Origin of the sequence: Methylophaga thiooxydans DMS010 (assembly GCF_000156355.1) — a bacterium.
Taxonomy (GTDB): domain Bacteria; phylum Pseudomonadota; class Gammaproteobacteria; order Nitrosococcales; family Methylophagaceae; genus Methylophaga; species Methylophaga thiooxydans.
In genome coordinates, this window is the sequence record NZ_GG657892.1 from 1 (window position 1) to 54,132 (window position 54,132).

The 54,132-nt window shown below is 47.2% G+C and carries 74 protein-coding genes (1 of these 74 only partly in view); 64 read left to right on the forward strand and 10 right to left on the reverse strand.

What is annotated here, in order from left to right; all coding sequences use genetic code 11:
* Window positions 1-173 precede the first annotated feature (173 nt).
* A complete protein-coding gene (locus tag MDMS009_RS15750; RefSeq protein ID WP_008290350.1) occupies window positions 174-992 on the reverse strand; it encodes an XRE family transcriptional regulator in 819 nt (272 codons plus the stop codon).
* A gap of 105 nt (window positions 993-1,097) precedes the next feature.
* On the opposite strand from MDMS009_RS15750, the gene MDMS009_RS03895 reads away from it, so the two are divergent.
* Window positions 1,098-1,382 (forward strand): hypothetical protein, encoded by a 285-nt coding sequence (locus tag MDMS009_RS03895; protein ID WP_043887910.1) that lies wholly within the window; start codon window positions 1,098-1,100, stop codon window positions 1,380-1,382.
* Here MDMS009_RS03895 and MDMS009_RS03900 read toward each other — a convergent pair whose 3' ends face one another.
* Window positions 1,383-1,835, reverse strand: a complete 453-nt coding sequence (locus MDMS009_RS03900; protein ID WP_008290335.1) for a hypothetical protein — start codon at window positions 1,833-1,835, stop codon at window positions 1,383-1,385.
* A gap of 15 nt (window positions 1,836-1,850) precedes the next feature.
* Here MDMS009_RS03900 and MDMS009_RS03905 point away from each other — a divergent pair, with 15 nt between their 5' ends.
* The 59 genes from MDMS009_RS03905 (at window position 1,851) to fabB (ending at window position 44,590) form a co-directional block, all read left to right on the forward strand.
* A complete protein-coding gene (locus tag MDMS009_RS03905; RefSeq protein WP_008290339.1) occupies window positions 1,851-2,420 on the forward strand; it encodes a hypothetical protein in 570 nt (189 codons plus the stop codon).
* Window positions 2,413-4,581: a transposase domain-containing protein gene (locus MDMS009_RS03910; RefSeq protein ID WP_008290354.1), complete on the forward strand. Its 2,169-nt coding sequence runs from the start codon at window positions 2,413-2,415 to the stop codon at window positions 4,579-4,581. Before MDMS009_RS03905 ends, MDMS009_RS03910 begins: the two co-directional genes overlap by 8 nt.
* A 50-nt stretch (window positions 4,582-4,631) precedes the next feature.
* On the forward strand, window positions 4,632-5,396 hold the full coding sequence (locus tag MDMS009_RS03915; RefSeq protein WP_008290142.1) for an AAA family ATPase: 765 nt from the start codon (window positions 4,632-4,634) through the stop codon (window positions 5,394-5,396).
* Entirely contained in the window at window positions 5,393-6,004 is a 612-nt protein-coding gene (locus tag MDMS009_RS03920) for a hypothetical protein (RefSeq protein WP_008290358.1), read from the forward strand. Before MDMS009_RS03915 ends, MDMS009_RS03920 begins: the two co-directional genes overlap by 4 nt.
* The gene (locus MDMS009_RS03925) at window positions 6,004-6,225 is read left to right on the forward strand and encodes a hypothetical protein (RefSeq protein WP_008290147.1); all 222 of its coding nucleotides are present in this window, start codon (window positions 6,004-6,006) and stop codon (window positions 6,223-6,225) included. The genes MDMS009_RS03920 and MDMS009_RS03925 overlap by 1 nt, the downstream gene beginning before the upstream one ends.
* Window positions 6,225-6,404 (forward strand): carbon storage regulator CsrA, encoded by a 180-nt coding sequence (gene csrA / locus MDMS009_RS03930; protein WP_043887800.1) that lies wholly within the window; start codon window positions 6,225-6,227, stop codon window positions 6,402-6,404. The genes MDMS009_RS03925 and csrA overlap by 1 nt, the downstream gene beginning before the upstream one ends.
* A complete protein-coding gene (locus tag MDMS009_RS03935) occupies window positions 6,401-6,733 on the forward strand; it encodes a hypothetical protein (RefSeq protein ID WP_043887799.1) in 333 nt (110 codons plus the stop codon). The genes csrA and MDMS009_RS03935 overlap by 4 nt, the downstream gene beginning before the upstream one ends.
* A 2-nt stretch (window positions 6,734-6,735) precedes the next feature.
* The gene (locus MDMS009_RS03940) at window positions 6,736-7,005 is read left to right on the forward strand and encodes a hypothetical protein (protein ID WP_008290127.1); all 270 of its coding nucleotides are present in this window, start codon (window positions 6,736-6,738) and stop codon (window positions 7,003-7,005) included.
* A 13-nt stretch (window positions 7,006-7,018) separates the two neighbouring features.
* Window positions 7,019-7,636, forward strand: a complete 618-nt coding sequence (locus tag MDMS009_RS03945) for a DUF3164 family protein (protein WP_008290166.1) — start codon at window positions 7,019-7,021, stop codon at window positions 7,634-7,636.
* A gap of 8 nt (window positions 7,637-7,644) precedes the next feature.
* Entirely contained in the window at window positions 7,645-7,869 is a 225-nt protein-coding gene (locus MDMS009_RS03950) for a hypothetical protein (RefSeq protein WP_008290122.1), read from the forward strand.
* Between the two features lie 362 nt (window positions 7,870-8,231).
* Window positions 8,232-8,783 (forward strand): HD domain-containing protein, encoded by a 552-nt coding sequence (locus tag MDMS009_RS03955; protein ID WP_237700449.1) that lies wholly within the window; start codon window positions 8,232-8,234, stop codon window positions 8,781-8,783.
* Window positions 8,780-9,388, forward strand: coding sequence for a regulatory protein GemA (locus tag MDMS009_RS03960; protein WP_008290338.1), 609 nt, complete (start codon window positions 8,780-8,782; stop codon window positions 9,386-9,388). Before MDMS009_RS03955 ends, MDMS009_RS03960 begins: the two co-directional genes overlap by 4 nt.
* Window positions 9,389-9,404: 16 nt before the next feature.
* Complete coding sequence (locus MDMS009_RS03965; RefSeq protein WP_008290342.1) at window positions 9,405-9,779, forward strand: hypothetical protein; 375 nt, start codon at window positions 9,405-9,407, stop codon at window positions 9,777-9,779.
* Window positions 9,779-10,687, forward strand: coding sequence for an AAA family ATPase (locus tag MDMS009_RS03970; RefSeq protein ID WP_008290124.1), 909 nt, complete (start codon window positions 9,779-9,781; stop codon window positions 10,685-10,687). Before MDMS009_RS03965 ends, MDMS009_RS03970 begins: the two co-directional genes overlap by 1 nt.
* A 75-nt stretch (window positions 10,688-10,762) precedes the next feature.
* Window positions 10,763-11,083 carry a hypothetical protein gene (locus MDMS009_RS03975; protein ID WP_043887798.1) on the forward strand — a complete coding sequence of 107 codons (321 nt, stop codon included), beginning with the start codon at window positions 10,763-10,765 and terminating at the stop codon, window positions 11,081-11,083.
* Between the two features lie 168 nt (window positions 11,084-11,251).
* Window positions 11,252-11,797 carry a glycoside hydrolase family 108 protein gene (locus MDMS009_RS03980; RefSeq protein WP_008290134.1) on the forward strand — a complete coding sequence of 182 codons (546 nt, stop codon included), beginning with the start codon at window positions 11,252-11,254 and terminating at the stop codon, window positions 11,795-11,797.
* On the forward strand, window positions 11,784-12,362 hold the full coding sequence (locus MDMS009_RS03985) for a 3TM-type holin (protein WP_008290135.1): 579 nt from the start codon (window positions 11,784-11,786) through the stop codon (window positions 12,360-12,362). Before MDMS009_RS03980 ends, MDMS009_RS03985 begins: the two co-directional genes overlap by 14 nt.
* A 2-nt stretch (window positions 12,363-12,364) precedes the next feature.
* Window positions 12,365-12,592, forward strand: coding sequence for a TraR/DksA family transcriptional regulator (locus MDMS009_RS03990; protein ID WP_081443580.1), 228 nt, complete (start codon window positions 12,365-12,367; stop codon window positions 12,590-12,592).
* Window positions 12,593-12,928: a DUF2730 family protein gene (locus MDMS009_RS03995; protein ID WP_008290353.1), complete on the forward strand. Its 336-nt coding sequence runs from the start codon at window positions 12,593-12,595 to the stop codon at window positions 12,926-12,928.
* Entirely contained in the window at window positions 12,925-13,215 is a 291-nt protein-coding gene (locus MDMS009_RS04000; protein WP_008290323.1) for a VpaChn25_0724 family phage protein, read from the forward strand. The genes MDMS009_RS03995 and MDMS009_RS04000 overlap by 4 nt, the downstream gene beginning before the upstream one ends.
* Window positions 13,212-13,385 carry a hypothetical protein gene (locus MDMS009_RS16220; RefSeq protein WP_008290347.1) on the forward strand — a complete coding sequence of 58 codons (174 nt, stop codon included), beginning with the start codon at window positions 13,212-13,214 and terminating at the stop codon, window positions 13,383-13,385. The genes MDMS009_RS04000 and MDMS009_RS16220 overlap by 4 nt, the downstream gene beginning before the upstream one ends.
* Complete coding sequence (locus MDMS009_RS04005) at window positions 13,385-13,933, forward strand: DUF3486 family protein (protein ID WP_008290117.1); 549 nt, start codon at window positions 13,385-13,387, stop codon at window positions 13,931-13,933. Before MDMS009_RS16220 ends, MDMS009_RS04005 begins: the two co-directional genes overlap by 1 nt.
* 3 nt (window positions 13,934-13,936) lie before the next feature.
* Window positions 13,937-15,463: a terminase large subunit domain-containing protein gene (locus MDMS009_RS04010; RefSeq protein WP_008290169.1), complete on the forward strand. Its 1,527-nt coding sequence runs from the start codon at window positions 13,937-13,939 to the stop codon at window positions 15,461-15,463.
* Window positions 15,464-15,465: 2 nt separating this feature from the next.
* Entirely contained in the window at window positions 15,466-17,031 is a 1,566-nt protein-coding gene (locus MDMS009_RS04015) for a DUF935 domain-containing protein (RefSeq protein WP_008290130.1), read from the forward strand.
* On the forward strand, window positions 17,024-17,320 hold the full coding sequence (locus MDMS009_RS04020) for a Gp49 family protein (protein WP_008290712.1): 297 nt from the start codon (window positions 17,024-17,026) through the stop codon (window positions 17,318-17,320). The genes MDMS009_RS04015 and MDMS009_RS04020 overlap by 8 nt, the downstream gene beginning before the upstream one ends.
* Entirely contained in the window at window positions 17,321-18,538 is a 1,218-nt protein-coding gene (locus MDMS009_RS04025; protein WP_008290145.1) for a PBECR2 nuclease fold domain-containing protein, read from the forward strand.
* Between the two features lie 96 nt (window positions 18,539-18,634).
* On the forward strand, window positions 18,635-19,084 hold the full coding sequence (locus MDMS009_RS04030; RefSeq protein ID WP_008290150.1) for a phage virion morphogenesis protein: 450 nt from the start codon (window positions 18,635-18,637) through the stop codon (window positions 19,082-19,084).
* Between the two features lie 230 nt (window positions 19,085-19,314).
* Window positions 19,315-19,767: a hypothetical protein gene (locus MDMS009_RS04035; protein WP_154646946.1), complete on the forward strand. Its 453-nt coding sequence runs from the start codon at window positions 19,315-19,317 to the stop codon at window positions 19,765-19,767.
* A complete protein-coding gene (locus MDMS009_RS04040; protein ID WP_008290118.1) occupies window positions 19,767-20,345 on the forward strand; it encodes a hypothetical protein in 579 nt (192 codons plus the stop codon). The genes MDMS009_RS04035 and MDMS009_RS04040 overlap by 1 nt, the downstream gene beginning before the upstream one ends.
* 173 nt (window positions 20,346-20,518) lie before the next feature.
* A complete protein-coding gene (locus tag MDMS009_RS04045) occupies window positions 20,519-21,613 on the forward strand; it encodes a phage protease (protein ID WP_008290138.1) in 1,095 nt (364 codons plus the stop codon).
* Window positions 21,613-22,014 carry a hypothetical protein gene (locus MDMS009_RS04050; protein WP_008290156.1) on the forward strand — a complete coding sequence of 134 codons (402 nt, stop codon included), beginning with the start codon at window positions 21,613-21,615 and terminating at the stop codon, window positions 22,012-22,014. Before MDMS009_RS04045 ends, MDMS009_RS04050 begins: the two co-directional genes overlap by 1 nt.
* Before the next feature lie 37 nt (window positions 22,015-22,051).
* Complete coding sequence (locus MDMS009_RS04055) at window positions 22,052-23,122, forward strand: Mu-like prophage major head subunit gpT family protein (protein ID WP_008290173.1); 1,071 nt, start codon at window positions 22,052-22,054, stop codon at window positions 23,120-23,122.
* Between the two features lie 66 nt (window positions 23,123-23,188).
* On the forward strand, window positions 23,189-23,611 hold the full coding sequence (locus tag MDMS009_RS04060; RefSeq protein ID WP_008290141.1) for a hypothetical protein: 423 nt from the start codon (window positions 23,189-23,191) through the stop codon (window positions 23,609-23,611).
* 15 nt (window positions 23,612-23,626) lie between these two features.
* Entirely contained in the window at window positions 23,627-24,046 is a 420-nt protein-coding gene (locus tag MDMS009_RS04065; RefSeq protein WP_008290132.1) for a gp436 family protein, read from the forward strand.
* A complete protein-coding gene (locus tag MDMS009_RS04070) occupies window positions 24,043-24,606 on the forward strand; it encodes a phage protein Gp37 (RefSeq protein WP_008290165.1) in 564 nt (187 codons plus the stop codon). Before MDMS009_RS04065 ends, MDMS009_RS04070 begins: the two co-directional genes overlap by 4 nt.
* A gap of 3 nt (window positions 24,607-24,609) precedes the next feature.
* Entirely contained in the window at window positions 24,610-24,858 is a 249-nt protein-coding gene (locus tag MDMS009_RS04075; protein ID WP_008290139.1) for a DUF2635 domain-containing protein, read from the forward strand.
* A gap of 2 nt (window positions 24,859-24,860) precedes the next feature.
* The gene (locus MDMS009_RS04080; protein ID WP_008290164.1) at window positions 24,861-26,327 is read left to right on the forward strand and encodes a phage tail sheath subtilisin-like domain-containing protein; all 1,467 of its coding nucleotides are present in this window, start codon (window positions 24,861-24,863) and stop codon (window positions 26,325-26,327) included.
* 15 nt (window positions 26,328-26,342) lie between these two features.
* Window positions 26,343-26,693: a phage tail tube protein gene (locus MDMS009_RS04085; protein ID WP_008290154.1), complete on the forward strand. Its 351-nt coding sequence runs from the start codon at window positions 26,343-26,345 to the stop codon at window positions 26,691-26,693.
* Window positions 26,694-26,697: 4 nt separating this feature from the next.
* On the forward strand, window positions 26,698-27,078 hold the full coding sequence (locus tag MDMS009_RS04090; RefSeq protein ID WP_043887794.1) for a phage tail assembly protein: 381 nt from the start codon (window positions 26,698-26,700) through the stop codon (window positions 27,076-27,078).
* A gap of 81 nt (window positions 27,079-27,159) precedes the next feature.
* A complete protein-coding gene (locus MDMS009_RS04095; protein WP_008290161.1) occupies window positions 27,160-28,932 on the forward strand; it encodes a phage tail tape measure protein in 1,773 nt (590 codons plus the stop codon).
* Window positions 28,932-30,059 carry a DNA circularization protein gene (locus MDMS009_RS04100; RefSeq protein WP_008290153.1) on the forward strand — a complete coding sequence of 376 codons (1,128 nt, stop codon included), beginning with the start codon at window positions 28,932-28,934 and terminating at the stop codon, window positions 30,057-30,059. Before MDMS009_RS04095 ends, MDMS009_RS04100 begins: the two co-directional genes overlap by 1 nt.
* A complete protein-coding gene (locus MDMS009_RS04105) occupies window positions 30,052-31,074 on the forward strand; it encodes a phage baseplate assembly protein (RefSeq protein ID WP_008290121.1) in 1,023 nt (340 codons plus the stop codon). Before MDMS009_RS04100 ends, MDMS009_RS04105 begins: the two co-directional genes overlap by 8 nt.
* Window positions 31,074-31,625, forward strand: coding sequence for a phage baseplate assembly protein V (locus MDMS009_RS04110; protein WP_008290167.1), 552 nt, complete (start codon window positions 31,074-31,076; stop codon window positions 31,623-31,625). Before MDMS009_RS04105 ends, MDMS009_RS04110 begins: the two co-directional genes overlap by 1 nt.
* The gene (locus MDMS009_RS04115; protein WP_008290120.1) at window positions 31,622-32,083 is read left to right on the forward strand and encodes a phage GP46 family protein; all 462 of its coding nucleotides are present in this window, start codon (window positions 31,622-31,624) and stop codon (window positions 32,081-32,083) included. Before MDMS009_RS04110 ends, MDMS009_RS04115 begins: the two co-directional genes overlap by 4 nt.
* Window positions 32,073-33,137 carry a baseplate J/gp47 family protein gene (locus tag MDMS009_RS04120; protein WP_008290140.1) on the forward strand — a complete coding sequence of 355 codons (1,065 nt, stop codon included), beginning with the start codon at window positions 32,073-32,075 and terminating at the stop codon, window positions 33,135-33,137. The genes MDMS009_RS04115 and MDMS009_RS04120 overlap by 11 nt, the downstream gene beginning before the upstream one ends.
* On the forward strand, window positions 33,128-33,715 hold the full coding sequence (locus tag MDMS009_RS04125) for a YmfQ family protein (RefSeq protein ID WP_008290129.1): 588 nt from the start codon (window positions 33,128-33,130) through the stop codon (window positions 33,713-33,715). Before MDMS009_RS04120 ends, MDMS009_RS04125 begins: the two co-directional genes overlap by 10 nt.
* A gap of 2 nt (window positions 33,716-33,717) precedes the next feature.
* Window positions 33,718-34,665: a hypothetical protein gene (locus MDMS009_RS15755; protein ID WP_008290149.1), complete on the forward strand. Its 948-nt coding sequence runs from the start codon at window positions 33,718-33,720 to the stop codon at window positions 34,663-34,665.
* Complete coding sequence (locus MDMS009_RS04135; protein WP_008290664.1) at window positions 34,665-35,186, forward strand: hypothetical protein; 522 nt, start codon at window positions 34,665-34,667, stop codon at window positions 35,184-35,186. The genes MDMS009_RS15755 and MDMS009_RS04135 overlap by 1 nt, the downstream gene beginning before the upstream one ends.
* On the forward strand, window positions 35,186-35,548 hold the full coding sequence (locus MDMS009_RS04140; protein WP_008290144.1) for a hypothetical protein: 363 nt from the start codon (window positions 35,186-35,188) through the stop codon (window positions 35,546-35,548). Before MDMS009_RS04135 ends, MDMS009_RS04140 begins: the two co-directional genes overlap by 1 nt.
* A 138-nt stretch (window positions 35,549-35,686) precedes the next feature.
* On the forward strand, window positions 35,687-35,881 hold the full coding sequence (locus tag MDMS009_RS16690; protein WP_081443579.1) for a Com family DNA-binding transcriptional regulator: 195 nt from the start codon (window positions 35,687-35,689) through the stop codon (window positions 35,879-35,881).
* Window positions 35,847-36,608, forward strand: a complete 762-nt coding sequence (locus MDMS009_RS04145) for a DNA adenine methylase (RefSeq protein WP_008290345.1) — start codon at window positions 35,847-35,849, stop codon at window positions 36,606-36,608. Before MDMS009_RS16690 ends, MDMS009_RS04145 begins: the two co-directional genes overlap by 35 nt.
* 31 nt (window positions 36,609-36,639) lie before the next feature.
* Window positions 36,640-37,530 carry a hypothetical protein gene (locus MDMS009_RS04150; protein ID WP_008290170.1) on the forward strand — a complete coding sequence of 297 codons (891 nt, stop codon included), beginning with the start codon at window positions 36,640-36,642 and terminating at the stop codon, window positions 37,528-37,530.
* Window positions 37,531-37,565: 35 nt separating this feature from the next.
* Window positions 37,566-37,781, forward strand: a complete 216-nt coding sequence (locus MDMS009_RS04155) for a hypothetical protein (RefSeq protein ID WP_008290137.1) — start codon at window positions 37,566-37,568, stop codon at window positions 37,779-37,781.
* Between the two features lie 39 nt (window positions 37,782-37,820).
* A complete protein-coding gene (locus tag MDMS009_RS04160) occupies window positions 37,821-39,248 on the forward strand; it encodes a type I secretion system permease/ATPase (protein ID WP_272941069.1) in 1,428 nt (475 codons plus the stop codon).
* 3 nt (window positions 39,249-39,251) lie between these two features.
* Entirely contained in the window at window positions 39,252-40,583 is a 1,332-nt protein-coding gene (locus MDMS009_RS04165) for an HlyD family type I secretion periplasmic adaptor subunit (RefSeq protein ID WP_008290624.1), read from the forward strand.
* A 17-nt stretch (window positions 40,584-40,600) separates the two neighbouring features.
* Window positions 40,601-41,251, forward strand: a complete 651-nt coding sequence (locus tag MDMS009_RS04170; protein ID WP_008290598.1) for a response regulator transcription factor — start codon at window positions 40,601-40,603, stop codon at window positions 41,249-41,251.
* A 173-nt stretch (window positions 41,252-41,424) separates the two neighbouring features.
* Window positions 41,425-42,705: a TolC family outer membrane protein gene (locus MDMS009_RS04175; RefSeq protein WP_237700477.1), complete on the forward strand. Its 1,281-nt coding sequence runs from the start codon at window positions 41,425-41,427 to the stop codon at window positions 42,703-42,705.
* Window positions 42,706-42,847: 142 nt separating this feature from the next.
* A complete protein-coding gene (gene fabA, locus MDMS009_RS04180; protein WP_036314303.1) occupies window positions 42,848-43,363 on the forward strand; it encodes a 3-hydroxyacyl-[acyl-carrier-protein] dehydratase FabA in 516 nt (171 codons plus the stop codon).
* 9 nt (window positions 43,364-43,372) lie between these two features.
* Window positions 43,373-44,590, forward strand: coding sequence for a beta-ketoacyl-ACP synthase I (fabB, locus tag MDMS009_RS04185; protein WP_008290584.1), 1,218 nt, complete (start codon window positions 43,373-43,375; stop codon window positions 44,588-44,590).
* Between the two features lie 31 nt (window positions 44,591-44,621).
* On the opposite strand, the gene MDMS009_RS16390 is transcribed toward fabB, so the two are convergent.
* The gene (locus tag MDMS009_RS16390; protein WP_008290667.1) at window positions 44,622-44,795 is read right to left on the reverse strand and encodes a hypothetical protein; all 174 of its coding nucleotides are present in this window, start codon (window positions 44,793-44,795) and stop codon (window positions 44,622-44,624) included.
* A 54-nt stretch (window positions 44,796-44,849) separates the two neighbouring features.
* Between MDMS009_RS16390 and MDMS009_RS04190 the strand changes: the two genes are divergently transcribed.
* The 4 genes from MDMS009_RS04190 (at window position 44,850) to MDMS009_RS04205 (ending at window position 47,697) form a co-directional block, all read left to right on the forward strand.
* Window positions 44,850-45,614 (forward strand): alpha/beta fold hydrolase, encoded by a 765-nt coding sequence (locus tag MDMS009_RS04190; RefSeq protein ID WP_008290677.1) that lies wholly within the window; start codon window positions 44,850-44,852, stop codon window positions 45,612-45,614.
* On the forward strand, window positions 45,607-45,957 hold the full coding sequence (locus MDMS009_RS04195; protein WP_008290593.1) for a nucleotide pyrophosphohydrolase: 351 nt from the start codon (window positions 45,607-45,609) through the stop codon (window positions 45,955-45,957). Before MDMS009_RS04190 ends, MDMS009_RS04195 begins: the two co-directional genes overlap by 8 nt.
* A gap of 68 nt (window positions 45,958-46,025) precedes the next feature.
* On the forward strand, window positions 46,026-46,883 hold the full coding sequence (purU, locus tag MDMS009_RS04200; RefSeq protein ID WP_008290629.1) for a formyltetrahydrofolate deformylase: 858 nt from the start codon (window positions 46,026-46,028) through the stop codon (window positions 46,881-46,883).
* Between the two features lie 55 nt (window positions 46,884-46,938).
* Window positions 46,939-47,697, forward strand: a complete 759-nt coding sequence (locus tag MDMS009_RS04205; protein ID WP_008290659.1) for an SDR family oxidoreductase — start codon at window positions 46,939-46,941, stop codon at window positions 47,695-47,697.
* A gap of 44 nt (window positions 47,698-47,741) precedes the next feature.
* On the opposite strand, the gene MDMS009_RS04210 is transcribed toward MDMS009_RS04205, so the two are convergent.
* The 7 genes from MDMS009_RS04210 to dapC form a co-directional block, all read right to left on the reverse strand.
* The gene (locus tag MDMS009_RS04210; RefSeq protein WP_008290570.1) at window positions 47,742-48,086 is read right to left on the reverse strand and encodes a DUF4870 family protein; all 345 of its coding nucleotides are present in this window, start codon (window positions 48,084-48,086) and stop codon (window positions 47,742-47,744) included.
* A 104-nt stretch (window positions 48,087-48,190) separates the two neighbouring features.
* On the reverse strand, window positions 48,191-50,332 hold the full coding sequence (locus MDMS009_RS04215) for a TonB-dependent receptor (RefSeq protein WP_008290549.1): 2,142 nt from the start codon (window positions 50,330-50,332) through the stop codon (window positions 48,191-48,193).
* Between the two features lie 77 nt (window positions 50,333-50,409).
* Complete coding sequence (locus MDMS009_RS04220; RefSeq protein ID WP_043887914.1) at window positions 50,410-50,700, reverse strand: hypothetical protein; 291 nt, start codon at window positions 50,698-50,700, stop codon at window positions 50,410-50,412.
* A gap of 8 nt (window positions 50,701-50,708) precedes the next feature.
* A complete protein-coding gene (gene dapE, locus MDMS009_RS04225; protein WP_043887915.1) occupies window positions 50,709-51,839 on the reverse strand; it encodes a succinyl-diaminopimelate desuccinylase in 1,131 nt (376 codons plus the stop codon).
* Between the two features lies 1 nt (window position 51,840).
* Complete coding sequence (locus MDMS009_RS04230) at window positions 51,841-52,185, reverse strand: ArsC family reductase (RefSeq protein WP_008290607.1); 345 nt, start codon at window positions 52,183-52,185, stop codon at window positions 51,841-51,843.
* A gap of 105 nt (window positions 52,186-52,290) precedes the next feature.
* A complete protein-coding gene (gene dapD / locus MDMS009_RS04235) occupies window positions 52,291-53,112 on the reverse strand; it encodes a 2,3,4,5-tetrahydropyridine-2,6-dicarboxylate N-succinyltransferase (RefSeq protein ID WP_008290621.1) in 822 nt (273 codons plus the stop codon).
* 21 nt (window positions 53,113-53,133) lie between these two features.
* Window positions 53,134-54,132, reverse strand: the 3' portion of a protein-coding gene (gene dapC / locus MDMS009_RS04240) for a succinyldiaminopimelate transaminase (RefSeq protein ID WP_008290544.1). 195 nt of this gene lie beyond the right edge of the window; the window shows 999 of its 1,194 coding nt (coding positions 196-1,194); the start codon falls outside the window, past its right edge — the gene reads right to left on this strand; its stop codon occupies window positions 53,134-53,136.

Sequence of the window (54,132 nt, forward strand, 5' to 3'; positions counted from 1 at the left end):
GACAGATGGATTAAGTAAGACGGGATATAACGGGATTTAATGGTTTTAAATGGGAAGAAGCTTTTAATAATGAGGGTTTGAGTAACATTTAAAGCTTATTTAATAATTAATTATGGATCGCGATCATTTTAAATATAGTAAACATTTAGACACATGAATTGCGATCAAGCTCATTAGTGACGACGACCACTCCAAACAACTCGCCCAATAATCGAAAGCTCGTTCTGCAAATCAAAATCCAGTGATATCTCAAAAGGCTCATAAGCTGGATTATCACTGGTAACCTTTAACCGCTGACTTGGTAGGCGCTGTAGCCGTTTAACTAGTAATGACTCACCCATTCTGATTACATAGATGCCGTCACGTTTAGCAACGTTGTCAGTGTGATCAACGAGTATAACGTCGCCTGGACGCAATGCAGGCTCCATGCTCTCACCTTCTACATAAATCAGATATAAATTAGCTGGGCTGCTGTGTAGCTCGTTATATATCCATTCTTTTTTGAATATAAGTGCATCAGTTTCCTCTTCCTCGTGAATGACATAACCGTTGCCAGCTGATGCTTTTACATCAAACAGTGGGATGTGGGCGAATGTTTCCATAATGCTACCAGTTCCTGCTGAATAGTCTTTGATGCTCGATCCCACTTCTTCGTTGGAAGTGGGATCGACTTGCCCCACTTTAGATTTTCGATCCCGCTTTTCATAAGTTTCTGATTCGTTTGAATTTCTATGTGTTGATGATGAATTATCATCAACATCTAAGTGGGATCGAGTTGGAAAGGTTTCGTTCCCCGTCAGCACGTAATACGAATTAAACCCAAGCCCTAATATTTTTTCTAAATAAATAGCATCAGGGCTACGTTCACCTTTTTCATATTTGGCTTGTGACTGCCTTGTGATTCCAACAAAGTCAGCAACATCCTGCTGGGTTAAGCGTAGACGCTTACGCTCCTCTAGTATTCTGCCGCCAATGTAAACTAATGATTCCATTACAAGCCCTTGACAATGTTATTTTATGTGTACATAATTTTTGCAGGTGTTATGTTTTGTTTGCATTTATGTAAACGCTTATATATTTAATTACGGATTGTAACAATGAACTACAAGCAAATACATCAAGCATTGAAAGCCAAAGGTCTTTCTTGGTTAGTCGCTGGTGAAGTAATTGGTTGCACTCATCAGCATGTAATGAATGTTTGTGCAAGACGAGCGGAAAGTTTAAGAGTTGCACGATCAATATCCGTGCTAATCGAGAAAGATATTGCAGCAGTTTTTCCGGATATTCCCCGCTATCAGTCTGATGTAAAAACTGATCGCCAAGCCAAAATTGATCAAGCAAAAGCGCGTCTGGCAGAAGCCGGTCTTGCTGAGAGCGCCTAATCATGGTTGATAACTATCCGCATCAAGAGCACTTACATCCGCAAAAAGCACGCGCCCACAAAGCAGTTCAAACCAACGGCGATTCCAGTTCGGCGGCACAAGGTAAGTATCGGCTGGATGAGTGCGCTTCAACGTCGCAATCAAACTTTTTAGTTGATAAAGACGGAATGCCAGTTTCTCCTGGGTTTGGTGATCCAGATCGCCAATCTGCTTACAAAGCGTCGCGGATGAAGGCGGCAATACGTTTTCAACAACTTGCCAAGCAACAGTCTCAGCGAGTTGTGGAAGTTCCTCTGAATTGTCCGGTTCACGTATGTCCGATTTGTCAACTTTCAATGCTTTTAAAAAAGCTGATAGCTCGGATAAAAGCATGGTCGATGAAATGATGATGAATCCATCATTCTGCCCGTGTAAATACGCGGCACTGACGGGTGCTGGTCTGGTTGTTTTCACTTTGTTATCTCCTGTTTGGTTAAAACGCAGAACCAGCCTATCCCGTGCAGTACTGCCGCAACAATCAATAAATTTGGAAGTGGTGTTGTGATGAGAATTCCAAAAAGTAAGGTGGCTTGGAAACGCATCCAGCCGAACAATATAAAAGACGCGCTGCGGCTTAATAAAGAGTACGCCAGACAGTTCAAAAGGCTAACTGTTCCAGCTATCGCTGAACTGATGGCTGTCAGTGAAGACCGCTTATACAAATGGCTCTCTACTGGTGATATGCCAGTCAGTTTTATCCCGGCATATGAGCATATCTGTGAGATGGATTATGTCACCCAATATCTGGGTTACCGAAGTAACAAGCTGATGATTCAAATCCCCACAGGGAAAAAAGTGGATGAACTAGGTTTAGCCGAACTACAGCAGCTTTCTGCAGATGCAATGAGTTTGCTAATCAAGTTTTATCGTGAGGGTGAGTCGGTAGATATCCTTACTTCAGCGCTCACTCGACTGTTAGCTGGCGTGGCATACCACAGAGAAAATGTTATCTCTCAGAGTCAGCCAGGTCTAGATTTTGAGGGCGGTGAAGATGACTGAACAAAACAGGGAATGGTTCACAGCAACTGAATTAGCAAACAAACCAGGTCTTCCAAAGTACAAGCGTGGCGTTAATCAGCAGGCCTCAAAACAAGGCTGGAATACAAGGCAAGTAAAAGTAAGAGGTGGATCAGCAAATGAATACCACCTTTCCAGCCTGCCAGTAGAAACTCAGGCCGCGTTGATAAAACAACACCTGCCGACCCCAGTTAAGAGCAGCTCGGAAAGCACTGAATTTAGCTACGATCCTCAAGCATTATGGCAGCACTATGACAACAAGCCACAAAAACAAAAGGACGCAGCTCAGAACAAACTCAACCTGCTTTTGCAGGTCATGGCTCTGACAGAAAACGGTGGCGCCACACTTAAGAATGCCTTCTTACTGGTGGCTGATCAAAACGACATTAGTGAACGCACCATGCAAGGCTGGTATCACGGTACCAAGAGCAAGAAAGGGGTGAAATTCTATGCTCGTCAAGACTGGTTAGCCGCGCTGGTACCCGGCTTTGTTGGCCGAACGGTCACAGCAGATATGGATACTGAGGCTTGGGAATTTTACAAAGCCGATTACCTTCGCCTGGAGCAGCCAGAGTTCGAAGCCTGTTACTACCGACTACAACGTACTGCAGCCGAACAAGGCTGGAAAATCCCCAGCAAAAAAACACTGGAACGTCGCATCAAAGCCATACCGCTGGCAACCCGCGTTTATCTACGTGAAGGTGAAGCCGGTTTGATCAAACTGTTTCCTGCCCAACAGCGAACAGTCCAAGAGCTACATGCGCTTGAGTGGATCAATGGTGATGGCTACCAACACAACGTGTTTGTTCTATTGCCAAATGGCGATGTAACGCGCATGAAAACGTGGTTCTGGCAGGACGTCTACAGCCGCAAAATACTGGCTTACCGCGTCGATGAATCAGAAAACACCGACTCAATCCGAGCCAGTTTTGGCGATGTTGTGGATCAGTTCGGCATACCCGAACACGTCACTATTGATAACACCCGCGCTGCAGCCAATAAATGGATGACCGGTGGCGTTAAAAACCGCTATCGCTTCACCGTAAAAGAAGATGATCCACTCGGCCTATTCCCTACGCTCGGTATCAAAGTGCACTGGACATCAGTGATTGGCGGCAAAGGACACGGTCAGGCTAAACCTGTCGAACGTGCCTTTGGTGTTGGTGGTCTTGGTGAATATCTGGACAAGCATCCTAAGTTTGAAGGTGCCTATACCGGCCCAAACCCAATGGCCAAGCCAGAAAACTACGCCAAAAAAGCGGTACCCATTGAAACGTTCCTAGCAGTACTGGAACAAGAAATCATTGCTTGGAATGCCAAACCGGCTCGACGCACTGAAATCTGCAACGGCACAAAAAGTTTTGATCAAGCTTTCACCGAAAGCTATCAAACCGCCGTTATCAAAACAGCTAACCAAGAACAACGTCGCATGTGGCTGCTGATGGCTGAAGCCATCAAAGTGCAGAAAGATGGATCATTTAATCTTGATGCCGGATCAGCCACAGGACAAGGCAAAAACCGCTACCACGCGCCAGCGTTGCTCGACTTTGCAGGCCAGAAGATTACCGTTCGTTTTGACCCTCAAGCGCTGCATGAAATCGTCTATGCCTACACCTTAGATAATCGCTATATCGGTGAGGCGCAATGTATTGAAGCTACTGGGTTTGGTGATACTGAAGCGGCTCGAAGCTTCAACAAGCATCGCACTCGCTTTATCAAGGCCACCAAGCTGGCAGCGAAAGCCGAAGTCGCGATGGATGCAATGGAAGTGGCAAGTCGCCTGCCTTTGCAGCCACAGCCTGAAGTCGCCAACCCGAAAGTGGTCAGACCACTTCGCCCAGCGCCAGAACTAGGCCGACACATACCGCAGCCACAACTAACTGACGAACAAAAACAGGATCTGGCTACATTCCAAGCCGAGTTCCAACAGCCACAAGAGCCTGCAGCACAAATCATAAGAAATGATGACCCCAGAGCGCGCTACAAGCGTTGGGTCAATTTAGACCGTCGGTTGCGAGAAGGGAGTCAACTCTCAGCAGCTGATCAGAAATTCTGGGCGATGTACCAGAAAGGCGATGAGTTCCGCTTTATGAGCGAGTTCAGCGCTGACTTTGAGAGCTTCGACGAAACTGTCGAGGCATAAAAAAACAAACCCGCTGGCAGGCGGGTAAGTAAAACGTGATGAGGTAAATAATGACAACAAATCAAAACGTGGTCAACTTGGGAGACAGAGTCGAAGCCTCTGTCACCACGGCACCACTGAAAAACGTCATGCTCTGTACACGATTGCTGGAACAAGCGATGAATCGCCCAGCACATCTACCAGGTATGGTCACTTTCTTTGGCCCGAGTGGCTGGGGTAAATCGTTTGCTGCAGCTTATGCAGCGAATAAATACCGCGCTTACTACGTTGAATGCAAAAGCACCTGGACAAAAAAAGCGCTGCTCCTTTCCATTCTCAAAGAAATGGGCATCCAGCCAGATAAGACCAACTATGACATGGTCGAGCAAATCAGTCAGCAGCTGGCGCTGAGTGGTCTGCCGCTCATCATCGATGAGATGGATCACATCGTCGAAAAGAAAGCCGTCGAAGTAGTGCGTGACATTTATGAAGGATCAAACGCTGCCATCCTGCTGATCGGTGAAGAGAAGCTCCCGACCAAGCTGCTCAAGTGGGAACGGTTCCACAATCGAATGCTGGCTTGGCAAGGCGCTCAACCTGCCGATCTGGAAGACACACGACAACTGTCCCAACTTTACTGCCCGGACATCACCATTGCTGATGACCTGCTCGAACGCATCCAGCGTGAAAGCATGGGCGTCGCCCGTCGAATCTGCGTCAATCTCAACCAAGTTCAGCAAGCCGCCTACTCAGCTGGTACCGACCAAATCGACGTCAAACTCTGGGGTAACCGTCCCCTCTATACCGGCGACGCACCCAGGAGGAAGGTTAAATGACACAGCCTGTTCATATCACAAGAGCAAACGGCAAGCTGTCAGGTAGAGATGCCTGCTGGCAAGCCATACGTGAATTGAAAGTGTTTTCTTTACTTGACCTGGAAGCACACACCAGTGATCACAAACAGCTGAATGAAGTGAATCGCCGAACAGCCAGAACCTACGTGATAGGGCTGGAAGGTGCTGGCTATCTGGAACGCACCACCAAGCGCATGGGCGGTGCCATTGTCTGGAGGCTGACTCGTGATGTCGGTGTGAATGCACCTCGCGTCAACCGCAAAGGTGACCACGTCACTGGTGGCGAGAGCCGTGAACAGATGTGGCGAACCATGCGAATTCTGAGTGATTTCAGTTGGCGTGATTTGGTGGCATCAGCCTCTACGGAAGAAACACCTATCGAACCGAACACTGCCAAGGATTACATCACCTTTCTGGCTAAGGCGAATTATCTCAAAGAGATAATCCCAGCCAACCATGGTGGTGGTCTGGCGCGATACAAACTATTACCCGCGATGAATACCGGTCCAAAGCCGCCGATGATTCAACGCATTAAACAAGTCTTTGATCCCAATTTAAACAAGGTCGTATGGCCAAAGGATGGTGAGTAATGGATGAAGCGACAGTAGACGTAATTCAACAATTAATGGCATGGCACCAGAAACGAGTTGATGAATTGCAGCTGATAGTGGATCAAAAAGGTGCCTCTATCAAAATCGGTGAAGAGATTGAAATAACCGATCCGGAGGTGCTCAAAGGCGTTCATTTAGGCGTGAAGATTAGTTTGTCACTGCTTGGCAAGTTACCCATTTCATTAAAGGAAGGTGAGTAATGCTGATTTTAACAAGACGTGTGGGCGAAGCCCTGATTATCGGTGATGACGTTGTCGTGAATGTGCTTGGTACCAAAGGTAATCAAGTCCGGATCGGGGTTGAAGCCCCAAAAGATGTCTCTGTTCATCGTGAAGAAATTTATAACCGCATTCAGAAAGAAAAGGATGACAACAAATGAGCGACTGGAAACAAGTACTCAAAACCGAATGTGAGAAAACATCACAAGCCAAGGTGGCCGCTGTTCTCAGACAGAATGATGGCTTTCCTTCACCAACCGTGATTAACCAGGTCATCAAGAGTAAATACCCCGGCAGAACTGACCGACTGCAAGCACTCATTGAAGGCAAGTTTATGTCCGGCAGTGTGCAATGCCCGGTGGTTGGTGCTATCCCCAGCGACCAATGCATTGAATACCAAAGCCGCCCGTATGCAGCAACAAACCCGACACGCATTCAACTTTATAGAGCCTGCCGTGGCGGCTGTGAACACAGCAAAATTGGAGCCTAATCATGAACAAGAATTTGGGTAACGACATCATCAGCAAAAAAGTAGAAGACGTTCGCCACTGCTTAGCAGAACTAGCACGACGTGGCCTCACCATTACCGATATCAACATCGGTGAAGCCAGAAAGCCGACCATCACCATCGTCGGCTACAACGACAGTCCAGGTGGACTTAAGGGCGGCACAAAAACCCGCATTAAAACCGGCCTACGTCGTCTCGAAACCTACGCCACAGAAGTCAGCGGCTGCCAGGTGCAGTGGAAAGTTGTGGCTTAAACAGGAGTAACCCATGAATACAGCTATCAATACAGAGCAACACAAGGTGAACGCACAAGGTCACCTTGTACCCATTAGCAAAATCAAACAAATCGATCTGGATCGTGATGATCTTATCGAAGAACTGTTTGGTAAGGCCGAGTTGCTGCGAGAGCAGATGGTCGCCTTCAAAGCTCAGGCGATGAATGACGTTTATGCCTTCGTCGAGCTTGTTGCAGAAAAATACGATGCCAAGCTCGGTGGCAAAAAAGGCAATATCAGCCTCACCAGCTATGACGGTAAACGCCAGATTCGCATTCAAATGGCCGAGCTGTTGCACTTCGATGAGCGTGCTGAAGCAGCTAAATCCCTGATTGATGAATGCATTCAAGAATGGTCAGAAGGCAGCAACGACAATATCAAAGCCCTGGTCGATCACGCCTTCAAAACCAACACTGAAGGCCAGCTTAGTGCTGCCCGAATCCTCGGACTGCTGCGGCTGGAGATTGACGATCACAAATGGAAGCAAGCCATGGAGGCGCTGAAAGATTCGATGCAAATCACTGGCTCCAGCGCCTATGTGCGTTTCTATTACCGCCCGACCACCGAGAGCAAGTTTCAGAATCTGGCTCTCGATATGGCTGCTCTGTGAGGTCTTCTATGGAAATGATTGTATTCGAAGACAGGGGCCAGGACTTTCTGGAGTGGGACATCGATGAAGATGGCGTCGTTGTTGATTCAAGACCATTTCAGGCTGGTATCTGGAGTGGCACGTTTGTATCAGACATAAAAGTTGGTGAGCGACCAACCGTCACCAGTCCCCGTGATGGGGTTCAACGACAGTTGAAGTATCGCGTCATCGATATTCAGCCTAAATCCGCTTAACCAACGGCGCGTCAGCAGACAGGTGGTGCCAGCAAAAAACTAACAGACTGCAGCTGAGACGGTGGGTTTTATAACCTTTCTCCCCGCCGGGCAACGCCGACTGATCCACGAGACGGATTACTTAGCCCCTTCGTTGGGGTTAAGGCAGTGAAAAATCCGGGAGATGATATGGATGAATTAAGGAACCCAATCTGTTTTGCACGTTGCATCTGGCGGTCGCTTAGTCGTGGTCGGTATATATCTGGTCACAAGTACAAAACAGCAAAAGAGGTTACACCGGAAAACATTCATATCCTCCGCTGTAAACATTGTGGCCATAACTCCATTGCATGGAGCTGGGGATCGTTAGAGGAATCCAAATAATGAACATGAAAGAAGCAAGCGAGATGCGACCAGACATACTCACTATCAGTGGTGAATACTTTAACTTTATGTGTCCTGAAGAGTCTGAGTTCGACATTTACGTTGCCGCTCATGGCCTATCAAACATTTGCCGCTTCGCTGGCCACACTAATAAGTTCTACAGCGTAGCCCAACATTCGGTTTATGTGTCTGAAATTGTACCGCCTGAAATGGCTTTGCACGGACTGCTGCATGATGCCGCAGAGGCGTTTGTTGGTGATGTGGCCAGACCACTGAAAAACCTCTTGCCCGATTATCGTGAAATAGAGAAGCGTGTTGAAAAAGCCGTGTTAGGCCGTTTTGGGTTAGACGCTGAGATGCCTGCAGAAGTGAAGCACGCAGACTTGGTCTTGTTAGCCACAGAGCAGCGTGACTTGATGGCACCACACGATGATGAATGGCCGTTAATTAAAGATATTGAGCCATTAAAAAAAGCCATTGAACCAGTGTCTCCCAGCACAGCGTTTTTAATGTTTGTTGGCCGTTATCTACAAATCGTGGGGCAGCTATGAGTTCAAGACAAAAGCTAATCCAGCTTGTTCATATCGGCGCTAGCCGCTTGTTTAAGGACGAAGAAGCTCGTCGCACATGGCAAGGAGACCATACCGGTGAACGTTCGTGCAGCAAGATGACGGACAAAGAATTGAAACATTTAGTCAATTTGCTACGTGATGCCAAAGCGATTAAACCACCTAAACGCGCAGGCAGAAAGCCATTCAATCGCAGCCCGTATATGGCAAAAATTGAAGCCTTACTGACCGATATGCAACTCAGTTGGGAATACGCTGAAACCATAGCCTGGCACGTCACCGGTGGTAAAGGCCATGCAACAACAGGCCGTCCTGGTATTGAACGTCTGGAGTGGGTGCACAAGCGTCAGCAGTTTGAAGCGATCATTGCCGCGTTATATCAGGAACAGAAAAAACGCAGCCTGCTGCAAACCGTTGAGTACCTACTGGATGCCATGAACCTGAGCGAAAGCTATGTCGAGAAGCTGGTAGCAGGCCGTGCGAATGCCAGCAAGTGGCGTCGTAATGTGCCGCTACTCAATGCCATCGTCGATCACCTTAATGACAAAGTCGCGTTTGAACGTGCCACTCAAGTAGCGCTGCCATAAGCAAGGTACCGAGCCAGTGAATTTACCTGATTATTTACCACCTGTAGCCAGAGAGATAGCCGATGTGATCGGTCTTGATGGACTGTTGCGTCTGGTGAAACAGTTCGGTGGTGTCACTATTCGAGTGCCGGGGCAAGGTGACCTAAAGCAAGTGCTTAGTCCAGATCAATACAAACAGTTCGTGCATACCTTCCGTAATGAGAAAATCGCCATCCCCAAGCTTCAAGCAAGGCTATACCAAGTGGATCTGGCAGAGACAAGCCGTCTGCTTGATCAAGGCTTTACCAAAGCAGAAGTCGCCCGGACACAAAAAATTACTGAACGCGCTGTCTACAAACGCCAGGCTAAACAGCGTCAACTTGAAAATGACAAACAACAGGATCTCTTTTAATGTTCGATTTTATCAATCCACTCACAACTGATGACTTCAACGATAGTGTTGAGTTTTTATACCCTAATTTTTTGCCTAAAAAACAAATCACTATGATCTATGCCGATGGCGGCATGGGTAAAAGCTGGTTGCTTTTCGGGCTGGCAAAATATGCCACTGAACACAACAGTGGTAGTGAGCAAGGCGCGATGAATGTGCTGTACATCGATGTCGATAACCCCATCAGTGTGCTGAAAGAGCGTGGCATCGAACATAAACTGATCGAAGCCTGCCCGAATCTAACCTACTCGCACCGCAGTAAGTTCAATGGTGAGCCACTCGAACTGCTGGATGAGCTTGAAAACAGAGCCTATGGCAACGCGTTTAAAAACATGCTGCTGATGCTGGACAGTCTCAGAGACTTTGGTGATATCAATAATGACCTGACAGCCATGCGGATCGGCAACAAGCTGAAAAAGATACGTGACGCCGGTGCCACCATTATTGTGTTGCATCACTCCACCAAGAACGGCAGCAACTATCAAGGATCAAACAACCTACGTAACAGCGTCGATAATATGTACCGTCTTATCAAAGCGGACTCGCCCGAAGGTGAAATTCGCTGGCTGCTCGAAGTTAAAAAAGAACGTGCTGCCATTGCCAATATCGCACTAAGAATAGAAGTGGCAGATCTGTTTTTAACCGAACTGGATCTCGACGAAGTCACACTCAACGATGAAGAAAGAGCGTTTATCGACAAGGTAAAAACCGTGCTGAAGGAGCAAGGTAGTTTGAATAAAACCAAGCTACTGGACGCCTGCGGTCACAAAAAAGATGATAAAACCGCCCGTGATAGACTAGATCGCTTTGACCGTATTCACTGGCAATCTGAGAAAATAAAAGGTGCTTACACCTATAGTTTGGTTTAACAACCACTACAACGCGAACAACCTATCTGCTAAGTTGTAGCGGTTGTATCGGTTGTTGATAAAAGGAACTTAAAAATGAAAAAACTCGCTTTTTGTATCTATGCGCTACTACTTTCTTCATCAGTTTTTGCAGCCGATGACTCACTCTTCCAGCCATGGTGTGATGCTTTCACTGCTCAGGGTATGGTGAGTTTGGCAGCGAATCGCATTTATGGCAGCCCCAGTACATTGAATGATGAGCAGTATGAGTCGCGTAGTAACTGGGTAAATAATAGCTACCGAATGGCAGCTGAGAGATTTGCAGCCCGTTCCGGGCAGAGTTTTGAAAAAGTAGATATGGATGCAATGTCAAACGGTTGGGTTCAACGGTGTCAGCTGAAAGACCAAGTCCAATGAATCTTATAGGTAAATTTCCAGCTTGGTTATAACTTCCAGCCAGTCTGAAAAAAATAACTCAAGATTGCCCAGACTTCTAAAACCTGCTTAACTAAATTGTAGTAACACCCCAGCGCCCTGAACTCATTCAGGGCGTTTTTGTTTGTGCCAGAAAGCATCATGCAACCCATGGACACAAACAAAACCTACCCAGAACTTTTCCTCAAAGCAGTCAATCATGTCTTGAAGATTGAAGGCGGCTATGTGGATGATCCAAACGATGCCGGTGGCGAAACCAACTACGGCATCAGCAAGCGTCAATACCCCCATCTTAATATCAGACTGCTGACATTAGATGATGCCATTGCACTCTATTTCCGTGACTACTGGCAAGCCTATGGCTGTGGCGATTTGCCACCAGTCATTGGTTGTTTCTTGTTTGACTCGGTAGTAAACCACCGGCCCAAAACAGCAATCAAATTCCTTCAATGCGCTTATCGCGTGGAAGTAGATGGTGTGATCGGTGATGAAACGCTTGGCGCTATCAGACGTTTCGCTAATAACGAAGACTACCTTACTAACAAGCTCACTCTCAGCCTTGCCTATCGGGCTGACTTCTATCATGACCTCGCCGTTGAAAACCCATCACAAGAACGCTTCATTATGGGCTGGATGCGCCGTCTGTTTGTGTTGCAGCAATTTATCAATACAGAGGTGACTCATGGAGCCGATTAGCATTGCTTTAGGATTAGCGCAATTCGTGCCGGGGCTAACCCGGCTTTTAATGGGGGATAGGGCTGGTAACGTCGCTGATAAGGTTGTTAAAGCAGCCAATGCAGTAACGGGCGCAGGTAACGCTGATGAAGCCTTAGCCAAAATAAAGCATGATCCAGAGCTTCAACTAAAACTGCAAAAAGAAATGAACGTTATCGTTCTCGCCGAACTAGAAGCCGAGAACAAGCAGTTGGCCACCATCAACGCCACCATGCGAACCGAGTACACCTCTGGCGATTCATTCGTCCGTCGCTGGAGACCTTTCTTCGGTTACACCATTGCCGTGACATGGTTTGTACAAATGTCTGCTTTGGGCATTGTGATCGTTATTTCACCGAATGACGCTCCTGCTGTTATCAATGCCATGGTCAACCTATCTGGTATGTGGGCAATCGCGCTTGCTGTGCTGGGTGTCTCAGTGAAAAAGCGTTCTGATGATAAACAAGTGTCAGCCGGACAAACGCCACCTCCGGGCGTATTTCAGAATCTATCTACTCTTTTAAGCCGTAACAAGGAAAGTAAATAAGCATGGTGGACGTGTTCGACCGCGCCCAGGAGCGCGAACAAAAAGACAGGGATATCGCGATTCAGACGGTGCTTCGAAGTAGCAGAGAAACAGAACAACCTGATGAAGAAAACGGTATTCGCTATTGCTTGGATTGTGGTGAGCCGATTCCAAATAAAAGACTGGAAGCAAGACCAGACGCGGTGCGCTGTGTGGACTGTCAAAACATTAAGGCTAAGCGGGAGCGATAAATGGAATTAGATTACACCGCATACAGGTTTTGGTTTGATGTGTTTCTGGCTTTTTTGTTTGCAGGTAATTGGGTTTACACCTGGCTAATCAATCGCCATCGCGTGAATAAAACAGAGATTAAAGAAGTGAGCCAGCAGATAGTTAAAGTAGTTAGCCGAATGGATATCGTTGAAGAGCGAATGAATGGTGCACCAACGCATACCGACCTTAGCAATATCTACAATCGCATGAATGGAATGAGTGAAAACATCAGCGAAATGACTGGCTCTTTGAAAGCCATGACAACCCAGCTAACGCTAATCAATGACTATCTGTTACGAGGAGATAAGCGGTGAGCTTTAATCAAATACTCACAGAATCTATTCGTCTTGCCTTATTGCAGGCATTGGAGCAAGACCCTGGCTACTCGCATAACGAAAACATCTTGCAAATGATTTTGGCCAGTGTTGGTCATGATGTGTCTGCTGATCGTGTTCGTACCGAATTGCGCTGGCTGGAAGAGCAAGGTCTGCTGGCGATTACAACGGTTGGTGAATTGTTGATTGCCAAGGTGACTCAGCGTGGCGTCGATGTTGCGCTGGGGCGGAGCCGAATTGATGGTATTGGGAGAGCGCGACCATGATTAGAAAATTAAAGAACTGGCTGTTACAGCAAGATATAAAGAGCTTCGGCAAAGAAGTGTTAAAGAGTGTGGTTATTTTTTGCTACATCATTGCCGCTGGTTATTTCTTTGGTGTTGGGATGTCACATTCTTATTCACCCATCACCATCAGCGTAGAGACGACTGAATAATGGCTCGCGCCTCATCCATTGAGCAATTGCCAGCCGATATTCTGGAGCAGCTGCAAACCCTGTTGCGAGATCCGCGAGTCTCACAACTGGATGCCACAGCACAAATCAATGCCATCCTTGAACAGCTCGGCACTGATGATCGCGTCAGCAAGTCTGCGGTCAATCGATATGCCGTCAAGATGAAAGATGTCGGAGCCAAACTACAGCAATCACGCGAACTGGCCAGCATGTGGATCGGCAAGCTGGGCGCTGCACCGCAAGGCCAGGTTGGTAAGTTAGTCAATGAAATCATCCGCACGATGGCGTTTGATTCAGCAATGCATATGGCTGAAGGTGATACCCCTGTAGAGCCAAAAATGCTGGCTCAATTGGCACTCGCTGTTCAGCGACTGGAGTCAGCGGCCAATATGAATGAAGAGCGAGAGAAAGCCATCAGAGCCGAAGCCGCTAACGAAGCTGCAGCGACAGCTGAAAAGTCTATGGTCAGCCAAGGCATGAGCCAAAAAGCAATTGATTCAATCAAGACAGAAATACTGGGGCTGGGTTAAGCGATGGGCGCTGCTTTAGCCATATACAAAGATTACGATCCGAATGATGTCCTGCTGCCATATCAAAAGAACTGGATGGCAGATGACAGTATTCTTAAGCTTGCTGAAAAGTCACGACGTACAGGTTTAACTTGGGCTGAAGCAGCCGATCAAGTATTAGCCGCCTCATCGTCAAAGGCTGCGGGCGGTACCAACTGCTACTACGTTGGTTCTAATAAAGAGATGGCCGTAGAGTTTATTGATGCTTGTTCGATGTGGGCTAAGTCATTCAATAAGGCTGCCTCAGCCATTGAAGAGGAAATCTTTGAAGATGAAGACAAAGATATTCTCACCTTCACTATTCGCTTTGCCAGCGGCTTTAAGATTCAGGCACTCAGCTCACGACCCAGCAATATGCGTGGTCGTCAGGGTAATGTCTGCATTGATGAGGCGGCATTCCATGATGCACTTGATGAGCTTTTAAAAGCTGCGTTAGCTCTGACGATGTGGGGCAGCAAAATTCGAATCATCTCTACGCATAATGGCGTAGAAAACCTGTTCAATGAACTCATCGAAGACAGTCGATCTGGAAAAAAAGATTACAGCGTTCATCGAATCACACTGGATGATGCGTGTGAAATGGGTCTCTATAAACGCATCTGCCAAATTCAGAAAATTCAATGGACACAAGAAGGCGAAGACGAATGGAAAGCTGGGCTTCGTAAAAATACTGCCAGTACCGAAGATGCCGAAGAAGAATATGACTGCGTCCCCAAACAAGGCGGTGGCACCTATATCAGCCGCGCCCTACGTGAGTCCCGCATGCATGATGTGCCGGTGCTGCGCTATTCCGGTACCGCCGAGTTCAACCTGTGGCCAGAGCATCTTCGCCAGGCAGAAATGCTGGCCTGGTGTGAGGTTAATTTAAAGCCGCTTTTAGACCAGTTAAATCCCAATTTACGCCACGTTTTAGGCGAAGATTTTGGTCGCTCCGGTGACTTAACCGTGCTGACACCGATGACCATCAGTCAGCAGCTCAGGCGCGTAGTGCCATTTATGGTTGAACTGCACAACGTGCCGTTCAAGCAGCAAGAGCAGGTGCTGTTTTATATCTGTGATCGTTTGCCTCGATTCAGTGCGGCCAAGCTGGATGCCCGTGGTAATGGTCAGTATCTGGCAGAGCAAGCCAAGTACCGCTATGGCGTCAATGTGGTCGAAGAAGTGATGCTTAGCCAAAGCTGGTACCTGGATAATATGCCCAAGTTCAAAGCTGCGTTTGAGGACGACACCATTCTTATCCCGCGTGATGCCGATGTCGCAGACGATATCGGTGCGCTGCAAGTGATTAAAGGTGTACCGAAATTGCCCGATGGTAAAACCGATGCTGCCAAAAGCCGACACGGTGACGCAGCGATTAGTTTGGTCATGGCGCATGCTGCCAGCTTTGATTTGGCTTCACCGATTGAGTGGACAGCAGCCCCCAGCAAAACCGAACGCGACAACCCCGACAACGACTACAGCAGCCTGATGCAAAAAGGCGGTGGATGGTAACAATGGAACAAGTAAGAACAAGTCAAATCGTAGATGCCGCTGGTAAGCCAGTACAGGTGCGAGAAGCACTGAGTGAAGAGCAAACATCCAAGCTCGGCTTTATCAGTAAAGAGTTTGAGAACCATCCTTCAGGTGGTTTAACACCACGCAAGTTAGCCAGCATTCTGCAAGCAGCTGAACAAGGCAATCTGGTCGAACAGGCCGACCTGTTTGAAGATATGGAAGAAAAAGATGCCCATGTCTTTGCGGAAATGAGTAAGCGAAAACGGGCGTTGATGGGTGTCGATTGGGATGTGGTCGCACCGCGTAATGCCGATAAAAAAGAAGAAGCGCTTGCCGAAGAGGTCAAAGAGTGGCTGCTTGACATGGAAGACTTCGAAGATCACCTTTTCGATATCGGTGATGCGATTGGCAAAGGCTATTCGATGCTGGAACTCGGTTGGCATAAGCTGGGTAAAACGCTGTTACCAACGCTAGAGCATCAATCAGCACGCCTATTTACCATCGATGAAAATGATCGCAAAAAGATTCTGCTGCGTAACAGTGGTGGCAGAGGTGATGAATTGTGGCCGTTTGGCTGGGTAACGCATGTTCATAAAGCCAAGTCTGGCAGCATTGCCCGTGGCGGTTTGCATCGTATCCTCGCATGGCCATACCTGTTTAAAAACTACAGCATTCGGGATCTGGCCGAGTTTCTGGAAGTCTATGGCATACCAATGCGACTCGGCACTTACCCCAGCGGTGCCAGTGATGAAGAAAAAAATACCTTGCTTCGCGCCGTCATTGGTATCGGCCACAGTGCTGCAGGCATCATGCCCGATGGTATGGATGTCGATTTTAAAGAGGCCGCCAAGGGAGCCAGCGACCCATACCAGTTTATGATCAACTGGTGCGAGTCGGTTCAGTCTAAAGCGATTCTCGGTGGCACCTTAACCAGTACGGCACAAAATACCGGTCTGGGTTCTAACCTGGGTGATATCCATAATGAAGTGCGTCATGATCTGCTGGTCAGTGACGTGCGGCAAATTGCTGGCACCTTAAACCGTGACCTACTTTGGCCAATGGTTGCACTCAATATTCCCGGTGCCGATCCACGCCGTGGCCCACGTATCAAGTTCATCTCTGAGGAAGGTGAAGAACTTAACGAACGCGCCGAACGCGATAAGCTTTTGTTCGATATGGGCTACCGGCTTAACCAAGAAAAACTGACGGAGATCTATGGTGAAGGCTATGAACCGGTTCCAACTAACACCCCTGAACAAAATGATGCTGCACGCCCGAATGCCGCCGCTACCGCTGCAGCCAAAGCCGGTGATAATGAAACAGAGTTAGATGGTGTTGTGAATCAACTGGCAACACAAGCACAGTCACCGTTAGACGACCTTTATAACCGTATTAAATCCTTATTAGAGGAAGTGGATGATAACGGTGGCACGCTAGAAGACTTTCAGGATCGCCTGGTCGAAGCATTCGGTTTTCTTGACCCGGAAGAACTTGCTGACGTGATTCAAATGGCGCTGGCCACCGCTGAGCTGGCTGGGCGTTATGAGGTGTCTGAAAATGACTGAAATAGAAAATGAAATTCAAAAGAAAGAACTTAACGCTCCAAGGTTAACTCCAGATATGCTTCAGGCTGTAATCAAGTCAGAGCAGTATCACGTATTTGAAGGAAGCCAATTAACTGTCTGCTGCTTAACTTTACAAAATGGCTTTACTGTAACAGGTGAATCAGCTTGCGCTAGTCCAGAAAACTTCGACGCTGAAATAGGTGAGAAGATAGCCTATGAGAATGCCAAAAATAAAATCTGGCAACTGGAAGGTTATCTGCTGAAGCAAAAATTGCATGAAGCTGGCTAAATGAACATCAATTACGGCTCCATGCCTTTCAATAAAGCGGTTGATGCGTTTCGTGACAAGCTGAACCTGCCGACGGCATCCTGGACAGATATCTATGAGGGCCAGCATGCCCGTGCCTTTGTCATTGCCGGGGCGATGAAAGAAGACCTGCTTAACGATTTTCGTTCATCAATGGACAAAGTGATTACTGAAGGCATGAGCCTGAAGGACTTTCGCAAAGACTTTGATCAGATAGTCAGCAAGCACGGCTGGGGCTATAACGGTGGTCGCAACTGGCGCAGCCGGGTTATCTACGAGACCAATCTGTATCAAAGCCATAACGCTGGTCGATATGCCCAGATGCAGCAAGTCAAACACACTCGACCATTCTGGCAGTACATACACAATGATGCTGTCGAGCATCCACGGCCAGAGCATGTAGCCTGGGACGGATTAATCCTTGATGCCGACGACCCATTCTGGCAGACCCATTACCCCCAGAACGGCTGGGGTTGCAAGTGTCGGGTCAGAACACTCAGCAAACGCGATATGGATAAGCTCGGTAAAACTGGCCCGGATAACGCTCCTGCAGTAGAACTGGAAGATAAAGTGGTCGGTGTCCGAGGCCCGTCGCCTCGTACCGTAAGCGTACCCAAAGGTGTTGATCCGGGCTTCGCCTATAATCCAGGCAGAGCCGCTTTTGGTGAGCAGCTGGCTGATGATGTGATGGCGCAATACACAAAAACACGCACTCAGTGGACAACGCTCACACCACAAGGCTGGGCTGAAGCTGGCAGAGAACAACAGATACCTTTCACCAAGTCGCCGGTGAAGTTGGGATCACGCTTAAATAAAAAAGCAGAAGTATATGAGCAGCTGCAAAAACAAGTGGGTGAAGAGAAACTCTACACCCCCGGAGGCTTACCGTTTCTGCTCAACAGCAAGGCATTATCAGAACATATTGATCCCGCCCGTGCTGAGTTCCTGCCGTTACTGGACGACTTGCTGACCAATCCTTATGAAGTCTGGTTATCGTTCCAGCAACACAACGGCACTGGCAAAGTGGTGCTGCGCTCTCGCATTGTCAAAGCCTACGATATCGGTAAAGGCCGGTACCTGGTCGCGGTGGCCAATGTGAGAAAGGGGTTACTGGAAAGCTGGACGTTTATCCCGACATCACGCCGTAATTACCTGAACAGTCAGCGTAAGGGGTATCTGGTGTATGGGGATGAAGAATGATGGGGCCACTTTTCCTGACGCACCAGGTTGGCGGGTTTTTGATGCTATGGGCGTACGCGCCAGCATCGCAACCGATAAACATAGTATAGGTGAATAATGGCAGGCGCATCAATCAGTATCGACTATAGCTTCCCGGATAAAGCCATCGCCGCCCGGCTACGCGCCCTGGTCGATGCCGGTGAAGACTTGGAACCCGCCTTTATCGATATCGGTGAAGGTTTACTTAACAGCACCCATGATCGATGGGATCAGCAAGTCGATCCTGAAAGTAACCCATGGGAGCCACTCGATCCGAAATATCAGGCACGTAAAAAGAAAAACGCCGACAAGGTGCTGGTGCTAGAAGGATTCATGCGTGACACGCTAGCCTATAACACCAGCAGCCAGAGTATGGAAATGGGTACCAACCTTATCCAGGGCGCGACCCATCAGTTCGGTGATGAAGACCGAGGTATTCCCGCCAGGCCCTACTTGGGTGTGTCAGAAGACGATGAACAAATGATAATTGATACCCTTTACGAACACTTTCAAGATGCACTACGTTGAATCTCTGTGTGCCGTTCTAAGCTGTTTTAACTGTTGATGTGCGGTCAGTATTGGAATATAAAAGTATTAAACGATTGTGCGGGAATTTAAACGGGGTTAAGCGGTCTTTAATAGTGTTGCTATTGCTTGGATATGTAAAACTGTGACAATATGCCTTATTATGGATAACTACTAATAGGGAGTAACCCTGATGCTGATGGTTTGATTGGTGTCGGGTTTTTTTGTGCCTGATGGCAGACAAATATCAATCAAGAACAGACTTACTCGTTGAAAATGCATCGCTTCGGGGAAGTATCGCAACAATGCGAGCTGCTGAGTGGTCAAAAACTATAAGGTGGTTTATTGCTGGGTCAGCATTGGTTTTAGGGCTATATCTTTTATCGCCAGTTGCAATTTCATGGGCTGGTAAAACAACAAAAGCTGATATTGGCATTAACGCGAAAATCCACGCTGAAATTAACAAGGATGAAAAGTCAGCTGAAGAGAGTAGTTATCTAGTTGGCTTGCTCGGTGGTCTCTTTGGTGTGTTCGGGATTTTATATGGTAGAGGTCAGTCAAGACATAGAAAAAATGTGGTTGAACGCTATCAACCATATAAAGAGATGTATGAAAAAGAAGTGGACAGTAAGAGAACATCTAGTGACTTAACGCCAAGAGGCGAAACAAGACCGGAGGATGTGTGATGGATTCACAATTGAATGATTCAATATTACTGATCGCGTTATTTATTGGGATTTGGTACGCCTGGTTTGTTGAGTATAGAAGCTATTTGAACGACTCTACTCGTCAGCGCCTTTTTGATATACGTGATCAATTATTCAATGCCGCTGAAGCGGGAGAAATTGATTTTGATAATGAATTGTATTGCATTACACGCACGACTTTGAATGGGGTGATTAGATACACCCATCAGTTAAGTGCGATGCATTTTATCCTGACGTTATTTTTGGGCCGGAATGATATTAAAAATAGTCCTCAGTTAAAACGTTATCAAGAGCGTTGGGAGGATGCTTTCTTAAAAACAGAGTCAGAGCATCAAAAGAAACTGATATTAAAAGCCCAAAAAGAAATGCACCTTACTGTCTTTTATCACATTGTCAGAGGTTCACTCTTTTTAAGGGCGGTACTATATATGACGGCATTGCTCCTAATTCTAAAAAATCGCAAGATTGATAATGCTGTCACGTCAAAAAGTGTACGTAGTAAATGGACAATGCTGGATGCTGAAGCTAATTGCATAGGTCAAGCGGTTGCATCTTAACTTCTGATTGTTGCCGTTTTTATGCGTAGACGGTATCTTCAATAACAACAAATATTTAATGCCCTGAACTGTTTCAGGGCATTTTTTTTGCCCCGCATTCGTAGAGTGGCACCTGTTCTTGAAATAAACGACGAACAGGAGACTCGCCATGACATCATTCCCTCAAGGTCGCTATGCATAACGTAGCGCTTGCAATCTGCTCACTACTGGTCGGCACTGATGGTGCCGTCCAGTTATTTCCTGCTGGCAAGTTCGATGCCCCTCGCGGTGCGATGGCAGGGAGTGGCCCTTGGTATCTTGATGATGTTTCTGCAGCTGCACTTATTAATCGCGTTCAATCACGCAAGAACGACATCGTTTTCGATTACGAACACCAAACTTTGTTGGCTGCTAAAAATGGTCAGCCTGCACCCGCTGCCGGTTGGGGTAAGCCTGCCGCGTTGAGTTGGGTGCCTGATAAAGGTCTCATGTTGTCTAGTCCTGAATGGACACCAAAAGCCAACGGCTTCATCACCAACAAAGAATATAAATATATTTCACCCGTTTTCACCTATGACCCCAAAACAGGTCATGTCTTGGATTTACTTCATGTCGCGTTAACCAATAACCCAGCCATTGATGGAATGGATGATGTATTGGCAGCGGCTTCCCTTCTCCCGCAACCAAAACAAGAGGACGCTTCTATGAACGAGGAGACTTTAAAGCTGTTACGCCAATTATTTGGCCTTGCAGCTGATGCCGATGAATCAGCGGTGACTGCAGCTCTGACTGCTATGAATAAGCAGGTTACCAACATGGCAACCACATTGGAGCTGAAAGACACTTCAGGGCTTGCTGCGCTGACAGCGGTTAGCAATGCTCTCGGTGAGCTAAAGAAAAAAGCCGATAGCGCTGATGAAGCTGTTGCTGCTGCCACTGCGGCTACCCCCGACACCGCTATGGCTGTTATTAAAGAGCAAGGCGAAGAAATTGCTGCTCTGACAGCGCGCCTGGATGGCAATGACAAGGACGCCATGATTGCCGCAGCCAAAGCAGATGGCAAGCTCACTCCCGCCATGGAGCTGTGGGCTAAAGACCAGCCGGTTGATGTGCTGAAGTCCTACCTTAAATCAGCCGCCCCCATTGCCGCCCTGACAGGTAAACAAACCACCACACAGCAAGTCGATGACGACGGCAACCCCGTTCTGTCTGATGCGCAGTTGGCGGTTTGTACGCAATTGGGTGTCGAGCCAGCCGAATACGCCAAATCACTCAAAGGAGATAAGTAATGGCCGCATTAACCAAAGACCGTAATACCCCGCAACGGTTAGGTGAAGTTCACAACCATCCAGTGGCGGCATCAAGTGTCATCTTTGCTGGCTCTATTGTTGTGCTTGATTCATCTGGCAATGCTGAGGCTGGTTCAACGGCAACCGGTTTGAAAGCCGTAGGCCGTGCAGACCAGCACGTTGATAACGGTGCTGGCTCTGCCGGTGATAAAGCCATTGATGTACGCAAAGGCACGTTCTTGTTTGCAAACGATGGCTCGATTGACCGCACCGATATCGAAGCCACCGCTTACATCGTCGATGACCAGACAGTGGCTAACACTGACGACACCGGCTCCCGTAGTGCTGCAGGCAAGATTGTCGACGTTGATGTTGACGGCGTCTGGGTCAAATTCGACTAAGACTTCACTGGTTTAGCTAATTAATAAGGATGACACCATGAAAAAACTGATTCTCTTGCCGATGGCCATCGTCGGCGCTCTCGTAATGATGACCTCCGCGATGGCGGCTGACTGGTCATTGCCAGCCAGCCTAATGACCGGCCCTGCCTCATTGAATACGGCCATGATGGGTGATGCAATGCCAATGCTGGCGTTTGGCGGCATCATCATTAACAAACAGGCTATTCAAGATATTTTTATTGGCCTGAAAACCGTCTTCCATAACGCACTCAAAGCCCGAACCAGTAACTGGCAACTGACTGCGATGGAGGTCATGTCTAGCACCAAGACCGAAGACTACGCCTGGTTAGAACGTTTCCCGAAAATGCGTAAATGGGTGGGTGAAAAGCATGTCAAAGCCTTGAAAGCCGGTAAATACACTGCCACCAATGAAGATTGGGAAACGACCATCGCGGTTGATCGTAACGATATCGAAGATGACACCTTGGGTATCTACAACACCCAAGCCAATATGGCGGGTGACTCAGCGGGTGAACTGCACGACATCATCTTGGACGATCTGAAAAACAACGCCTTTATTAATGAAGGTCTTGATGGTCAGTACTTCTATGACACCGATCATGAAGTGAATGAAGATTCGGTATCGAACAAACTGACAGTGGCATTGAGCGCGGCAACATCAGCGGCTGCAGCGGCGTCTTACGGTGCGGCACGTACTGCAATGATGAAGTTCACCGATGACGAAGGCATGCCATTGCGTCTGGTACCCGACTTGCTCGAAGTGCCACCGGCTTTGGAAGCTGTCGCACGTAAATTGGTCGAAGCCGACAAGCTCGACGATGACAGCCCGAACCCCTACAAAGGCACAGCCAAAATTGAAGTCAATCCGGGGTTAACGTCTGATACTGTCTGGTTCCTCCACCACACCCGCAACGCTGTGAAGCCTTTCATTATCCAGATGCGTAAGAAGCCTGTCTTCGTCAGCCAGACGGATATGGAAAACGATGATGTATTCAATAAGCGTGAATACAAGTTTGGTGCCGAAGCGCGAGCGACTGGCGTGTATGGCTTCTGGCAACTGTCTGTCGGTTCCACCGGCGGCGCGTAGTTAATCAGCCTTTAAGACAACTTTATCAGGGCGGTTTTCCGCCCTGATAACCAAGATAAGGAACGCATGATGGAAAACTTACTACAACTGCTACGTGAGAAGGCATTCGACAAAAAGCCTACCGTCGAAGAACTGAAAAAGTTTGATGGTCTGGACAGCATTACAGCCAAAGAGCGTGATGAAGCCTGGAAAGTCATTCAGGACGAAAAGCAGGCTCAGTCTAAAACGAATTCAGAAGCTGATGATAATGGGGGTGGCGGTGACTCAGACAAAAACAGCACAACCACAACAACCACTACAACCGACAGTGACCCTGATTCTAAACCAAGCACCAAACAGAACGCTTTACCACACTACCGTGTGACCGTGATGCGGGATGGGTTTCGTCGTTTAGGTCGTGCCTGGTCAGGCAGTGATGATGTCGAGCTGAGCGAAGAAGAGGTCGCCATCCTGGAAGCCGATCCGATGTTCAGCGTTGTCGAGCTATAAGCGGATATCTCAACGATGCCTTACTGCACACAACAAGACCTGGTCACCCGATATGGAGAGGATGAACTGATCCAGCTTACGGATAAGCAAAACACGGGTCAGCTGGACACGGACGTCATTAATTTAGCCATTGCCGACTCAGACAGCATGATTGATGGTTATCTGGGTGGCCGTTACAGCCTGCCGATTGACCCGCTGCCAAGGTCATTGGTGCGTATTGCTTGCGAAATTACACGCTATTACTTGTACGAAAATCTAGCGCCCGATGAAGTAAAAGACCGGTACAACGAAGCAGTCAAGTCACTCAAAAGCATCGCCCGTGGCGAATTGAGCATTGGTATCAGTACAGAAGGTGCCAAACCTCTCAGCCAAAACACAGTGAAAATCAACACCGGTGGCAATGTCTTTAACCGTAAAGATAAGAGCTTTATATGAACAGCATTAGCACCGTTGAAGATCACATCATTGAAAAAGCACAGGCGTTATTTGGCAATACATTAAGCGCTGCTGAAGTGTTACCCAGCGCGTTGAACTTGGCAGTACTGAAACAGTTGGTTGCCTCAAACAGAACGCCGGGCGTTTACACCACGTTTCTCGGTGGTCAAGGCAACTCACGCGGTAGCCTCAATGGCCGTTTTGATGTGTATGTCATCACCCGTCACGTTGGTAACCACAGCGCCCGGCGTCGAGGTGACACAACCACCATTGGTGCTTATGACATTTTAGCGGCACTGATTCCTAAGCTGCATGAATCGACGATTGCAGGGGTCGGTTCACTGGCGCTGAAGAATGTCAGGAATCTGTTTTCAATGCAGCTGGAGCAAAGCTTCAAAGCCACGATGTATGCCGTCACTTTTGAGTTGCCAAATATGCCATTTCCTAATGACTTTGACCCATCAACGTTGGCTGATTTTGTCACCTTTCATGCTGAACATTCATTGGTCGACGGCGACGACGAACCCGACGCTATTGACCACATAACATTGGAGCAATAAACCATGCCAGACCGAATTTTTATCAAACCCGCCAAGCAGGCTGTCAATGTGCGAAAGCTACGCGGCGGTCTGTTAAATCAGCACGGTGAATACGTGCCACGTGAAGTGTATTACCTGAAGCGGATAAAAGACGGTGATGCGATTGAGCTAACCAGTGACGCCGACATTAAAAAAGCGTTGGCCAAGGCTAAAACGGATGCCAAAAAAGCCGTTGCTGCCAAACCCACAGATTCAACTGATAAGGATGCATAAGCATGGCTATTTCTTTTGATACGATTCCTGAAAAATTACGTCTACCGTTTACAGCCATTGAGTTCAGTAATCGGTTGGCAGGTAATGCCAATATTGATTTTAAAATGCTGGTTATCGGTCAGCGACTGTCAACCGGCACGATTCCAGCGGGGCAAGCAGTTCGTGCCAATAGCCCTGAAGAATTGGAAGCGTATTTTGGTCGAGGCTCTATGTTGGCTGAAATGGGCAAGGCACAAATCAATGCCGATCAGTTTACTGAAAAGTGGTTCTTGGCTTTAGATGATGCATCAGGCGGTGAACAAGCAACCGGGTCAATCACCGTTACTGGCCCGGCCACGCGAGGAGGCACAGTCTTTCTTTACATCGCAGGCTATCGCTTACTCATTGGTGTTGACGCTGCTGACACGGATGAAGATATTGCCAGCGCTATCGTTGCAGCCATTACGGCAGAGACGACCTTACCGGTAACAGCCGAAGTTAATGGTGCAGAGTCGACTGAGGTCGATATCACTTGTAAGTGGAAAGGTGAAACCGGCAACGATATTGATATGCGACTCAATTTCTACGATGAAGCCTTGCCTGATGGTGTCGGCCTCACCTTTGTGGCCATGTCTGGCGGTACCGGTAATCCTGATCTTACTGATGTGTTCACTGCTATTGGTGATGAATGGTACAACTGGCTTGCAGTGCCTTATACCGATACAGCCAACTTAGTGGTGCTAGAAGCCGAAGCAGAAAGTCGCTGGGGGCCAATGCGTGCCATCGGCTTTCGGGCATTTACTGCGTTTAAAGGCACCCACTCAGAAACCGGGACTTTTGGCAGTGGACGAAATGGCCCACACGTCACCTGCATGGGTACCAATGACTCACCGACTCCGCCTTATCTATGGGCTGGCGTCAATTGTGTTGTCGCTGCCGCTTCCTTGCAAATTGACCCGGCACGTCAGCTAAGAACGCTGGCATTGCCTGGTATTAAGCCACCGAAAAAAGAACTGCGTTGGGATGGTACCGAGCGTAATCAGCTGCTGTTCGATGGTATTGCTACTTACAGTGTTGATCGTGGTGGATTGGTACGAATTGAACGTCAAATCAGTATGTATCAAACCAATGCGTCCGGCTTTGCTGATGACAGTTATCTCAACATCAACACGGCAGAAACATTAGAACGCATCCGCTTTGAGCAACGGGCAATGGTGTCTCAAAAATTCCCGCGTCACAAGCTGGCGGATGATGATTTTGATATTCCAGCCGGTCAGGCGGTGGTGACGCCTAATGCCATGGAAGATGAGTTTTTAGCCTTGTATACCGTCTTTATGGATCGCGGCTGGTGCCAGGATTATGAAGGTTATAAAGCCACAATCATCGCTGAAATTCATGATGACGATCCAGACCGTCTGGATATGTATGACTCACCAAAACTCATCAATAACCTACGTGTCACGGCTGTGCACACTGAATATCGTCGTTAAATTTAGGAGTAAGCAATGAGCGAACAAGTCACAGGAAAAGTAAAAGTCAGAATTGACGGCGGTGTTATTGAGTCAGAAAACGAAGCCACGTTAGATCCGGGTGGTGTTTCAAGAGAACCGTCGAGCCATGGTGGCAAAACCTATTTCACCGAATCAGATTCACCACCGAACCTGAAGTTTAAAATCCTGCTCACGTCAACGGTTGACGTGACAGAGGTGAATAAGTGGAAAAACAAAACCGTCACGTTTATCACTGATACCGGCCAACGTTATTTAATGCGTAACGCCTTCACTGTGAATGTGATTGAGCATGGCATGACCAGTGCGGATGTCGAGATGTCAGGCGATATGGCGGAGAAGGTATAAACGCATGGCCACGATAACAATTTCACTCGAACACGGCGTCAAAATGGGCGATAAAACCCACACTACAGTCTTGCTGCGAGAGTTAACCCCTGGAGACATCATTGATGCGGGGCTAGCGTCTGAACGTGTCACGGCATCAGATGATGGCTATGTGTTTGCTGTCAGTCCGACATTGATGGGGCTTCATACCTTGGCGAAGCAGATTGAATCTATTGGTGATTATGACGGCATTGTTGATATTGATGACCTGCGTAAATTTCACCGTGAAGATTTTGAGCTGCTTCAGTTTCATGCAGAACGATTAGACCAGGCAGTGCTGGAGTCTGTCATGCAGCGGGGGAAGCATGATGCGTCTGGCGGAGAACCTGAACTGGCAGACGATTAAGTTCAGCCAGTACAGCCAGACGCCTCTTAACTACACATTAAATAGACCTTTAAGACTCTTTTATACGCAGCTAATGAAACGATGAGCCAAAACGACTTAACAACCAGCATCAACATCAACGCCGGAGGTAACTTCGGCCGCCAGATGCGTGTTAATGAAGACCGTTGGAAACGCTTTAGCAAAACAGGCCAACGTCAAATGGGCGTGTTGCGTAGAAGTGTCAGCAGCTTTGGTAACGGGCTTGATAAGTTAGGCAATCGTTACACCGCACTATTGACCGGTGCCGCTGGTGCCGGAACAGCCAAGTTTTTAGTCTCGCTTGAGCGTCGCTTCACTCGGCTAGGCATTCAAGCCAATATCGGTGCTGAAGCAATCGATGAACTGAAAAAGAAAATCTATGAAACGGCACAATCACCCGACATCAGAGTTGACCCAAGTCAAATCACCAGCGCGATTGAATCTATTGTCGAGAAAACCGGTGACCTGGACTTTGCTGAAGCCAATATCCGCAACATTGGTTTAGCCATCCAGGCAACCGGTGCAGAAGGCACATCGATTGGTGAAGTGCTAGGTGAGTTCCAGAAAATGGGCATCGTCTTGGAAAAAGACGTGCTTACGGCACTCGACACACTCAATGTGCAAGGTAAAGAAGGCGCGTTCACCTTGCAAAATATTGCGGCATTAGGCCCTCGTGTTGTCACCGCTTACACCTCGATGGGGCGGCAAGGTATTCCTGCTATTCGTGAGATGGGTGCGGCATTGCAGGTTATCCGTCAGGGTACCGGCTCATCAGAGATGGCAGCGACGGCTTTTGAAGCCTTAATGCGGACACTGAGTGATGCTAAGAAAATAGACATGCTCAAAAGCGGCGGCATCAAAATATTTGATGCTGAAGCTTTAAGTCGTGGCGAAGAAGTGTTGCGACCAATCAATGAAATCATGGTCGACATTATCAAAAAAACACAAGGCAAAAAAACACTGTTAAGCACCGTGTTTGATGCAGAAGCCATGCGTGCATTCAATTCTTCCACTGCCGAGTTCCAGCGCACTGGTGGGCTGGAAAGCTTAGATAAATTCATGAATGTCCACGCTGATGGCACCACCACATTAGAAGACTCGACCAGAGCAGCAAATGATGCCGCAGGCGCTATGCGAAACCTCTACACTGCCTGGCAACAATTTGCTGACTCAAACCTGACTACCTACATTCAATCATTGGCGGACACGATCAATGACATTGATAAAGAAACACTGGATATGCTCATCAAAGGTGCAGCAGGTCTGGTTGCAGTCGGTGGCACAGCTATCCTAGCGAGGAAACTCTATAAAGGTGGCAAGGGTATCTCCGACTTTGTTAAAGGCAGCAAAGCTAAATCCGCCATGGGTGGTGCACTAGGCGGGATGGATGGGGTAACGCCTGTTTATGTTGTCAATATGCGCGGCGGCATGGATCCAACGGGTATGGATCCAAAAAAGAAACCAAAAGTAAAAAAACCTAATCGTAGGCAAATGCTTAGAGCAGCGCCAAATATGAAAACAATAGCAGCGATGGGTGCCGGAGCGATGGGTACTGCTGGTTTAGCAGTTGGCGCTGCTGGTTTGGCAGGTTACGGAGCCGGTAAGGTTATTTATGATAATGCATTAGAAGGCACTGAGTTTGCTGACGCATTAGGCCGTTCGATTGCTAAAGCCTTGGCTTTGTTTGGTAATGATAATGCTCAGGCCGCATTAAGTGCGGAAAAACGCAGCCAACTGCAAATTGAAGTCACCGATAAGCGTGTCCAGGTCAAAAATATCCAAAGCGATGACATGGATATTAATGTCGATACTGGCCCTACAGTGGGGAATCTGTAATGGCCGAACAAGTATTGACATGGCGCGAGCAACTTCAACAATCCTCATTCCGTGGCGTTGAGTTTTATGTTGATGACCATACGCTCGAATTTGGTCGCCGTGTCCAGTTGCATGATTATCCCTTTAAAGATGATGCCTATGCCGAAGACTTAGGCGGCAAAGATGCTGTGTACTCCTTTCCTGCTTTTGTAGTGGGTGAAGATTACAGGCAGCAGCGTGACAAACTGATTGAGGCTTTAAACAAAAAAGGCTCTGGCACCTTAGTTCATCGTTACCTCGGACGTGTCCGTGTGCAGGCTGGCCCCAGCAGTTTGCGTGAAACCAATAAAGAAGGTGGTATTGCCCGATTTACTCTGACTTTTTACAAAGCTGAGTCACGCGCCAAGCCAACATCAAAAGTTGACACGCAACAACGCGTCAATGCAGCGGCCAAAAACGCACAAGCTGTAGTGAAGCAACAATTTACATCGGCATACAGCGTTACCGGCTTTCCAGGTTGGGTGAAAGAACAGGCGAAAACCGTCTTATCCGATATCGAGTCACGCTTTTCCGGATTAGGTGTTATCGATGCCACCATTGCCGATTTTGTTGGTTTGCCCGATGCCTTAGCGGGGCAGGTGATTGGCAGTGTCGGCAGTCTTTCTGCCATGACTCAGTTTCGTAAACTGTTCAGCTTTGGTAGCGAATCAGCCGCCGTGCCAACCACCACGCCAAGTCGTGTTCAGCAAGCCTCAAATCAGCAGGCAATCATTAACCTGGTACAACAATCATCACAAATTGAAGCGGCCAGAGTGGCTAGTACCCGTGATTATGACTCGGCTCAAGATGCGATTGCCGCACGTGATGAACTGTCTGAGGTATTAGATGAGCAAATGCAAGCGGCAGACGATGAGACCTATATCGCACTGCAAGATTTACGGGCTTCCATGGTTCAAGACCTGACAGAACGTGCCGCCAACCTCAAGCAAGTTCGTCGCTATACACCACAAGCGACATTGCCCTCATTAGTGATTGCGCATCAGCTCTACCAAGACGCTGATCGTGCAACCGATATCGTCTCTCGCAATAACATCGGTCACCCCGGATTTGTACCCGGTGGTCAGACTTTGGAGGTGTTGGATGCATGATGTCGCCTTGAAAGTGAATGGTCTGGACTGGTATGGCTGGGAAGAGGTTCGGATCAATCGTTCAATTGTTCAAATTGCGAATGAGTTTAATCTCAAGCTGACTGATAAATGGTCTGAAAACAGCGCGCCACGCCCTATTAACGATGGCGATTCCTGCAAGGTGACGATTGATGATCACACGGTCATCACTGGCTATATTGATGAAGTTGATCATAGCTATGATGACAGCACTAATGGCATTCAAGTAGCAGGGCGTGATGCAACCGGTGACCTGGTTGATTGTAGCGCGCCATCGTTTCAGTGGGCTGGTCGTAACCAATTAGAGGGTGCGTCAGTACTCTGTGAGCCATACGGTATTCCGGTGTCCTCAACGGTTGATACCAGCAAACCGTTTGCCACAATGAAATCAGATGAAGGTGAAAGCACCTTTGAAGTGCTCGATACCGTCGCTAAAATCAGAGCAGTACTGCTAGTGTCTGATGGTTTGGGTGGCCTAAAAATCACACGTTCCGGAACCCGACGCCTGAAAGGCAGTTTAGAAACCGGTGTCAACATTAAAGCCGGTAGTCGTAAACGCTCATCACGCGAACGCTTTAGTCACTACACGGTTAAAGGCCAAACCAGCAGTGCCTGGATAGATACGGTATCGGTGTCAGCTACCGTGGCAGATAAAGCCGTTACTCGTCATCGACCTAAAATTATTCTAGCTGAAGATGCCTTAGATGCCGCTGGCTGCAAAGCCAGAGCCACATGGCATAGAAATATTTCTGCAGCGAAAGCTCAGACATTTAATTACACGATGCTGAGCTGGTATTTAGACGATGAATTGATCGAACCCAATTGCCTTATCGCAGTGAAAGACCACTACCTGAATGTCAATCGTGACCTATTGATCGTAGGCATCACCTATATAGTTGATGATAAAGGGCTGCGCGCTGAGCTGATCCTTGGTTTGCCTGAAGCGTTTGAACTACAAGCCCTGCCAGAGCCAAACGATGAAGGCGGTGTCTGGTAATGCGTCGCTTACAGAAATTACTGTCACCATTAAAACGTGGCCTGCAACAAATGCTACGTGTCGGTGCCTTGCTTAAAGTCAATGACGCACCACCGATTCAAATGGTGCAGATCGAAACCTTATCTGGTGAGGTGATTGAGGTGCCTCGCATTCAAGATTACGGCATAACATCCGTGCCACTACCCGGAGCAAAAGGTGTCGTCGCGGCTATTGGCGGTAAAACCAATGGCTATGTTTGCATCAAGATGGATGATAAGCGCTATCGTCAAGTCAGTCTCAAGCCGGGCGAAGTTGCACTCTACGATAGTCAAGGACAACTCGTTCACCTCAAGCAGGGTGGCCTGATGGAGTTGATTGCCAACACACAAATCACGGCCAAAGTGCCGGTTTTTCGTATCGAAGGCCAACTGAACGTCACCGGCGACATTATCGATCACGTCGATAGCGATGGTCTGACCATGGCGAGCATGCGTTCTACTTATAACGGCCACAATCATAATGGCGATAGTGGCGGCACCACCAGTAACCCTAATCAGAGTATGACACCATGATGGATTTTGTTATCAAAATGGTGAATAAAAATGGTCGTCCACGCTTTGTGCTGGAAACCGATCCATTAAAAATTACCTACGTCGCGATACTGGAAACAGCCGTCATCGTGGCGCTTTTCACTGACAGACAAGCCGACTCAGATGACGTCATCCCCGATGGCACCAATGATAAACGTGGCTGGTGGGGCGATGCCTTGGCGTCTGTTTCTGGTGACTTGATCGGCTCACGGCTTTGGTTGTTACAACGTGAAAAGCAAACCGAGCCTGTGCGAAAAGCCGCTGAAGACTATGCCGATGAAGCCTTGCAGCATCTCATTGATGATGAAGTGGTTGATTCCGTGCAAGTCACAGCCAGTTACCCACGCGCTGAATGGTTAGCCTTAGATATCGACATCGAAACAGCAGACGGCCAGCTTTTAAATTTCAATTATGCCTGGGAGGCTTTCAATGGCGTTTAAACGTCCTTCATTGGCAGAATTACATGCCCGTTTAACGGCGAATATTGATAGCAGAACCGATGGTCAGCCACGTCTGCGCCGTTCACCGTTTAATATCTTTGCCACGGTCATGGCGGGTGGCATGCATGAGATGTATGGCTATCAAGCCTATAAAGCGAAGCAGTTATTGCCTGATAGCGCCGATGAAGCGCACTTTGGTCGTCTCGCATCAATTGAAGGCACCGAGCGAAACCCATTCGAATACGCGATCGGCCAATGTGAAGTCACCGGCACCAATGGCGCTGTTATCGAAGCCGGTAAAACTCTAAAACGTGCTGATGCGGTTGAATACACAGTCGATGATGAAGTCACTATTGTCGGTGGTGAAGCCGTTATTTCAGTCACAGCCGTTTTGCCAGGCGCTGAAGCCAATGCCATCGCTGGCGTTGCCTTAACCTTTGTCGATACCCTTGCCGGTATTAATGGCCAAGCCATCGTTGACGCAGACGGTATTAACAATGGTACCGACATCGAGCAGCTTGAAAGTTGGCGTCAACGTCATATCGAAAACATCCAGCAACCGGCTCAAGGTGGCGCGGCACATGACTACATTAGATGGTCAAAACAAGTGCCAGGTGTTACCCGTGCATGGCAATATCCGGGTGAGATGGGTGAAGGCACTGTCACCGTTCGTTTCGTGAGAGATAACGATGACAGCATCATCCCTGATGCGACTGAAGTGGAAGCGGTGTATGACTATATTTTTGAACAGCACCCTGTTACAGCCGGGATCTATGTTGTTGCCCCCATCCCTGTCGCTTTAGATTTAACTATCGCGTTGACACCGAATACCACGGTTGTCAAAGCAGCCGTTGAATCCGAAATAGCCGACTTACTTTCGCGAGAAGCGATTCCAGAAGATGGTAATGGCAAAGGCACTATCAAAGTCAGCCATATCCGAGAAGCGATTAGTATCGCTGCTGGTGAGACCGATCATGTTTTAGTTAGCCCGACAGAAGACGTCACGCTAACGCTAGGCCAAATTCTCGTGCCAGGTGATATCACATGGCAATAAAAACCCAGCAATACCTCACTATGCTGATGGCCTTAATGCCTCGCGGCCTGCTTTGGGACGATCTGCAACACGATCCTGACTTTATCGGCTTGTTCGAATCAACCGCTGAAGAGCTTGCCATCCTTCACGCCCGTGAAGATGACCTGTTAGACGAAGCAGACCCGCGTACCACCTATGAAATGCTTAATGAGTGGGAAGCCGCTTACGCGCTGCCCGATCCGTGCGTAGATGACGTGCAAACCCTTCAGCAGCGACTGGCTAGCCTATACGCCAAAGTGACCAATAAAGGGGGGCAAAGCATCCCGTATTTTATAGCCATTGCAGAATCGATTGGCTATCAAGTCACTATCACCGAGTTTTCGCGCTGGACAGTCGCAGACCGAGTCAATAAACCGCTTTATGGGCAGTCTTGGCAGTTTGCATGGCAGGTCAATGCGCCTGAAGAAACGATTAGCTATTGGAGAGTGAATGGCCGCGTCGATGAGCCATTAGCATCATGGGGCAATAAGCGCCTCGAATGCACACTCCATAGATTAAAACCCGATCACACCACACTCATTTTTTCCTACGGAGGATAATAATGGAACCACGTAATTATGAAGCGGATGCTTCAGCATCACCTCCTGATGCCCCAGCAGTACCGTCAGTTGGTTATCCAACAAATGGTGATCCTACATCCGGTACACCAGCGACATGGCCCGGCGCGCATTGGTTCTACAAAATGGGCGAGTCACTACGCAACGTCATCACTAATGCAGGCCTCACACCTGATGATGGTGATTTAAACCTGCTGCAGAAAGCCATCGTCAAGCTGGTCTCAGCCACCAACCACGTTGTACGGCTGGAAGATGTCACCTTTGGTCCATCAGTAGCCGATGGCGATGCCGTGTACTGGGACACTGCCAACAGCCGCTATGACCGTGCCATTGCCGACGGTACCGACAAACAGAAGATGGTCGGCTTTGCGGATGTCACCAACAGCCTGGTCGAAGCGTTTGGTCGTTCGGCGCTGTTCTCCGGCCTGACGGTGGGTGACAAGTATTATCTGTCTGGCAGTACGGAGGGGGAAATTACTGCAACTGCGCCATCCGAAAAGGTGGTCGTCGGTCTGGCTAAATCAGCCACCGTGATGTTTGTTGATATTGACCCGATTGCCGGTACGCCTATTCAGGATCAGACGACATGGAATACGGGAACCGATACGACTGAGAGTATTATCAGCCCCGACAAGCTTGATGCCAAAATCAAAACGATGGCTATTGGCGAGGGGCAGGTCTGGCAAGACGTTTTTGTCAGTCGTTCAGAGGGTGTTACTTATACAAACACTACTGGTAGATCTATTCAACTGGCGATAGTTCTAAGCGCTGGCAGTGGGCCTCGTAATTTCCTTGTTGACGGTGAAGTTATCTGCACTATCGCAGGTGATTCTGATGAACAATACGTTAATTTGATTATTCCGAACGGTAGCACATATCAAGCCGGAGCTGGAGTTCTTTCGGGATTTGATGTTTGGTGGGAGCTTAGATAATGAAATATTTTAAAGACGAAAATAATAATGTCTTTGCATTTGAATCCGATGGCTCACAAGATCATTTAATTAAGTCTGGCATGACTGAAATTGATGAGTCAGAAATTCAATCTGTCATAGATTCAAAACTAATAATCGATGATCGGCTTGCTAATAAGCATTCTGAGATTGTTCAGAAATTCAAACTAGCCATGGCTCCAGTCACGAGTCTTTATACGGCTGAAGAAATTGCTAGCTTCCCAACGCAAGAGCCAGAAGCAATAGCTTGGCAGTCGGACAATGCCGCGCCGACGCCACTGATTGACTTCATTGTTGCAGAGAGAGCCAGCGTTGATAAAGCAACCCTAGTCGGACGAATCATTAGCAATGCGTCCAATTATAAAAGTGTGGCTGGCCCAGCTATTGGAAAAAAGCAGGACTATGAAGACTTGCTCTATGCACTTCAAACACAGCACGAAGATGAGCAGCAGCCGGATGTGATTCAAGCTGATATTGACGCGATTGTTGTGGATTACAGCTAATGCCTAAGCAATCAAAAATATCCTGGTCAGACCTGACACCGGAACAAAAAATCAGTTTTGGAAATGGCTGTGGCCCTGACTGGCTACCCGAACCAGTTGCTAAGCTGTTATTTGGCTGGTTCTTCGAGGCGAGTTGCCGTCATCACGATTTTAACTACCAACGTGGTGGTGGTGATAAGGATCGTCTCTCAGCTGACCGAGGCTTTTTTAAAGCCATGCTGCGAGATGTCAAGCGGCTGCATTGGTCATTACAATTGCCAGCAGCTATAGAAGCTGTTGGGTTCTATGGTCTGGTTCGCTTCTTTGGCCGTTTTCATTTTGAAGATGGCCAATACAAATCGCTAGACCAAATACTGAAGTAAAGGAAGAGACAGCGACTCGGCAGTGCGCCAACACTGCCGAGCCGTCAACCCACAGGCACATACCCTGTGAGCCAACCAAGGCCATCCCGCCGCGTCGACGCAGCCGGGCCAGCCTAGCACAAACAGATAGAGGCTCACATGAAAGAAGTTAGATGTGGTGGCTGCAGCCGGTTACTGGCTAAAGCTGAATACGTACAAATCGAAATCAAGTGTCCGCGATGTAAGACACTCAACAACCTGAAGGCCATTGAGCCTCTTAATCCAGCACCAGCGAGTGCCAGACCAATAGAGGAAAAACATGGCCAAACCAATTATCCCGTGGATGGGCGGTAAAACCCGACTCGCAAAAGACATCCTGCCCCTGTTTCCGGAACATCAATGCTACGTCGAAGTCTTTGCTGGTGGCGCAGCGCTCTTTTACAAAAAGGAACCATCCAAAGTCGAAGTGCTTAATGACATCAATGGTGAGCTGACCAACCTTTACCGGGTTGTTCAGCACCACCTTGAAGAATTCGTCCGGCAGTTCAAGTGGGCCTTATCCAGCAGACAACTGTTTGAATGGGAAAAAGCCAAAACACCCGAAACGCTCACCGATATCCAGCGTGCAGCCAGGTTCTACTATCTGCAAAAGCTTGCCTTCGGTGGCAAGGTCGACGGCCAGAGCTATGGCACCGCCACTACCAGTCCGCCACGGCTCAATCTACTCCGCATCGAGGAGGATCTGAGCGCCGCTCACCTTCGCCTGGCCAGAACCAACGTCGAGAACCTAGACTGGCAGCGCTGCATTCAGAAATATGATCGACCAGGCACACTGTTCTATCTGGATCCACCGTACTATGAAACCGCAGGTTACGGTCAAGACTTTGGTTTAGAACAATACGAAACCATGGCAGAACTGGCCCAAACTATCCAAGGCAAAATGCTCATCAGCATCAACGACCACGACACTATTAAAAAGGTCTTTAAAGGCCTCTCAAATAAGCCTTTAAATATCAATTACACGGTAGGTGGAAATCACAATAAAAAAGCATCCCGTGAGCTGCTAATATGGAATTGGTGATAATTAACAAATGGAGTCACATTCTTAAGCGATGATTACACTAAATACCGAGAAAGGCTTAATCCGTGTTGATTCATGGGGAGATATTCAAGACTTAGCTGGTTTTGAGGAAAACCTCGATCCATCAGACCATAAATTAAAGGAGATTCTAGGTAATTATACTTTTACTGAAAAAATTCGTTGTGGTTTATCAACTTGTCATTCGCCTCATAACAAAGGCTATATTGTCTCAACTGAAGATGGCTATACCACTAACATCGGCCAGTTATGTGGTGCCAGTTACTTCGGTGTTGAATTCAACACTCTATCGAAACGCTTCGACCGTTTTGTTACTGAATCTGAAAACCGTGCCACATTAAGAGAGTTTGATATTGATTCTGTTCAACAACAGGTTTCGGAACTAAAGGCTCAGGAAAAAGGTGCCAATTGGGCTAATTCTAAACTTAGCCCGTTTAAACAGAATAAATTTCCTACCATATCTAAAGCCTTGTCTAGCATGATCAAGACACGGAGTAATCAACTTATAATTACCGTGAAAGCTACTGTGCAAGAGGTTGAAGCTATTGAGGCTGCTCAAAATGTAACCCTTGAAAGGCCTCATTATGTTGAACGTCCTGTTGCTGAAATTGCTGGCTTAGAGGCTTTGTATGATGAGAACGACATCAGAGAGTTGGTGGTTATTCAGCTTGAAAGCAATCTCAATCAATTGAGAGATGCCGATATAAATCAGCTCAGTTATCAAGATTTAGAGAAATGGGCGAAGTGGGTTAGAGAGGTTGACTCTTTAGTCAGTAAAGCCACACAAATCATTCTCTTTGCCAGAGTGTTTCTCACTAGAGAGAACTTAAAACCACTTGATCGTTTAGGTGGCAGTTATGATGAATCTTCTGCATTTACTTCTTATATAAAGCAGCTTAAATAGATCATTAATTACCTATAGTTAGTTTGGAGTTTGTTATGTCTGGTTTTGTTTCTGTTGAGGTCGAAGGGAAGCTCTATGAGTCTGAGTACCATGAAGTTGGTGGTGTGGTTCGGGTTTATGGTGATCTAGGTGACCCTCATAAGCCAGAGGTCGAGTTCACCACTCTTGGAGGTATGAAGCCAGACCAAGTCGCTAGGATTTTGCTGAGACGTTTGGTTAAGCGAGGAGTAGTTTCGCCAACTGACGATTAAACTACAGATCGCAATTCATGTGGCGAGAGATCGCAATTCATGTGGCGGCCTACAATGGCTGTAAAAATGGCAGCGCGCTCCAACTCCGTCGGCTCTTTCGCCAACAGCATGCAAGAGTTTGAATCCTTCCGGGACTTTTTCACGTCGGCTACTTTGACAACACTGATTGATCTGCCTTTTGCCTTTTTGTTTATTGCTGTGATTTGGATGCTTGCCGGTCCTGTGGCTTATATCCCTCTGGCTGTCATTCCATTGACTATTCTGGTGAGTCTTATCATCCAGATACCACTTGGCCGTACTGTTCAAAACCTATTTCGCCACTCAGGCCAACGCAGTTCAACTCTTATAGAGACATTGACCGGCCTAGAAACCATCAAAAGTATCGGGGCTGAAACGCCCATCCAGCGTAAGTGGGAGCAAACAGTAGGCTTTATGACTAAGTTTAGTCAGCGTGCGCGATTATTATCGTCTACTGCGGTCAATTTCACCTCATTCTTGCAGCAAATGGCCACTATTGCTGTGGTTGTATTTGGTGTGTATTTGATTACAGAAAATGAAATTACCATGGGCGCACTGATCGCAAGCACCATTTTGACAGGCCGCGCTTTGGCACCGATGGCTCAGTTAGCAGGTATATTGACGCGGTATCATCAATCTAAAGCGGCACTGCAATCCCTTAATACCTTAATGAATCTTCCAGTAGAAAGACCTAGTGGGCGTGAGTTTCTGCATCGGCCTGAATTTAAAGGCGGTGTTGAATTCAAAAAGGTCAGCTTTCGTTATCCAAACCAGCCCGTTGATGCACTGTCTGAAGTGTCTTTTAGTATCAAACCTGGTGAGAAAGTCGCCTTTATCGGCCGTATTGGTTCTGGTAAAAGCACAATTGAGAAGTTGATTCTTGGTTTGTATGAGCCGGATGAAGGGGCAATTTTGCTGGATGGTACAGACATACGACAAGTGGATCCGGTCGATCTACGTCGCAGTGTCGGATATGCGCCTCAAGATGTTGTGCTGTTCTTTGGCAGCATTCGCGATAACATCACCATGGTTGCGCCCTTTGCTGATGACAAAATGGTATTGAAAGCAGCCGATGTCGCCGGGGTTAGCGAGTTTGTCAATCGTCATCCTTCAGGGTTCGATATGCCTGTTGGCGAACGTGGCGAGGGCTTGTCAGGCGGACAGCGGCAAAGTGTTGCTGTTGCACGCGCATTATTATTGGACCCTTCAGTCGTTGTGCTCGATGAACCCACCAATGCCATGGATAACAGCACAGAAGAACGTTTTAAAGCCAAGCTATCTGAGAGTCTCAAGGAAAAGACATTGCTATTAGTGACACATAAAGCGTCGTTGTTAAGCCTGGTTGATCGTATTATTGTGATGGATCAAGGGCATCTAGTCGCTGATGGACCACGTGAACAAATATTGGCTGCCTTGAAAAAAGGCCACATCAAAGTATCGAAAGGATAAGAAATGGCTTGGTTTAAAAGAGCACATCCTGATGATATTGAGTTTATGTCAGAAGTCAGTGCTGCGACGATGGAATCGACGCCACGTACAGGACATTCTTTACTGCTTCTCACATTACTTTTTTTTATTTGTGCAGGCTGGTGGGCAAAAGTCACGGAACTCGATGAAGTCACACGCGGTGAAGGTAAAGTTATTCCTTCCAGCAAAATTCAAATCATACAGAATCTTGAAGGCGGTATTCTTTCTGAGGTACTGATTGCAGAAGGTCAGATAGTTGAGAAAGGCGATGTTCTATTGAAGATTGACGATACGCGTTTTTCGTCATCCTTTAGAGAAACTGAGTTGAAATACTGGGAGCTTCTTGCGCGCAGTACTCGACTTCAGGCTGAGGCAGACGATGCAGAGCTTGTTTTACCAGCACGTTTAGTCGAAGAGAAACCGGAGCTAGCTGCAGCAGAGCGACGTTTGTTTCAAGCGAGACAGCGGGAACTACAAAGCAATATTGATGTGTTGCAACAGCAAGCGAGACAGCGTGAGCAAGAGCTTCGAGAAACGCAATCAAAACTCAACAAATTACGCACCAGTTATGAGTTAAGTAATCAAGAGCTCGGCATGTCTGAACCACTGGTTTCAGTGGGCGTTATTTCTGAGGTGGAAATTCTGCGATTGAAACGTACTGTCAATGAACTACGTGGTGACATGGAAACAACACGATTAGCGATTCCGCGTATTCGTTCTTCTTTATCTGAAGTAAAACAGAAAATTGAAGATGCCAAATTACGTTTTCAGTCTGAGTCTGCATCGCAATTGAGTGAAGTACAATCCGAGTTAGCAAGGACGCAAGAGACCGTCACTTCCGCTGAAGATCGGGTAACACGCACTCAGGTAAGAGCACCGGTTAAAGGCAAAATTAACCGATTAATGATCAATACCGTTGGTGGTGTTATTCAGCCGGGTGAAGATTTAGTTGAAATTGTTCCTGTTGAGGATAACCTGTTGGTTGAAGCACATATCAGGCCTTCCGATATCGCTTTCTTGCGACCGGGGCAGAATGCTATGGTGAAATTCACAGCGTATGATTTCTCGATTTATGGTGGCTTGCCAGCAACCTTAGAACGTATCAGTGCAGACACTATAACCAATGAAGAAGACGAAAGTTTTTACATTATTTATTTACGCACTAAAGAAAATAATATTGACAGCAGTAAAGGACCATTGGAGATTATACCGGGTATGACTGTCACGGTAGATATCCTAACAGGCAAGAAAACCGTCTTGGATTATTTACTCAAGCCTATTTTAAAAGCGAAAAATGAAGCGCTACGGGAACGTTGATGGATGGAATCATCTAAATGAAAGATACCACGATGACACAGGCTAGTTTGTATATTGTTATGCCTGACGAGCTAAGTCAGGCAGATGTCAGAAACAATTTGCCTGATATCTACGCTGTATCGGGATTTTCAGATTTGGATACGATGTTTTCGTTGACAGAAGAAAATATGCCGCAGTTGATAATCTGTCATCAATCATTATTTGAAGATGCTGATTCAGACCGCCTATCAAACCTGACACAGCGCTGCTCGGAGAGCCGAATTCTGATTATGGGGCCTCCGAGGCCTATGACGATTCAAATAGCCGCATTGAAACAAGGTGCAAGAGGCTATTTCAACGATGAACTACCGCTGACGAAATTGCATGACGCACTGCAATTAATCTTGCATGGCGAAGTCTGGGTGGAGCGTCATGTTATTTCTGGGCTCATTGAAGAACTAACCCACACGCCAACCATTACACATCAACAAAAGCAGGCGTTGGACAGTTTGTCACCGAAAGAAATGGAAGTGGCAAAACTGGTTAGTCATGGCGCAACCAATAAAATGATCGCCAGAGAAATGGATATCACCGAAAGAACCGTGAAAGCTCATCTCACGACTATTTTCCAGAAAATGAGCTTACCTGATCGTTTGTCTTTAGCTATTTTCTTCCGCGATTTACGATGAATAGCTATTGCAGATGAACTTATGTTGTAATACAGTTGTTTACGAATAAAACTTAGACAATCTAGGACGTTTAAATTGTGGTGTATGAGGGGCCGCCGAAACCACCACATAAATAATAAAATAGGACAGATAATATTATGAGACCTTTAGCTTTAGTCTTCCCTCTATATCTAATGGTTGGAACGAGCAGTGCAGCTACCCTCCAAGAGGCAGTGGATGCGACAGTAAAAACCAACCCAGACGTACTTGCGGCCGTACATGAACGACAAGCTGTTTCGAAAGAAGTAGATCAAGCGAAAGCAGGCTACTACCCAACACTGGATTTACAAGTAGGCACGGGTTGGGAAATGACCGACAACCCAAGCACACGTGGTTCAGGAAAAGGTGAAGTGCACCTTAACCGTGATGAAGCCAGACTGGATGCCCGTCAAATGTTATTTGATGGCATGGAAACAAAAAATGAAGTGGAACGTCAGGAAGCGCGCACTAACTCACGTGCATTCTCAGTGTTCAGTTCTGCTGAGAATACAGGCCTTGATGCGGTCGAAGCCTATCTGAATGTATTGCGTCGTCAACATTTGGTTGAATTAGCTCAAACCAATCTTGAAGCTCATCAGCGTACACATGACCAGATCATGCTCCGTAGTGAACGTGGTGTTGGTCGTAAAGCTGATATGGACCAAAGCTTAGGTCGTTTGGCGCTTGCCGAAGCGAACCTGATGTCTGAACAAAGTAACCTGCGTGATGCTGAAACATCATATATCCGTGTTGTTGGGATGGAGCCGGACACTTTGTCACAACCTGACTCACCGATTAGTCTGATACCTCAAACACGCGATGAAGCTATTGCCACTGCAGTTGATAATCACCCTACGCTGAGATTAGCTGCATTTGACGTTGAGTCAGCGCAAGCACAACATGCCACAGCGAAAGCACCTTTTTACCCAGATTTACATTTAGAGTTGGGGACACGTGCTGACCATGATATTGACGGTCAGGAAGGTAAGGACAAAGACCTCTATGCGATGTTGCGTTTACGCTATAACTTAGTCAACGGTGGTCGTGACACAGCGCGTCGTGAAGAAACTGCGTTCTTGATCAATCAAGCGGCCGAAATTCGTAATAATACGCACCGTCAGGTTGAAGAAAGTGTTCGCCTGTCGTGGAATGCATGGGAAACAGTCAAGCGTCAAATGTCTTTCAGAAGACAGCATGTAGAGTCGAGTGAAAAGTCTCGTGATGCATACCAACAACAATTTAGCTTGGGTCAACGTACTCTGTTGGACTTGTTGGATTCTGAAAACGAAGTGTTCAGCGCGCGTACAGCGTTAGTAAACACACAATATGACGAAATGTTTGCGATGTATCGCATTCTCAACAGCATGGGTATGTTGTTACAAGGCTTGAATGTTGAGCTGCCTGAAGCAGCGACAACGATTGCAAGCAACGAATAACAACGACAATTAGTGAACCAAGAAAGCCACGGCTATGTGTCGTGGCTTTTTTTTAGATGGCGAGTGACGGCACTTTTTTTCTGGTTTGGAAACGATCGTGCTATCATACGAGCCCCAAATGGCGGGATAGTTAAGAGATTTCATGAGTAAGCAATCATCATATACATACGAAGAATTATTGCAGTGTGGACACGGCGAAATGTTTGGTCCCGGCAATGCCCAGTTACCTGTTCCCAATATGCTGATGATGGATCGCATTGCTCATATCTCAAACACTGGTGGGGCATACGGAAAGGGTGAAATTATCGCAGAGCTGGATATTCATCCTGATTTGTGGTTTTTTGACTGCCACTTTCCCGGTGACCCAGTTATGCCAGGCTGTCTTGGATTGGATGCGATGTGGCAATTAGTAGGCTTTTTCTTGGCATGGGATGGCAATCCGGGTCGAGGTCGAGCACTGGGTTCAGGTGAAGTAAAATTCACTGGTCAAGTGTTGCCGACAGCAAAAAAAGTCACATACCGAATTGATTTAAAGCGTGTTATCGCACGGAAACTCGTGTTGGCAATAGCCGACGGTACAGTGTCTGTCGATGGACGTGATATTTATACAGCAAAAGATTTGCGAGTAGGCCTTTTTACTTCCACTGAAGATTTTTAGGATATAACGATGAGACGTGTTGTTGTCACAGGATTAGGTATCACATCCTGTCTGGGGTTGGATGCCACAACGGTCACCGAGTCCTTACGTAACGGTAAATCTGGTATTCGCTTCAAGCAGGAATATGCAGATATGGGCTTTAGAAGCCATGTCGCCGGTACCATAGATATTGATTTTAAAGAGCATATAGATCGTAAAACATTACGATTTATGGGAGATGCGGCAGCGTATTCCTATATTTCGATGCAGCAGGCTATCGCGGACTCAGGGTTGAGTGACGAGCAGGTATCTAATGTTCGCACTGGTCTGATTATGGGATCGGGCGGCGCATCATCAGCAAATCAAGTTGAAGCGGCTGATATCTTGCGTGAGAAAGGCTTGAAGCGTATTGGGCCGTATCGTGTTACCCAAGTCATGGGTAGTACCACGTCAGCTTGTCTGGCAACACCCTTTAAAATTAAAGGCGTGAACTATTCTATGTCATCGGCCTGTGCGACCAGTGCGCATTGTATTGGTACCGCAATGGAACAAATCCAGCTAGGTAAACAAGATATTGTGTTTGCAGGTGGTGGTGAAGAAGAGCATTGGTCAATGAGCTCGCTCTTTGATGCGATGGGCGCATTATCGACCAAATATAACGAGTCACCAGAAAAAGCGTCTCGTGCTTATGATGCTGACCGTGATGGGTTTGTTATCGCAGGTGGTGGTGGTGTGTTGGTGCTGGAAGAGTATGAACACGCAAAAGCCCGTGGTGCCAAAATCTATGCTGAATTAACCGGCTATGGTGCAACGTCTGATGGTTACGATATGGTGGCACCTTCAGGTGAGGGCGCACAGCGTTGTATGGAACTGGCAATGTCGACCATTCGTGGCAAAGTCCAGTACATCAATGCACATGGCACTAGCACGCCAGTGGGTGACTTAGCAGAGCTAGGTGCGATTAAGAAAACCTTCGGTGATGATATTCCTTATGTGGGGTCAACCAAGTCATTGTCTGGCCATTCATTAGGTGCGGCCGGTGTTCAAGAAGCGATATACAGCTTACTGATGCTACAGGATGATTTCTTAGCGGCATCAGCGAATATTGAAACATTAGACCCTGAAGCAGAAGCAGTACCGATCTTGCGCGAGCGGGTGGATAATGCAGGTCTGACGACAGTCATGTCGAACAGTTTTGGTTTTGGTGGTACCAACGCCTGCCTGGTGTTCGAAAAACTCGAAGATTAAAATAAAAAGCCACCGAAAGGTGGCTTTTTTTTTATTGCAGATCGTCGTCGGTGACTGGGCCGCGTTTACCGGCAACAGCTTCTTGTATCAAGGCGATTAATTGATTTTTCTTATCGGGATCGTCTAAATATTTCGAACTGAAGGTGATGCCAAACTTATCTGCATATTGTTTTACCAGCATCACCAAAATTGTTTCGTCTTCCACTTTTATCTCCAGCTTAATACAATCATCTCATTATAACGCGTCGACATAACTTCAATGAAATTGCATTATCAACAATTGGGCGAGGGGCAACCTTTGCTGATTATTCACGGCTTGTTTGGCTCATCAGATAACTGGCGCAGCATGGCGCGTTACTTTTCGAAGTTCTTTCAGGTGATTAGTCTAGACCTTCGTAATCATGGTCAGTCACCACATAGTGAGAAACAAGATTTTACCTTGATGGCAGAAGATGTGAGGGCTTTATGTGACTCACTTGGTATAAGTAAAGCGCATGTGCTCGGCCATTCTTTGGGCGGTAAAGTAGCGATGCAATTTGCTGCACACTACCCGCAATCTGTGGATAAATTAGTGGTGGTAGATATCTCACCGCGGCAATATTTCAGTCAACATACCCCCATGATGGATACGATGATGGCATTGGATATGGACCAATACGCTTCGCGTAGCGAAATTGACGAGGCTTTATCTGCTAGCATCAGCGATAAAACAGTAAGACAGTTTTTATTAATGAATCTTCGAACGGATGAAAGTGGGTTTAGCTGGCGTATTAACTTACCGGCGCTGAAGCAAAACTATCAACAGTTAATGGCCCCGGTTTGTACGACAGCAGTGCTGGATATGCCTAGTCTGTTTGTTTACGGAGCGCTATCAGACTACGTTAATACACAGGACAGGACGCTGATACAACAGCATTTCACACAAGCAGAGTTTGTTGCCATTGAAAAGGCTGGTCACTGGGTCCACGCTGAAAAACCACAGCAATTTAAACAAATCGTTGAGGAGTTCTTACGCGATGCTTGAATCTAGTTTATTGGCGCAGTTGATTGCTTTTCGTAAAGACCGGGATTGGGAGCAGTTTCATACCCCTAAAGACGTGGCAATTTCTTTATCTATCGAAGCCGCAGAGCTTTTAGAGTGGTTTCAGTGGCGTAATCATGATGAAGTTGAGGCGATGCTTGAGAGTGATAAGCGCGAACATTTGGAAGACGAGATTGCTGATGTGGCCGTTTATCTGAGCTATTTATGTCATGACTTAGGTATTGACCTTAATCAGGCAGTTAAAAAGAAGATGGAAAAAAATGCTGCTAAATATCCTCCGGATAAAGTCAAAGGCCGTGCGGATAAATATAACGAATATTCATAAACGCGGGCTGTGATGCTAGCATTTAGCTTTTACTTGGCGCGGCAGTGCCGCATTCAGGAACAGATAAAATGAGTTCGATTGTTTTTTTGATTCAATGTACTGACCAAAAAGGTCTGGTAGCAGGCATTACCAGCTTCTTCGCCGAACGACAGTTTAATATTCTACATTGTCAGCAATACACCGATGTTGAGATCGGTCAGTATTTCATGCGCATTAAATTGGAAGATGAGGGAACATTGCCACACGAGCAGTTGGAAGCTGAGTTCGAGCGCTTTGCCCAAACTGTCAACCTCTCTTGGTCTGTACGGTACAGCGAAACGCCATACCGTGTTGCTTTATTGGTCACGCGTGCTTCACATTGCCCGTATGACTTGTTGTTGCGTGAGTACGAAGGTGAATTGAAATGTGATATTCCGCTGATTATTGGCAACCATAAAGATTTGGAGCAAATGGCTCGTCAGTTTGATAAACCGTTTTATCATTTACCGATAAGCAAGGAAACCAAACTGGAGCAGGAAGCCGCCATTAAAAAACTGCTTACCGAATACGATATCGATTTAGTGGTGATGGCGCGCTATATGCAAATTTTGTCAGAACAATTTGTGCAAGAATTTGCAGGTAAAGTCATTAATATTCATCATGGTTTCTTACCGGCATTCCAAGGTGCGCGACCTTACCACCAGGCCTATGAGCGTGGCGTTAAAATTATTGGTGCTACGGCTCACTATGCCACAGCAGATTTAGACGAGGGACCGATCATTGAGCAGGATGTACAGCGTGTCATGCACGACAATAGTCCTGAAGACTTAGTTATGGTGGGTAAAGATATCGAGCGTATGGTGTTAGCTCGTGCGGTTAAAGCGCATATCGAACATCGCATCATCATTAGTGGGCGCCGCACCATCGTTTTTTCTGAAGGTGCTTAACCGCGTAAGCTTACATCTAGGAACACAATCTTCATCTAGTTAGCGAGAGTATTCGATGACACAGCAAACCGTTATGATCACAGGTGCGACATCAGGTTTTGGTGAGGCCTGTGCGAAGCTATTTGCAAAACATGGTTGGAAGTTAATCCTGACTGGGCGACGACAGGAAAGGCTGAATAACCTACAGCAGCAGTTAGGTGGAGCAGAGCACGTTCACACCTGTTGTTTTGATATTACGGATCGTGATGCAGTAGAACGAGCCTTTACAGACTTACCTGCCAGGTTCAGTGCTATTGATGTGTTAGTAAATAATGCCGGTCTAGCCTTGGGCTTGGAGCCAGCTTACGAAACACAGTTGGATGACTGGGAAAAAATGGTCGATACCAACATCAAAGGACTTCTGTATTGCACGCGCAGCGTGTTGCCGAATATGATTAATCGTAAGGCAGGTTATATTATTAACATTGGCTCAGTAGCAGGAAACTGGCCATATCCGGGCGGTAATGTGTATTGTGCAACCAAAGCATTTGTCAGGCAGTTTTCCCTAGCGATACGTGCCGACTTGTTGGGTACTAATGTCAGAGTCAGTAATCTTGAACCGGGTAATGCCGAAACCGAATTTTCCAAGGTGCGATTTAAAGATGACGACGATAAAGCTGACAAAGTTTATCAAGGCACGATAGCGCTGAGCGCTACTGATATTGCAGATACGGTCTGGTGGCTGGTGAATACGCCAGCACACGTGAATGTGACCACGTTAGAACTGATGCCAACGCAACAGGCAAATGGCCCGATGGCATTCTATCGGGAATAAAAAAACCGCGCCTTGGCGCGGTTTTTCAGGTAATAACTAAAAGATTATGAAAACAGCCATGTTGTTGGATTAGGGTGTGGCTGATTCTGGTCAAGGTATTTCATTCCTTTGACACAGCGCACAATCAGCCAGACTAACCAAAACAGCAGAATGATGGCGCCAACGCCTGCAGACCACAAAAATATACCGCCAACAATCAGTAATAAGCCTATCCAGAATGTTCGGATTTGAAATTGGTAATGCGTTTGTAACCATGCAGGCGCATCACTTTTATGAACATAAGCAATGATGACGCCGATAACACCTAAAAACTGAACAATGATATTAACCAGCATTAACAGGTAAACCACTTTTGCTGTGCTCTGGCTGTTTTGAGCGTTGTCTGCCATTTTTGCCTATCCTTTTATTTGCCAAGCAAAACCTAATCTAACAAATTTATAGCAAACTGAAAGCAGTATCCAGTAACAACTACTGAATACTGCTCAATTCTGTATTAGCCGCCAAAGTCGAAACGGATACCGGTCATCAGTGCACGCCCGATAATTGGTGCATCATCCTTGAGGAAGCTTTGGTGACGACGGCCATCTTCATTCAGCAGGTTATGACCCTGAATATACAGTTCGCCACCTTTGAGGCTAGCCGGTTTCCAACGGGCATCCAAAGTAACCAGATTATAGCCATCCGTGTCAGATTCCAGTGCAGCAGAGTCGTTTTGTTTGAAGATATGACGGTAGTCCATGCTGAAGTCCCAGTCCTGATAGGCTGTATCAAAACCGATACCTAACCGTGCTGGGCTGATCCGTGGCAAGTTGTCGCCATCATCAAGCTTAGCTCGTACGATATCACCGGAAAAGCGCAGAGTCAGAGGCATATTGCCTTCAACCACATCCCAGGCAGCCGTAAATTCAGCACCGTAGAAACGCGCATCATCCTGTTGATTAAACACCAGCGTGTCATCATCAATCATCACCGCGTTACCACTGCCATCATCCATTGAGGCCAAGTAAATAAAGTCCTGCACATGGTTATAAAACAAGGTGGCATCAAAGCGGAATGGACCACTATGTCTATCCAGACCAATTTCAATATTGGTGTAGGTTTCTTCATCCAAGCCAACATCGCCAACTTCAACGGTACCTGATGCTGCGTGAGTCCCGAAAGCATATAATTGCTCGGCTGATGGGGCTCGTTCTGAACGGGTGAGAGACAGACGTAAATGATGCGTGTCACCGAGATCGATAATTGAACCGGCTGAGAGGCTGAACGGGGTAAAGCTACGATCACCGACATCGGCTTCCTGATGTAACTCATCACCACTTGGCAGATCGATATGGCGTTCTTCACCTAGTGTAGTGGGATCGGAACGGACATGATCGATACGTACAGCGAATTCCAAGCGGCCGAAATCAGTTAGTCTTTCTTCCAATACAAATAACCCCGCTGAACGGGTGTCGGTATCACGAATGTAGAAACCATCGCTATGCCCACCATGACCGTGACCGCCGTGACCTTCACCATCAGCACCAAACTCACGGTTATTGAGTTGCAGACCAATCACACCCTGCCACATGCCAATCGGATTGTGGACCAGTTCAAAGCGGGCTTCAGTTTCGTCGTTGGTGAATTCCATTTCAACTTCACGTTCTTCAAGTTCACCATCATGAAAATGAGCACCGATTTCCTGTTGATTGAATTCTGTATGCGATAACTTGATTCTCGCCGCGGTGAAGCCGGGGATGGGATCAATCAATTCACTACGGAAGTCGACGCGATCGAAATCGGCATGAATGCGTTCTTGTTCTTCCTCGTCTTCACCTAAAAAGGCTTCAGGGATACCGTAATCTGTGCGCCAGCGGCTATAGCCCAGCCCCGCGTTGCCCCAGTCACCTTTGAATAAACCGGTTACAGAGAAAGAGTCAGTGATCGCATCACTGTTTTGCAGCGTGTCCTTATCGCCTTCTGTCTGGCCGCGTTGTTGAAAACCATCAATATCAAAATCATGGCTGCGTCGCAGGCCATAGTCAGTACGCAACACAAAATTGTCGGTTACTGGTAGTTCCAGACCAATATTGCCTTGGCGCTCATCACCATTGTAGCCATAACCAAGTTGACCATGGACACGTGGCGCATCACCAAATTCTGGGTTGAAACGATTGCTTTTGACATTAATGACGCCGCCGGCTGCACCACTACCATAAAGCAGCGTAGCAGGGCCGCGGAAGACTTCAATTTGATCAGCACGAGAGGCATCGATCGCAACAGTATGATCGCCACCTTCACCAGAGACGTCCGCCGTTTTAAGGCCGTCGTCTAGCACCTGTACGCGAGAACCTTGTAAGCCCCTGATAACAGGACGGCCAACGCCAGGTCCAAAATCAGAGTTAGAAACGCCAGGCACCGTATCTAAGGTTTCCCCTAATGTTGCGCCACGCTGTTGATTAAGCTCATCGCCACTTAAAACAGTAACGGGTTGAACTAATTCATCGGGGCTTTTCGCGCCAAGTGGGTTTGCGGTGACCGTTAAACTGGGGATTTCGATAACATCGGCATTCGTGTCAGCGGCAATAGGGCTGGACAGCGGTAATGTAGATAAAACGCTACTGACCAACAGGACAGTATTTTTTTTGTTAAACATGTTGTTTCCTCATAACACAACAGATCGCTGCGATAAAATCGGAACGATAAAAACTTAATAGATGAGCTTGTGGTGGTTTATGAGAAAGAGGGTGGGCCGCGGATAGCGTGATGTGAACGCGTATTCGTTGGCAACGCGAAAACATAATGTGCGTGGTTGCTTGCAACGATAATGTGGCGTGGTGTGACGATGATATCTGGGCTGATATCTGCAACTGGCACATGGTTGATAGCATTTAAGCGTTCACACTGCGCATCGTCAGCGTGGAAAGCATGCTCTGCATCATGCCAGACCGCAAACGACTGCAACAACAGCACAATCGCTGCTAGCGCATAAAACCAGTGTCGTTTGTAGTGGGGATTAAACAAGATCGTGCCTAGTTGACCAGAAGTTTGAGCAGGAGAGTTTCATAAATTTCAGACAGCGTGTCAAGATCGGCGACCGAGACACATTCATCAATCTGGTGAATGGTAGCATTGAGCGGGCCGAGCTCAATCACTTGTGTACCGGTTGGAGCGATAAAGCGTCCATCGGAAGTGCCACCCGATGTAGAAAGCGTCGTTGGGTAACCTGTGACCTCGTGAATCGCGTTTTGCACGGCCTCTAATAGTTCACCACTTGCGGTACGAAACGGCTTACCCGAGAGTTCCCATTTCAGCTCATAGTCAAGTTGATGCGTATTGAGAATAGCTTCTACTCGCTGCTGTAATTCTTCGTGGGTTACCTCTGTCGAGAAACGGAAGTTAAAAATTAACTCCGCTGTACCTGGAATAACATTGGTGACGCCGGTTCCCGCATTCAAATTAGATACTTGAAAACTGGTGGGCGGAAAGTCAGCATTACCCTGATCCCATTCCACTGAACACAATTCTGTTAATGCCGGTGACATTAGATGAATGGGATTCTCTGCCAGATGTGGGTAAGCAATGTGGCCTTGTTTGCCTTTGACTGTAAGCCGCCCATTTAACGAGCCACGACGACCATTTTTAACAATATCACCGACTTTGTCGGTACTGGATGGTTCACCCACCAGACACCAGTCAATTTCTTCGCCACGGCTTTGTAAGGTTTCTACCACTTTGACGGTGCCATTCACCGCAGGACCTTCTTCATCACTGGTAATAAGAAAAGCGATGCTGCCCTCGTGTTCGGGGTGTTTTTTTACAAAGCGTTCGCAGGCCGTGACCATTGCAGCAATACTGCCTTTCATATCGGCAGCGCCGCGACCATAGAGCATGCCGTCAATCACGTCGGCATTAAATGGCGCGTGTGACCAGTTCTCAACCGGTCCTGTTGGCACGACATCTGTGTGACCGGCAAAGGCAATAACAGGCCCTGTATTGCCACGACGAAGCCACAGGTTATCAACGTCATCAAAACACATATGCTCAGCTTTGAAACCAAATGGTGCCAAACGATCAGACAGTAAAACCTGACAGCCTTTGTCTTCAGGCGTGACGCTGTCACGGCGGATCAGTTGTTGTGTTAAATCTAAGGTTTCAGACATCTCATTTTCCAAATAATATCGCGTAATCAGCTTCTTTAAATCCAACCGTGCACTGTTGTTCTGTCACGAGTACGGGACGTTTTATTAAAGTGGGATTCTCCAACATTAATGTGATGGCAGTTGCTTCATCTAGCTGATCTTTGCGCGGATCATCCAGTTTACGCCATGTTGTACCACGTTTATTCAGTAACGTTTCCCAATCCACGCTCTCGAGCCAAACGTTAATCGTTGCTTTATCCAGTCCATCCTGACGAAAATCATGGAAGTCAAATTCAAGGTTATTATCTGTCAGCCAGCGACGAGCCTTTTTGACGGTGTCACAATTCTTTATGCCGTAAATGATCATGTGATTTTTTAGGTCTGAATATTAAACGAGAAAAAATTTAGAATCATTCAGGGACGCTCCGTTTTTCAGAGCGTCCCTGTTGATTAATAAGCCGATGATTGTGGCTTAGATGTCACGCAGAAGTTCGTTGATACCGACTTTACCACGGGTTTTTTCGTCAACTTGTTTGACGATAACCGCACAGTACAAGCTGTAACTGCCATCTTTAGAAGGCAGGTTACCAGAAACCACAACAGAACCTGCAGGGATGCGGCCGTATGTGATTTCACCGGTCAGACGGTTGAAGATTTTGGTGCTTTGACCAATGTAGACGCCCATTGAGATCACTGAGCCTTCTTCCACAACAACACCTTCAACAACTTCTGAACGCGCACCGATAAAGCAGTTATCTTCAATAATAGTCGGGCCAGCTTGCAGTGGTTCTAATACACCACCGATACCAACGCCACCAGACAGGTGAACGTTTTTACCAATCTGAGCACAGCTACCGACGGTTGCCCAAGTATCAACCATAGTGCCGGAATCGACATAGGCACCAATGTTGACATAAGAAGGCATTAATACAACGCCCGGTGCGACATATGAACCGCGACGAACAGCAGCAGGTGGCACAACACGAACACCGGCTTTGTTGAAGTCATCTTCGTTAAAGCTGGCAAATTTAGGCTCTACCTTATCGAAGTAGTTAGTTTCGCCGCCTGGCATGATTTTGTTGTCGTTCAGACGAAATGACAGCAAAACGGCTTTTTTCAGCCATTGATTAACGACCCAGTCACCATTTTGCTTTTCTGCAACACGGGCAGTACCGTTATCCAGCATAGCCAAGGCTTCATTGACGGCATTTCTGACATCACTGTCTGCGTTCGCAGGGTTAATGTCTGCACGGCGTTCAAACGCCTCTTCGATAATTTGTTGAATATCGCTCATTGGGATCTCCATTGATTCAATTTATAAACTTTCTATAAGGCTGCGGATCCGCTCCGCAGCTTCAATACATTCTTCAAGCGGTGCAACCAAGGCCATGCGAACGCGATTGGCGCCTGGGTTACCCTTTGCTGTGTCACGCCCCAGATAACTACCTGGCAGAACGGTCACATGCTGCTGTTCAAATAACAGTCTGGCAAACTGGGTATCAGCGACCGGTGTTTCAGCCCACAAATAGAAACCTGCTTGAGGCATGCTCACATTCATTACTGGCGATAAGATTTCCAGTACTGCTTTGAATTTTTCCTGATACAACTCACGATTATGAACAACATGAGCTTCGTCACTCCATGCCGAAATAGAGGCAGCCTGAGTCGCTGGTGGCATTGAACAACCATGATAGGTTCGGTAACGCAGGAACTGTTTTAAAATAACAGCATCACCAGCAACAAAGCCACTCCGTAAACCGGGTGAGTTTGACCGTTTGGACAGACTATGAAAAACCACACAACGGCTTAAATCGGTATATCCAGCTTCATGAGCGGCTTCCAGTAAACCAACTGGCGCTTCAGCCGCGTCATCATAAATTTCTGAGTAACATTCATCGGCTGCAATCACAAAGTCATATTGGTGTGCCAATTCAATAAGCTGCGTCAACGTTGCTTTATCAATCACAGCACCCGTTGGGTTTCCAGGGCTACAGATGTAGAGTAACTGACAGCGTTTCCAGGTGGACTCTTCAACGGCATCAAAGTCTGGAATAAAGTTATTTTGCGCCGTGCAATTTAAATAAACCGGCTCTGCACCCGCCAAAATCGCCGCACCTTCGTAGATCTGATAAAACGGGTTAGGCATTAAGACGACTGGATCTTGACTGCGATCAATCACGGCCTGAGCAAAAGCAAACAGTGCTTCGCGTGTACCATTGACCGGTAAAACCTGACTGATGGCATTAATGTGGCCATCCAATTTGAAACGGTTATCCAGCCATGTCGCGATAGCATGACGCAGTTCATTTGTCCC

Excerpts from the sequence above, each read along its gene's own strand:
- MDMS009_RS04045 (WP_008290138.1), top strand. The coding sequence starts at position 20,519 with ATGCATAACGTAGCGCTTGCAATCTGCTCACTACTGGTCGGCACTGAT.
- MDMS009_RS04110 (WP_008290167.1), top strand. The coding sequence starts at position 31,074 with ATGCGTCGCTTACAGAAATTACTGTCACCATTAAAACGTGGCCTGCAA.
- MDMS009_RS04125 (WP_008290129.1), top strand. The coding sequence starts at position 33,128 with ATGGCAATAAAAACCCAGCAATACCTCACTATGCTGATGGCCTTAATG.
- MDMS009_RS03910 (WP_008290354.1), top strand. The coding sequence starts at position 2,413 with ATGACTGAACAAAACAGGGAATGGTTCACAGCAACTGAATTAGCAAAC.
- MDMS009_RS04015 (WP_008290130.1), top strand. The coding sequence starts at position 15,466 with ATGGAACAAGTAAGAACAAGTCAAATCGTAGATGCCGCTGGTAAGCCA.
- fabB (WP_008290584.1), top strand. The coding sequence starts at position 43,373 with ATGAGACGTGTTGTTGTCACAGGATTAGGTATCACATCCTGTCTGGGG.
- purU (WP_008290629.1), top strand. The coding sequence starts at position 46,026 with ATGAGTTCGATTGTTTTTTTGATTCAATGTACTGACCAAAAAGGTCTG.
- MDMS009_RS03935 (WP_043887799.1), top strand. The coding sequence starts at position 6,401 with ATGAGCGACTGGAAACAAGTACTCAAAACCGAATGTGAGAAAACATCA.
- MDMS009_RS03925 (WP_008290147.1), top strand. The coding sequence starts at position 6,004 with ATGGATGAAGCGACAGTAGACGTAATTCAACAATTAATGGCATGGCAC.
- MDMS009_RS15750 (WP_008290350.1), bottom strand. The coding sequence starts at position 992 with ATGGAATCATTAGTTTACATTGGCGGCAGAATACTAGAGGAGCGTAAG.
- MDMS009_RS04195 (WP_008290593.1), top strand. The coding sequence starts at position 45,607 with ATGCTTGAATCTAGTTTATTGGCGCAGTTGATTGCTTTTCGTAAAGAC.
- MDMS009_RS03960 (WP_008290338.1), top strand. The coding sequence starts at position 8,780 with ATGAGTTCAAGACAAAAGCTAATCCAGCTTGTTCATATCGGCGCTAGC.
- csrA (WP_043887800.1), top strand. The coding sequence starts at position 6,225 with ATGCTGATTTTAACAAGACGTGTGGGCGAAGCCCTGATTATCGGTGAT.
- MDMS009_RS04080 (WP_008290164.1), top strand. The coding sequence starts at position 24,861 with ATGGCTATTTCTTTTGATACGATTCCTGAAAAATTACGTCTACCGTTT.
- MDMS009_RS03950 (WP_008290122.1), top strand. The coding sequence starts at position 7,645 with ATGGAAATGATTGTATTCGAAGACAGGGGCCAGGACTTTCTGGAGTGG.
- MDMS009_RS04025 (WP_008290145.1), top strand. The coding sequence starts at position 17,321 with ATGAACATCAATTACGGCTCCATGCCTTTCAATAAAGCGGTTGATGCG.
- MDMS009_RS03990 (WP_081443580.1), top strand. The coding sequence starts at position 12,365 with ATGGTGGACGTGTTCGACCGCGCCCAGGAGCGCGAACAAAAAGACAGG.
- MDMS009_RS04010 (WP_008290169.1), top strand. The coding sequence starts at position 13,937 with ATGGGCGCTGCTTTAGCCATATACAAAGATTACGATCCGAATGATGTC.
- MDMS009_RS04170 (WP_008290598.1), top strand. The coding sequence starts at position 40,601 with ATGAAAGATACCACGATGACACAGGCTAGTTTGTATATTGTTATGCCT.
- MDMS009_RS04230 (WP_008290607.1), bottom strand. The coding sequence starts at position 52,185 with ATGATCATTTACGGCATAAAGAATTGTGACACCGTCAAAAAGGCTCGT.
- MDMS009_RS04150 (WP_008290170.1), top strand. The coding sequence starts at position 36,640 with ATGATTACACTAAATACCGAGAAAGGCTTAATCCGTGTTGATTCATGG.
- MDMS009_RS04020 (WP_008290712.1), top strand. The coding sequence starts at position 17,024 with ATGACTGAAATAGAAAATGAAATTCAAAAGAAAGAACTTAACGCTCCA.
- MDMS009_RS04035 (WP_154646946.1), top strand. The coding sequence starts at position 19,315 with ATGGCAGACAAATATCAATCAAGAACAGACTTACTCGTTGAAAATGCA.
- MDMS009_RS03995 (WP_008290353.1), top strand. The coding sequence starts at position 12,593 with ATGGAATTAGATTACACCGCATACAGGTTTTGGTTTGATGTGTTTCTG.
- MDMS009_RS04115 (WP_008290120.1), top strand. The coding sequence starts at position 31,622 with ATGATGGATTTTGTTATCAAAATGGTGAATAAAAATGGTCGTCCACGC.
- MDMS009_RS04155 (WP_008290137.1), top strand. The coding sequence starts at position 37,566 with ATGTCTGGTTTTGTTTCTGTTGAGGTCGAAGGGAAGCTCTATGAGTCT.
- MDMS009_RS04165 (WP_008290624.1), top strand. The coding sequence starts at position 39,252 with ATGGCTTGGTTTAAAAGAGCACATCCTGATGATATTGAGTTTATGTCA.
- MDMS009_RS03920 (WP_008290358.1), top strand. The coding sequence starts at position 5,393 with ATGACACAGCCTGTTCATATCACAAGAGCAAACGGCAAGCTGTCAGGT.
- MDMS009_RS03970 (WP_008290124.1), top strand. The coding sequence starts at position 9,779 with ATGTTCGATTTTATCAATCCACTCACAACTGATGACTTCAACGATAGT.
- MDMS009_RS04005 (WP_008290117.1), top strand. The coding sequence starts at position 13,385 with ATGGCTCGCGCCTCATCCATTGAGCAATTGCCAGCCGATATTCTGGAG.
- MDMS009_RS04060 (WP_008290141.1), top strand. The coding sequence starts at position 23,189 with ATGATGGAAAACTTACTACAACTGCTACGTGAGAAGGCATTCGACAAA.
- MDMS009_RS04085 (WP_008290154.1), top strand. The coding sequence starts at position 26,343 with ATGAGCGAACAAGTCACAGGAAAAGTAAAAGTCAGAATTGACGGCGGT.
- MDMS009_RS03895 (WP_043887910.1), top strand. The coding sequence starts at position 1,098 with ATGAACTACAAGCAAATACATCAAGCATTGAAAGCCAAAGGTCTTTCT.
- MDMS009_RS03915 (WP_008290142.1), top strand. The coding sequence starts at position 4,632 with ATGACAACAAATCAAAACGTGGTCAACTTGGGAGACAGAGTCGAAGCC.
- MDMS009_RS04140 (WP_008290144.1), top strand. The coding sequence starts at position 35,186 with ATGCCTAAGCAATCAAAAATATCCTGGTCAGACCTGACACCGGAACAA.
- MDMS009_RS04050 (WP_008290156.1), top strand. The coding sequence starts at position 21,613 with ATGGCCGCATTAACCAAAGACCGTAATACCCCGCAACGGTTAGGTGAA.
- MDMS009_RS04105 (WP_008290121.1), top strand. The coding sequence starts at position 30,052 with ATGCATGATGTCGCCTTGAAAGTGAATGGTCTGGACTGGTATGGCTGG.
- MDMS009_RS04135 (WP_008290664.1), top strand. The coding sequence starts at position 34,665 with ATGAAATATTTTAAAGACGAAAATAATAATGTCTTTGCATTTGAATCC.
- MDMS009_RS04215 (WP_008290549.1), bottom strand. The coding sequence starts at position 50,332 with ATGTTTAACAAAAAAAATACTGTCCTGTTGGTCAGTAGCGTTTTATCT.
- fabA (WP_036314303.1), top strand. The coding sequence starts at position 42,848 with ATGAGTAAGCAATCATCATATACATACGAAGAATTATTGCAGTGTGGA.
- MDMS009_RS04210 (WP_008290570.1), bottom strand. The coding sequence starts at position 48,086 with ATGGCAGACAACGCTCAAAACAGCCAGAGCACAGCAAAAGTGGTTTAC.
- MDMS009_RS04145 (WP_008290345.1), top strand. The coding sequence starts at position 35,847 with ATGGCCAAACCAATTATCCCGTGGATGGGCGGTAAAACCCGACTCGCA.
- MDMS009_RS04175 (WP_237700477.1), top strand. The coding sequence starts at position 41,425 with ATGGTTGGAACGAGCAGTGCAGCTACCCTCCAAGAGGCAGTGGATGCG.
- MDMS009_RS04055 (WP_008290173.1), top strand. The coding sequence starts at position 22,052 with ATGAAAAAACTGATTCTCTTGCCGATGGCCATCGTCGGCGCTCTCGTA.
- MDMS009_RS04065 (WP_008290132.1), top strand. The coding sequence starts at position 23,627 with ATGCCTTACTGCACACAACAAGACCTGGTCACCCGATATGGAGAGGAT.
- dapE (WP_043887915.1), bottom strand. The coding sequence starts at position 51,839 with ATGTCTGAAACCTTAGATTTAACACAACAACTGATCCGCCGTGACAGC.
- MDMS009_RS16690 (WP_081443579.1), top strand. The coding sequence starts at position 35,687 with ATGAAAGAAGTTAGATGTGGTGGCTGCAGCCGGTTACTGGCTAAAGCT.
- MDMS009_RS15755 (WP_008290149.1), top strand. The coding sequence starts at position 33,718 with ATGGAACCACGTAATTATGAAGCGGATGCTTCAGCATCACCTCCTGAT.
- MDMS009_RS04090 (WP_043887794.1), top strand. The coding sequence starts at position 26,698 with ATGGCCACGATAACAATTTCACTCGAACACGGCGTCAAAATGGGCGAT.
- MDMS009_RS03985 (WP_008290135.1), top strand. The coding sequence starts at position 11,784 with ATGGAGCCGATTAGCATTGCTTTAGGATTAGCGCAATTCGTGCCGGGG.
- MDMS009_RS03945 (WP_008290166.1), top strand. The coding sequence starts at position 7,019 with ATGAATACAGCTATCAATACAGAGCAACACAAGGTGAACGCACAAGGT.
- MDMS009_RS04190 (WP_008290677.1), top strand. The coding sequence starts at position 44,850 with ATGAAATTGCATTATCAACAATTGGGCGAGGGGCAACCTTTGCTGATT.
- MDMS009_RS16220 (WP_008290347.1), top strand. The coding sequence starts at position 13,212 with ATGATTAGAAAATTAAAGAACTGGCTGTTACAGCAAGATATAAAGAGC.
- MDMS009_RS04205 (WP_008290659.1), top strand. The coding sequence starts at position 46,939 with ATGACACAGCAAACCGTTATGATCACAGGTGCGACATCAGGTTTTGGT.
- MDMS009_RS04030 (WP_008290150.1), top strand. The coding sequence starts at position 18,635 with ATGGCAGGCGCATCAATCAGTATCGACTATAGCTTCCCGGATAAAGCC.
- MDMS009_RS03975 (WP_043887798.1), top strand. The coding sequence starts at position 10,763 with ATGAAAAAACTCGCTTTTTGTATCTATGCGCTACTACTTTCTTCATCA.
- dapD (WP_008290621.1), bottom strand. The coding sequence starts at position 53,112 with ATGAGCGATATTCAACAAATTATCGAAGAGGCGTTTGAACGCCGTGCA.
- MDMS009_RS04070 (WP_008290165.1), top strand. The coding sequence starts at position 24,043 with ATGAACAGCATTAGCACCGTTGAAGATCACATCATTGAAAAAGCACAG.
- MDMS009_RS04160 (WP_272941069.1), top strand. The coding sequence starts at position 37,821 with ATGTGGCGGCCTACAATGGCTGTAAAAATGGCAGCGCGCTCCAACTCC.
- MDMS009_RS03980 (WP_008290134.1), top strand. The coding sequence starts at position 11,252 with ATGGACACAAACAAAACCTACCCAGAACTTTTCCTCAAAGCAGTCAAT.
- MDMS009_RS03940 (WP_008290127.1), top strand. The coding sequence starts at position 6,736 with ATGAACAAGAATTTGGGTAACGACATCATCAGCAAAAAAGTAGAAGAC.
- MDMS009_RS04120 (WP_008290140.1), top strand. The coding sequence starts at position 32,073 with ATGGCGTTTAAACGTCCTTCATTGGCAGAATTACATGCCCGTTTAACG.
- MDMS009_RS03955 (WP_237700449.1), top strand. The coding sequence starts at position 8,232 with ATGAACATGAAAGAAGCAAGCGAGATGCGACCAGACATACTCACTATC.
- MDMS009_RS04095 (WP_008290161.1), top strand. The coding sequence starts at position 27,160 with ATGAGCCAAAACGACTTAACAACCAGCATCAACATCAACGCCGGAGGT.
- MDMS009_RS04040 (WP_008290118.1), top strand. The coding sequence starts at position 19,767 with ATGGATTCACAATTGAATGATTCAATATTACTGATCGCGTTATTTATT.
- MDMS009_RS04075 (WP_008290139.1), top strand. The coding sequence starts at position 24,610 with ATGCCAGACCGAATTTTTATCAAACCCGCCAAGCAGGCTGTCAATGTG.
- MDMS009_RS04100 (WP_008290153.1), top strand. The coding sequence starts at position 28,932 with ATGGCCGAACAAGTATTGACATGGCGCGAGCAACTTCAACAATCCTCA.